The following is a 57,671-nucleotide window of genomic DNA, read 5'->3' as shown; positions in this document are numbered from 1 at the left end:
TCGACCACAGAGCGGCTGAGCTGACGGGAAGCGGAAGCATCGCCGAGGATGCTGGAATCGAGGTGCAGTAGTTTCATGGGTGCTCTCCAGAGTGCTATGCGACGTGGTGACGCAATTGCGGGGAGGCTACCGATGGAACCAATAGCCGATAAGACGGCAAAAATGCGATAGTTCGTCCCACTGACAGGACGATGACATGCATGACCTCAATGATCTGTTCTACTTCGCCAAGGTAGTGGAAGCCGGTGGTTTCGCCGCTGCCGGGCGCGCACTGGGCATTCCCAAGTCGCGCCTGTCGCGGCGCATCGCCGAACTGGAGCAGCGCCTGGGGGCGCGTTTGCTGCATCGCTCGACACGCAAGCTGGCGCTGACCGATATCGGCGAACGCTACCTGCGCCATTGCCAGGCGATGTTGCTGGAGGCCGAACAGGCCGAGGAAACCGTGACCAACCTGACCAGCGAACCCCGTGGTCGGGTGCGCTTCTCCACCCCACCGGGTGTGGCCCTGCTGCCCGACGTGATCAATGATTTTCTGACGCGCTACCCCAGGGTACAGCTGGAGGTCGTACAGACCAGCCGCCGCATCGATCTGCTCAACGAGGCTGTGGACGTCGCCCTGCGCGTGCGCAACGCCGATGACGAAGAACCGGGCCTGATCACTCGTCGCCTGCTACCCGCTCGCGCGCTGGTGGTGGCGCGCCCGGATCTGATAACCGGGCTACGCCTGGAGCAGCCTGAAGATCTGCAGCAGTTGCCAGCGCTGGGCGCCATCGGAGCCGACCGGCGCATTCATCTGCGCTTTCATCACAACACGACGCAGGAGGCTCGCGAGATCGCCCTGGAAGCGCGCCTGGCCGTCGACGACTTTCCCATGCGCAAGTCGGCGGCACTAGCCGGGGTGGGCATCACGCTGCTGCCCACCACCTACTGCCACGAGGAATTGGCCGATGGCCGCCTGGTGTCATTGCTGCCGCACTGGACGGTGCCGGAGGGCTATGTCCAGTTGGCCTACAGCCACAGGCGCGGTATGTCGCCGGCTGTCCGCGCCTGGATCGAGTTGCTGAGCGAGGCATTCAGTCGCTGGAGCTTCCCGATCTGACTCAGATGCGGAACTGACGCACCAATGCCCCGAGGCGATCACCGAGGCCAGCCAGGCTGCGAGCAGTCTGTGCGCCACGCTCGGTTTCGTCGGCGACGCTGTCCACGGCAACGGCGATCTGATGCACGCTGCGATTGATCTCCTCGGCCACTGCGGTCTGCTCCTCGGCGGCGCTGGCGATCTGCGCGTTCATCGCGTTGATGGTGGCAATCAGCTGAGCAATGGCGTCGAGCGATTCGCCGGCCTTGTTGGCCTGCTCGCTGGTCAGCTCACCGGCATCACTGGAGCGGCGCATCGAGGTCACTGACTGCTGCGTACCCTGCTGCAGACGGTCGATCATGCCCTGGATTTCCTGGGTGCTCTGCTGGGTGCGGCTGGCCAGCGCACGCACCTCATCAGCTACCACGGCGAAACCACGCCCTGCCTCACCGGCGCGGGCGGCTTCGATAGCGGCGTTGAGCGCCAGCAGGTTGGTCTGCTCGGCGATGGAGCGGATCACGTCGAGCACGCTGACGATGGACAGTACGTCCTGCTGCAGGCTGTCGAGCGATACGCCGCTGCTGCGGATGTCCTCGACCAACGAGTGAATGCGCTGGATGCTGCCATCGACCACGCTTTTAGCTGCCTGCCCTTCGCGGTCGGTCTGCTGCGCGGCTTCTGCGGCGCCCTGCGCGCTCTTGGCGACTTGGTGAGCGGCGGCCGACATTTCGTTGATCGCCGTAGCCACCTGATCGGTTTCGTGACGCTGCTGCCCCATGGCCTGCTCGGAGCGCTGCGCCTGTTCCGATACCTGGCTTACCAGCTCGGTGAGCTGCCCGGTCATTTCGACGATCTGCCGCACCAGGCCATGCACCTTCTCGACAAAACGGTTGAAGGAACCCGCCAACTGGCCCAACTCGTCCTCACTGGTGACCGGCAGACGGCGGGTCAGATCGCCCTCACCTGCAGCGATATCGTCGAGGTTGGCCTTGATCTGTTGCAGCGGGCGCAGGAAGGCGTTGCCCAACCACACGCCAATCACGCCGAACACCAGCAGGAGGATCGCCGCCACCACCATGATGCTGGTGATGATGGTGCCGATGCGGCGATCAATCTCAGCCTGTACTTCGACGATCTGCGCCTCGATACCGTCGAGGTTGAGCGCGGTGCCCAGGGCCATGTCCCATTTGGGCAGGTAGTAGCTGTAGGCGAGCTTGGGCACCTGCACGGTCTCGTTGCCCGGCAGCGGCGAGGAATAATTGACGAAGTAGCTGTTGTTCTTCGCCACGTTGACCAGCTCGCGGTTGATGTAGACGCCGTTGGAGTCGCGCCGGTCGGCCAGGCTCTTGCCGACATCCACCGGGCTGTCGCCACGGAACAGGCGCACCACGTTGGAGTCATGACCGAAGAAGTAGCCGTCGGCGCCGTACTTGATCTTCGAGAGGATGGCGATGGCCTGTTCGCGACTGGCCATGTCGCCTTGGGCGGCACCATCGTAGAGGCCTTTCACCGAGCCCAGTGCGATCTGGATGTAATGCTCGAGCTCGCTGCGTTTCTCCTGCAGCAGACGCTCGCGCGTCTCGGCCACTTCGTCAGCAGCCAGATTCTGCAACACCCTCGCCGCCGTACCGCTGAGCACCAGCGCGAAAAGGATGACGGGAACCAGCGCAAGCAGGATTACCTTGGCTTTCAATGTCAGGCGCATTCTTGTTGTCCTTGTGTGCGAAACCAAAAACGGGGCTACCGATGTATCGGCAGCCCCGTGGAAGAGTTAAGCGACCCAAGGCGCCGAGAACTTAATCCGGCGTCTGTTCACGCCTTTACAGCAGCATAGCGGCGGCCCAACCGAACGCCAGCAGCGGCAGGTTGTAGTGCAGGAAGGTGGGCACGACGCTGTCCCAGATGTGGTTGTGCTGACCGTCGGCGTTCAACCCCGAGGTTGGCCCGAGCGTCGAGTCCGAGGCGGGTGAGCCGGCGTCGCCCAGAGCACCGGCAGTGCCGACGATGCAGACGATGGCCAGCGGGCTGAAACCCAGTTGCACACCCAGCGGCACGAAAATCGCCGCGATGATCGGAATGGTCGAGAAGGAAGAGCCGATGCCCATGGTCACCAGCAGCCCGACCAGCAGCATCAACAGCGCGCCAACGGCCTTGTTGTGGCCGATCAGAGCTGCCGAGCTATCGACCAGCGTCTTGACCTCACCGGTGGTCTTCATCACCTCGGCGAAACCGGCAGCGGCGATCATGATGAAACCGATCATGGCCATCATCTTCATGCCTTCGGTAAACAGGCCGTCCGCCTCCTTCCAGCGCACCACGCCGGACACGGAGAAGATCACGAAACCGACCAGCGCGCCGATGATCATCGAGTCCAGCCACAGCTGCACGACGAACGCTGCGGCGATGGCCAGCCCCGCTACCAGCAGGCTCAACGGGTTGTACTGCACGTCCACGCGTTCGGCCTGCGCGACCTTTTCCAGGTCATAGACGCGTTTGCCGCGATAGCTGAACAGCACCGCCACGAGCAGCCCGCAGAGCATGCCCAGCGCCGGAATGGCCATGGCCTGGGTGATGCTGATGCCGGTGACGTCGACACCGGACTTGGCGACATTGGCCAGCAGGATCTCATTGAGGAAGATGCCGCCAAAACCCACCGGCAGGAACATGTACGGCGTGATCAGACCGAAGGTCAGCACGCAGGCGATCAAGCGACGATCCAGCTGCAATTTGCTCAATACATAGAGCAGCGGTGGTACCAGCAGCGGGATGAAGGCGATATGGATCGGCAGCAGGTTCTGCGAGGAGATCGCAACAGCCAGCAGCAGCCCGATCAGCAACCACTTCAGCGCCCCGCCAGTGCCATCCTGCTGTTTGTCGACCAGCGCCAGTGCCCTGTCCGCCAGGGCGTGAGCCAGGCCCGACTTGGCGATGGCCACGGCGAAAGCGCCCAGCAGCGCGTAAGACAGGGCAACCGTCGCCCCGCCACCGAGCCCCTGGTTGAACGCCTTCAGCGTGCCCTCGACGCCCAGCCCACCCAAAAGCCCACCGGCCAGTGCACCAATGATCAGCGCCACGACCACGTGTACGCGACAGAGACTGAGGACCAGCATGATGCCGACCGCAGCGATTACAGCGTTCATAAAGCACTCCACCTTCACGGCGCAAAAAGCCGCGTACTCTGCCGCAAGCGAGCCATAGCTGTCAAAACGCATGATCGTTCATTATTTAAACCGAAACGTGCATAATTCCGACCGCACACCGTATCGATCAAGAATACGGGCCGCACACCGATAACACTGTTAGCCCATGCAGAAAGGAACGCACCATGCTGTTCAGCCGTCTTTCGATCCAGTGGAAGATCACCCTGCTCGCCGGCCTGTGCCTGCTCGCCATCGTCACCTTGCTGGTGGGCGCCTCGCAGTACCAGTCGAGCCGCAGCGCCAGCCTGGTGCGCGAAGCCAGCTCCGCGATGCTGGAAGAGAGTGCGACACTGCGCCTCAAGGCGCGTAGTGAATTACAGGCGATCCGTATCCAGCGCTACTTCATGGATGCCTACCAGTACGGCAAGGGATTTTCCCGGCAGATCCTGTTCCTGCGTGAGCAGGCAGAGAAGCGCTTTCTCGATGCCTTCGACCTGCGTGAGGACCTGACCCGCCAGGTGCGCAGCAGCCTGGAAGCCAATCCCGCCCTGCTCGGCCTGTACCTGGTGTTCGAACCCAACGCCCTGGATGGCAAGGACGAACTGTTCGCCGACCAGCCCGATCTGGGCAGCAATGACGCAGGACGCTTCGCGCTGTACTGGGCGCAACCCACAGTCGGTCAACTGGAAGCCGAGGCCATGACCGAGCAATTGCTGGGCGACACCACGCCTGGTGACAACGGCGTCGCCTACAACGCCTGGTATACCTGCCCCCGCGATACCCGCCAGGCCTGCGTGCTGGAACCTTATTACGACGACGTCGGCGGGCAGAAGACGCTGATGACCAGCATCGCGTTTCCCCTGGAACTCGATGGCAAGATCATCGGCGTCATGGGCGTGGATATCAGCCTGGCCAGCCTGCAGCAGATCAGCCAGGAGGCCAATCGCGAGCTGTACGACGGCCAGGGCCATATCAGCATCTTCAGCCCCGGCGCCTTGCTGGCAGGCCACAGCCGCGACGGCAGCCTGCTGAGCCAGCCGGTCGAACGTGCCTTTCCCGAAAACGCCAGCGAACTGCGCAGCTTGATCCAGTCAGGCAGCGACGCCGAGTTGCGGCACGCTGACATGCTCCGTGAACTCAGCCCGTTCAAACCGATTCCCGAGGCAAAACCCTGGTCGGTCCTGCTCGAAGTGCCTCAGCAAGTGCTGCTCGAGCGCGCCATCGAACTGGGCGCACAGCTCGATGCCACCCGCACCCGTGACAGCCTGGTCGCACTGCTGATGGGGCTTGTCGCGGTGATCGCCGGCCTGCTGCTGATGTGGCTGACGGCACGCGGCGTAACGCGGCCGATTCTCGGCGTGGCCTCCATGCTCAAGGATATCGCCAGCGGCGAAGGCGACCTGACTCGCCGCCTGCAATACGCCCGGCAGGACGAGCTGGGCGAACTCGCCGGCTGGTTCAACCGTTTCCTCGACAAGCTACAGCCCATCATTGCCGACGTGAAAAACAGCGTGATCGACGCCCGCAGCACGGCCGATCAGTCCGCAGCCATCGCCAGCCAGACCAGCGCCGGCATGCAGCAGCAGTATCGCGAGGTTGACCAGGTGGCGACCGCCTTCCAGGAAATGAGCGCCACCGCCCAGGATGTCGCGCACAACGCCGCGCAGGCCGCAGAAGCCGCGCGCAATGCAGATCAGGCCAGTCGCGAAGGCCTGCAGGTGATCGACCGCACTACCAACACCATCGATCTTTTGGCCAATGAAATGAATGTGGCCATGCAGGAAGTCGAAGGCCTGGCCAGCAGCAGCGAGCAGATCGGCTCGGTGCTGGAAGTGATTCGCTCGATTGCCGAGCAGACCAACCTGCTCGCCCTCAACGCCGCCATCGAGGCCGCGCGTGCGGGCGAAGCCGGTCGTGGCTTTGCCGTGGTCGCCGACGAAGTACGCAACCTGGCCAAACGCACCCAGGATTCGGTCGAGGAAATCCGCCAGGTGATCGAAGGCTTGCAGAACGGCACGCGCGAGGTGGTCAGCACCATGCACAGCAGCCATCGCCAGGCTCAGGGCAGCGTCGAGCAGGTGCAGCAAGCCGTGGCCGCGCTGCAGCGTATCAGCCAGGCGGTCAGCACCATTACCGACATGAACCTGCAGATCGCCAGCGCCGCTGAGGAGCAGAGTTCGGTGGCCGAGGAGATCAACCGCAATGTCGCCTCGATCCGCGACGTCACCGAGGCCATCACCGCACAGGCCGACGAGTCGGCGCAGGTGAGCCAGAACCTCAACCGCCTGGCCAATCATCAGCAGAGTCTGATGGATCAATTCCGCGTGTAACGTCAGGCAGGGTGCGCCGCGCGCACCAAAATACTGGCGGCGCATCAGTGGACATGACGCCAAATCATCCTCGATCTGGCGGCGCTTCCCTTGCAGCGCAGGCAGGCAATCGCCTAGCCTGCGTTCTTTTTTCGGGGAAGCAGCATGCTCAATATCGCCTTGGTCGCCGGCTCCAGCCGCAACAACAGCCAATCAGGAAAGGTCGCTCGCGTGCTGCGTCAGCGCCTGATCGAGATGGGTCAAACCACTCAGGACACCAGCAGCATCATCGATCTGGGCCTGGCGCCGCTGCCGCTGTGGCCCGCTGAAGACGCCGGCCCCTGGTCCATGTATCAGCAGCAACTGGCGGCCGCCGATGCCGTGGTGATCATTGCGCCGGAGTGGAACGGCATGGCCTGTCCGGCGATCAAGAACTTCTTCATCTACGCCAGCAAGGCCGAACTGGCGCACAAGCCAGGCCTGCTGGTTGGCGTTTCCTCCGGTATTGGCGGCGCCTACCCGATCAGCGAACTGCGCGCCTCCAGCTACAAGAACTGCCGCCTGTGCTACCTGCCGGAGCACCTGATCGTGCGTCAGGTCGAGAAAGTGTTGAACGGTCCGCAGGCGGTGGACGAAGCCGATGAGCGACTCCGCGCCCGCGTCGATTACGCGCTCGATGTACTGGTGCGTTACGCCCACGCCCTGCAGCCGGTCCGCGCCGCCATCAACTTCGATAACCCGGCCTTCGCCAACGGCATGTAATAGAGAGCCTTGCACGGCCCGTAGTGTGGGTTAGCGACGCTGAACGCAGCGTTTGCAGGCGCCGACAAACTTACCGCGCCGCGTAACCCACCAGCGATGGCGTGCCCGGCGCGAGGCCATAAGCGCGGCCTGGGTTCAACGCCGTGGCAGGCTCACCACCACTCGTAACCCGCCCAACGGGCTGTCCTGCAGCTCGATACGGCCGTGCCAGGCCTCGATGATATCGCGCACGATACCAAGGCCCAGGCCGTGTCCCGCCACCTGCTCGTCCAGACGGGTACCGCGCCCAAGCACGGCCTCACGGCGCTCGGCATCGATACCTGGGCCGTCATCATCGACACATAGGCGATAACCCTCGGCGCTCTCCTCCACCGTCAGTTGCACACGCTGATCGGCCCATTTGCAGGCGTTATCCAGCAGGTTGCCGAGCAGCTCCAGCAGATCCTCACGGTCACGCGGCAGGACCAGGCCAGGCGGCGCCTGCCAATCCAGGCTCAGGCCACGGTCATGAATCATCGACAAGGTGGCGAACAGCCCCGGCAGCTCCTGCGCGCAATCGAAGCGTGCTCCCGGCAACACCTCGCCAGCCAGGCGCGCACGCCCCAGCTCGCGGCTCAGGCGCTGCCCGATCTGCTCCAACTGTTCGCGCATGGTCGCGCGCAATGCCGGATGGGCTGCCAACTCCTCGCGGCCGGCCAGGCTGATCAACACGGCCAGCGGCGTTTTCAGCGCATGGCCAAGATTGCCCAATGCATTGCGCGAGCGCTTGAGGGTGTCCTCGGTATGCGCCAACAGGTGGTTGATCTGTGCGACCAGAGGCTCCAACTCTTCGGGCACCTCGGCATCCAGATCCGTACGCCGCCCCTGCTGCAGTTGCACGATCTGCTGGCGTACCTGCTCCAGCGGGCGCAGGGCTCGGTGCACGGTGTAACGCTGGGCAACAAGGATCAGCAGCAGCGCAGCGCCTCCCAGGCCCAAACCCACCCACTGCATGCGGCGAAAACTCTGCAGTATTGGCTGGTAATCCTGCGCCACGCTGATCGACAGATTCTCCCCATAGCGGCGGTAGTCGGCGCGGTAGATCAGCAGTAACTGGCCTTGCGGGCCGTCACCCAGTTCGGCCTGCATGCCAATGCCATTGGGCTTGAGTAACTCACGATCCCACAGCGAGCGCGAACGCCAGCTGCGGTCGGAAAAATCGATGCGAAAATAATGCCCCGAGAATTGCCGCTGGAACGAGGGATCGAGACGTCGTTCATCCAGTTGCAAACCAGCTGGACCCCGCACCAGTGCTGCCAACAGTCCTTGCGCTTCGTCACGCAAATCCTCTTCCAGGTAAGCGCGCAGGCCACGGTCGAAGACCCAGAGGCTGGCCTGCGCCAGAACCAATCCGACCAGCAACAGCGTAGCGGCCAGGCCAATACCGAGCCGACGCTGAATGGACCTCAACCCTGCTCTCCGGTAAAGCGGTAACCCTGCCCACGGCGGGTCTCGATCACGTTGCGTCCGAGCTTGCCGCGCAGGCGGTTGACGTGCACTTCGATGACGTTGGAGTCGCGCTCGGTCTCGCCGTCATAGAGGTGGTCGGCGAGATGACTCTTGGACAGGATCTGCCCCGGATGCAGCATGAAATAACGCAGCAAGCGAAACTCTGCGGCAGTCAGGTCAATGGCTTCGCCGCCCGCCGTCACGCACTGGCGGCTCTCGTCCAGTTGCAGGCCGGCGGCCTCCAGTTGCGGCTGGTTGGCCAGGCCATGGGCGCGGCGTAACAGCGCCTGGATGCGCAGGGCCAACTCCTCGGGGTGGAAGGGTTTGGTCAGGTAGTCGTCGGCGCCGGCCTTCAGCCCTTCGATGCGCTCGGCCCAGGAACCTCGCGCAGTCAGCACCAGCACCGGCGTCGCCAGTCCGCCAGCACGCCACTCCTGTAGCACCTCCAACCCTGGCTTGCCTGGCAGGCCAAGGTCGAGAATGATCAGGTCATAAGGCTCGCTGGCGCCCTGATAGGCTGCATCGCGACCATCGGCCAGCCAGTCCACGGCATAGCCCTGGCGACTCAGGCTGGCGGTCAGTTCATCGGCCAGGGGTACATGGTCTTCCACCAGCAACAGGCGCATCAGTCGTCTTCCTCATCCTTCAGAATATTGCCGTTGCGGGCATCCAGTTCGAGCTCGCGCACCACACCCGAGGTGGTCAGAATCTCGACCTCATAGACCAGCACGCCATCCTCTTCCTCCAGCTCCGCTTCAAGCAGCGTGGAACCGGGGTAAGCATTGCCGATGTGCTGCATCAGCTGCTCGAAGGGCATGATGACCCCCTCACGCCGCAGGCGCAGAGCCTCATCCTGATCGAGATCGCGCGCAACGCCCGGCACGCTGGCAAAACCGCATGCCAGAACCAGCAATAGCGCGGTGGTACGTCGAAACTTCATCAATCGTCCTGGTGGTTCTTGAGAATTTCCCCGGTGCTGGCATCCAGCTCCAGGTCCCACTGCACGCCCTGGGTATCGCGCAGCTCGATCTGATAGATATAGCGACCGTATTCGTCTTCCAGCTCGGTTTCTTCGATGCGTGCACCTGGGTGTTGGGCCAGTGCCGCCTCATTGAGCTGTTCGAAGGATTTGATGGTCCCGGCATCACGCAGACGCAGGGCCTCGTCCGGGCCGAGATCGCGCGCCTGGGCAATGGTAGCGGCGCTGACGAGGGTGGCAAGTGTTGCGAGGTGGATCAATCGTTTCATGGCTTTCTCCAGCAGTGAATCAGTGACTGCCACTCTAGGCCCAGGCACTTAATTCAAGCTGAATTCACTCGCGTCATTCACCGCATGAAGTGGCTTGGCCTGCTCACCCAGCCCTCTATAATCGCCTGCTGCGAAAGGAGGCATGATGAGCGCGATCCATATCAAATCCCCTGCCCTGACGATCAAGGCCGGCCCCAGGGCCTTGGCGAGAATTCGCCAGAATGGCCTGAGCCCGGCGGACGTCGGCATCCTGCCTGGCGCGGCAGGTGGACCAAAAGGCATCGGCATTCAGGGGCTGGATCTCGCACTGTTTGGAGACTGGCTGCCCCGTGCGCCACGCGAACGCGCCCTGATCGGGGCTTCCATCGGCTCCTGGCGCTTCGCCAGCGCCTGCCTGCCAGATCCGGCCGCCGGGATTCGACGACTCGGCGAGCTATACACCTCTCAACGCTTCGCCAAGGGCGTGAGCATGGCCGAGGTGTCGGGCAGTTGCCGGCAGATGCTCAACGAGCTGCTCGCGGATCAGGATGCTGCCATCATCGCCAACCCCCACTATCGCCTGCATATTGTCGTAGTGAAGAGTCACGGCCTGCTGCAACACGATCATCGCGGCAAACTCAGCCTCGGCCTGTCATCGGTGATCGGCAACAACTTCCTGGCCCGCCAGCGCCTTGGCCGCCATTTCGACCGCGTGATTCTGCATGATGCGCGACAGGTGCCGCCCCTGGCGCCACTGAGCGACTTCCGCTCGCACTTCCATGCGCTGACCCCGGAAAACCTGCGCCACGCCCTGCTGGCTTCGGGCTCGATCCCCATGGTGATGGAGGCGATTCGTGAGATTCCCGGCCTGGAGCCGGGTGCCTATCGCGATGGCGGCCTGCTCGACTATCACCTCGACCTGCCCTACAACGGCGAAGACATCGTGCTCTATCCGCACTTCACCGATCGTGTGATACCCGGCTGGTTCGACAAGAGCATGCCCTGGCGACGCGGCGACCGCACGCGCCTGCAGGATGTACTGCTGCTGGCGCCATCACGCGAATACCTGACGCGCCTACCACACGGCAAACTGCCGGATCGCACCGACTTCAAACGCTACCTGGGCAATGACGAAGGACGCGAGCGTTACTGGCGCCAAGCGATGGCCGAGAGCGCGCGGCTCGGTGACGAATTTCTCGAACTGGTCGAAAGCGGCCGCCTGGCAGAACGCCTGCAACCGCTTTGACACAAGGGATATGAGCGGCTGCCCAGCTTATAGAGCGGACGTGATTAGGCGGCAATTGGACCAGACCTGTTAAACTGCGCAGCTCAACGCCAACCAGGCGGAATCATTTACGCGAGCGCTGTTCAGTGGAATTGTTCAAAGAGTTCATCTTCGAGGCGGCCCATCGCCTGCCCCACGTACCGGAAGGCCACAAATGTGGCCGCCTGCATGGTCACTCCTTTCGAGTTGCCATCTATATCGAAGGTGAAGTCGATCCCTATACCGGCTGGATTCGTGACTTCTCCGAGATCAAAGCGATCTTCAAACCGATCTACGAGCAGCTCGACCACAACTACCTGAACGACATTCCCGGCCTGGAAAACCCAACCAGCGAAGTGCTGGCCAAGTGGATCTGGCAACAGGTCAAACCACTGCTACCAGAGCTGTCGCGCGTACGCATCCACGAAACCTGCACTAGCGGCTGCGAATATCGCGGCGATTGATCATTACCCAGAAGCACCAAAGGCCACCTCCAAGGTGGCCTTTTTATTGATGCCCCAAAGCGCCGCCAGCCCCGTAGGGTACGCCATGCGCACCGAGGTGACCGCATCATTGGCGGTGCGCGCGGCGCACCCTACCCGAAGCGTTGTTTCCTACGCCGAGAAGAAAACCAACCCTTAGGGTGCGCCGTGCGCACCGGCATGTCGGCGTCTTGAGCGATGCGCGCAGCGCAGCCTACCCGAAGCGTTGTTTCCTACGCAGAGAAGAAACCAACCCGTAGGGTGCGCCGTGCGCACCGGCATGTCGGCGTCTTGAGCGGTGCGCGCAGCGCAGCCTACCCGAAGCGTTGTTTCCTACACAGAGAAGAAAACCAACCCGTAGGCGCCGGGCGCACCGGCATGTCGGCGTCATTGGTGGTGCGCATGGCGCCCCTACACGAAGCGTTGTTTTCCAGCGCACAAAGAAGAAACCCCAGACCGCGTTGTCGATCTGGGGTTTCGTATAGGAGCTTGACGAGGGCTTGGCCGGCACCCCGGGACTCTCACCAGCACGCGCCATTTTTGCGCACATAGAAGAACGCCCAGTCTGCGTTAGCAAACTGGGCGTTCGTATAGGAGCTTGACGATGACCTACTCTCACATGGTGAAGCACCACACTACCATCGGCGATGCGTCGTTTCACTACTGAGTTCGGGATGGGATCAGGTGGTTCCAACGCTCTATGGTCGTCAAGNGTTGGTTAAGCCTTTCGTCTCAACCGAGGCGCGCATTCTACAGCAGCCTCTCTATCTGTCAAGCTGTTTTTCGAATTTGTTTCCGGAGAAACTTCTTTCTACTCAACCACTTGCGCCTTCAATCAGAACTTCTTCTCTCCAGCGGGAGGCGCATTCTACAGCGTTCAAAACCGCTGTCAACCACCTCTTTCAAACCGCTTTCGATCCATTCGACCGAAGCATCAACAGGATCAAACCTCCACCCTGTCGACCGGCGCGCATTCTACACGCCTCACCTCGCTTTGCAACCCCTCTTTTAAACTTAACTTATTGATTAACAAGAAGTTTTTGAAGAGCTTCATCGCTGAAGTGGCGCGCATTCTACCGCCAGCAGAATGCACGTCAAGCAGAAATTGCAGTTTTATGACTTATAACGCTTCAAGTGCTTCACGCAGCCCGCTGCGTCGCTCCACGCGTCGCTGCACTGCCTGCTCGAAGATGCCTGGGCGACTTTCAATGAGGCTGAACCAGTGACGCGCTCGCGTGATACCGGTGTAGATCAGCTCTTTGGTCAGCACCGGGTTGAGGCTGTCAGGCAGGATCAACGCGCAATGAGCGAACTCCGAACCCTGCGACTTGTGCACGGTCATCGCGAACACGGTCTCCACCGCGCTCAGGCGACTGGGCAGGATATGGCGCAAGGTGCCACTGCCGTCATTACGCGGGAATACCACTCGCAATACCTGGCGTTCAGGTGCACCCGGAAATTCAGGCGGTTCCGGCAGGCGCAGTGCAATACCGATGTCGCCATTCATCAGCCCAAGACTGTAGTCATTGCGCGTTACCAGCACAGGCCGGCCTTCATACCAGCCCTGCGCCTGCTCAAGGAGGCCACGGCGCACCAACGCTTCGGCGATGCGCTCGTTAAGCGTTTCCACGCCCCAAGTACCTTTACGAACCGCACAGAGCAGCTGGAACCGGTCGAACGCAGCCAGGACGTTACCGGCCCAGCAGCCCCAGGCATGGGAATCGGCATCTGAGGCGGGACGCTCGGCATGCATCAGTTGCAGATAATGTGCATAGCCCTGCGGACGAGGCTCGCCGTCGCCCTGTCCGTCTATTAATAGTCGCTCCAGCGCGCGATCCTGCTCGCCCGACAGGCGCAGCACATGCAGGTCGTCTGCGCCAGCTGCAAGGATTGCACGGGCCGCCTGCGCATCGCTCTGGTTGACCGCACGCGCCAGGCGTCCGATGCCCGAGCCACTGCCGAAGCGCCGTGAGTGGCGCAGCATGACGATATGCTGTTCCAGCGCCTGGTCACCGGATACCAGCGCCAGGTCTTCCAGTTGCTCGCCTGTCTGGCTTTCCAGCCAGGTACGCGTGGCTTCGCTGTAGCCACCACTTTCTGCCTCGCGACACAGGTCACCCAGTACAGCACCGGCCTCCACCGACGCGAGCTGATCCTTGTCGCCCAGCAGAATCAGACGCGCATGCGTCGGCAAGGCATCCAGCAGGCTGGCCATCATCTCCAGGTCGATCATCGACGCCTCGTCGACCACCAGCACGTCCAATGGCAGAGGGTTGGCGGCATCGTGACGGAAATGGCGACTGCCAGGACGACTGCCCAGCAGGCGATGCAGCGTCGTCACCTGAGTCGGAATCTGCTCACGCACGCGCTCGTCCAGTGCCAGCGACTGCACTTGCGCGCCAATGGACTCGGTCAGCCGCGCGGCGGCCTTGCCGGTAGGCGCCGCAAGACTCAGGCGCAACGGCTCGCCAGTGGCCATGGCGGATTCCTGCAACAGCGCCAGCAGACGTACTACCGTGGTGGTCTTGCCGGTTCCGGGCCCCCCGGTGATCAGGGTGAAGCGCCCTTGCGCCGCCATGGCACAGGCCAGCTTCTGCCAGTCAGTGAGGCGCTGGCCGTCCACCACCAGCGGCTCGGGAAACAGTGAGGCCAGGCGCACGGCCAGATCGCTAGGCGCCGCAGCACTCGCCTGCAGGCGTCGAGCGATATCGCCAGCCACCTGGCGTTCATAGTTCCAGTAGCGGCGCATATATAGGCAGGCGCCGCTGAGCACCAGCGGCGCCCCTTCTGACTCCAGCAATGAGCTGCCGGCAAGAGCCGCCAGCCAGGACTCCAGGCTGAGCCCGGCCAGCACCTGCGACGGCAGGATCATCGCTTCTTGCGGGTCCTCACCTTCCGGTGGCAGAGACAGGATGAAATCGGGATTAGCCAGCGTGGCTGCCAGGTCGAGACAGACATGCCCCTGCCCCAGTTGATGGCTGGCCAGTGCGGCGCCGAGCAGCAGCAAGGGCGAAGCGTCCGCATCCAGTTCGGCGAACAGCTGCGCCAGAGCCCGATCCAGCTCGCGCAGCCAGCCACGTTCGCTCCATGTCGATAGCAGGGCAAAGAGTTCAGCGCGATCACACAACGCCGGCGCCAACATCGCACTCATGCCGCGCCCTCCTCTGCTTCGCCCATGAACAGCGCATCCAGCCGCTCGATCAGCTCGCGAGGCGGCCGGGCCAGGTAAACGCCCTGCTGCGGTGCGCGGATAAAGAGGTAGAGCGCGCCACCCAGATGCTGGTCGTAGTCGTAATCCGGCAGGCGCAGCCCCAACTGCCGGTGCAGCGCCAGCACGTAGAGCACGTATTGCAGGTCGTAGCGATGGCTGGCGATGGCGACCTCCATCGCTTCACGGGTGTAGGCACCATCGTCGCTGCCGAGCCAATTGGACTTGTAATCCGCCACGTAGTAACGCCCCTGATGTTCGAATACCAGATCGATGAAACCCTTGAACATGCCGTTGAGGGTGTCGGCACGCAGCGGCTGCCTGGCGATACCCGGCAACTCGCACTGCTGCACCCACTGATCCAGCAACCTGACGTCCACCCCGCGCGCTTCGAACCAGAACTCCAGCTCGGGCTGATACTGCGTCAGTTGCGCCAGCACGACGGTATCCACGCCATCCAGCGGCAGCGGCTGGGTCAGCAGCGCCAGTAGCCAGTCCTGCAACGGATCGATCCAGCTTTCCAGTCCACGACGCTGGCAACGCCTGGCCAGCGCCTCGCGCAGCCTTGACGGTTCCTGCACAAGCGCCGCAAAGCCTTCCTGTGCTGCCATTTCCAGCAGGCCATGGAGGAAGGTGCCGGGGTTCGGTCCGCGCGGAAAACGATGCAGCCCCTGAGCGGATGCCGGCAGCGGCGCCAGAGCCAGCAACGGATCTTCATCGTCGACGGCGTTCTGCATCGCCGGACTGTCGGGTGCGGCGTCTTCGTGGCGGCTGGCCTGGCGGGGCGCGTCCTCGTCCAGACGCAGCGCACTGTAGGAGGCGATCCACCAATGTTCGGCGGCGCGTCGTACAGGCGTACGCCAGTGCGGCTCGAACTGCTTGTCTTCGATCATGCGATAGCGCTGCTCGCTGGCGGCCGGCACCGGCGCCACGGTGCTTTCCAGCCCAGCGGCAAAGGGTGCGAGCCAACTGGCGAGTTCGCCACTGGCAGCCAGCGATACACCGCCACCGAGCAGGTAGCCCAACGCCGACTCATGCAGGCGCGACTTCTTGCCGTTGCCGATCTTCAGATCCGCTACACCCAGCCAGCAGGCATGTCGGGCTCGGGTCAACGCCACATAGAGCAGACGCAGGTCTTCGCCCAGGCGCTCACGCTCGGCGCGCGCCAGGCTGACTTCATCGGCCTTGAGCACCAGCCGGCGACGTTCACCGTCGTGGATCTGCAGCGGCTTCTTGTCGTCCACTGGGCGGAACGCGCAGATGAATGGCAGAAACACCAAGGGATACTCCAGGCCCTTGGACTTGTGAATGGTCACCACGCGTACCAGTGCCTCGTCGCTCTCCAGGCGCAACACCTGCTCGTCGGCAGCCTGCCCCTCACCGGCCAGCAGCTCGCCCAGGTGGCGAATCAGCGCCAGCTCGCCATCGAGTTCGGCGGCAGCCTGCTGCAGCAGTTCGGCCAGGTGCAGCAGGTTGGTCAATACCCGCTCGCCATCGTCACGTCCCATCAGCCGCTGCGGCAGCTCGAAGTCCTGCAACAACTGGCGCAGCATCGGCAGCACACCCTGGCGCTGCCAGCGCTGGCGGTAGTCGCGGAACTGCATGACGCGGCGTTCCCAGGTGCGCTCGTCGAGGTTGAGCTGCTCCAGCTCGCTCAAAGTCAGCCCCAGTGTCGCGCTGGCCAGCGCCGCACGCAGCGGGCGATCCTGATCCGGCTCGGCACAGGCGCGCAGCCACAACAGCAGGTCGCGTGCCTCCTGGGCCGCGAACACCGAATCCTTGTCGGAGAGATAGACACTGCGTACGCCGCGCGCTGCCAGCTCGCCGCGAATGGCCTGCGCCTCGTTGAAGTCGCGCACCAGCACTGCGATATCGCTGGGGCGCAAGGCACTCAGCGCACCCTCTTTGCTGAAGCCGGCCTGCCCGCGCTGGCCCAGATCCAGCAGACGCACGATCTCGCTGGCCGCGCCGGCCGCCAGGGCGTCTACATAGGCGCCCTTGGCAACCGGTTCGTCGCTCGCCAGCTGCCACACCGTCAGGGCTGGCTGCGTCTGGCCGTCGACGCTCCAGACTTCGCGCCGGCCCTGCGCGCCCACCTCGATGAAAGGCAGATCGTCGCGCAGCAGAAAGGCCCCTTCGCTGCCGTCACGTTGTTCGGCACGCAGGAAAACCCCGTTGACGGCATCGACCATGGCTTGGCTGGAGCGGAAATTCTTCTCCAGGTTGTAGTGCCGACCGAACGTCGCCCGACGTGCGCGCAGATAGGTATGAATGTCGGCGCCACGGAAGGAGTAGATGGCCTGCTTGGGGTCGCCGATCATGAACAGGCCGCAGTCGTCGCGGTTGGCTTCGACCTCGTAGAGCGTATCGAAGATGCGGTACTGCAGCGGGTCGGTGTCCTGGAATTCATCGATCATCGCCACCGGAAACTGGCGGCGGATCACCTCGGCCAGGCGCGGGCCGTTGCTGCCTTGAAGGGCAGCGTCCAGGCGCACGAGCATGTCGTCGAAACCCATCTCCGCGCGCTGGCGTTTCTCCCAGTCGAAGCGCTGGCGAACCCAGGCTGACGCGTGTCGCAACGCCGCATCAGCGGGGTCTGGCAAGGCGTCGAGCTGCGCCTTGAGCAGTGCCATGGCGTCCAGCGCTGGATGACCCGGCACTTCGCCCTTCCAGGCTTCCGCAAGGCCGTCGGGGGTCAGGCGAGTGAACCCCGTGCCCAGGTCGAGACGCGACTCTTCGCCGCCGGCCCACTCACGCAACTTGGCCAACCAGGGGTTGTAGAAGCGCGCCTGGATTTTCTTGCCATCCACCTGCTTGGCCGCCACTGCTGCATCCAGCAACAGCTGCAACTCATCGGCCCAGGCCAGCCAGGGCGACTTGAGCGCGGCAAGCGCCTGCTCGCGCTGCTGCAATGCGCTGTCGAGCAGTTCGCCCAGCGCCTGCGCCGGAGCCGCGCCCTCTTCACTCAGCAGCGGTCGCAGCTTTGCTCCCAGCACGGCGGGCGTGCCCCAGGCACTTGCCACCCATTGCAGCGCCGCGCCCTGCAGCGGATAGCAGTGCTGGCGCCAGTAATCGCGCACTACTTCGGCCAGTAGTTCGCTGTGGTCGGTCTCCAGGGTCTGGCTGAACAGGCTGCCACTGTCGAAGGCATGCTCACGCAGCATGCGCTGGCACCAGCCGTGAATGGTGGACACGGCGGCCTCGTCCATCCACTGCGCCGCCAGCTCCAGGCGGCGGGCGCACTCATCCCACTGCGTCTGCGTGAAATCACCGCGCAACTCGCGTAGCAGGTCGTCGCCCAAGGCGTCGCCACGGAATACCGTCGCGGCCTCGACCAGGCGCGCACGAATCCGGTCACGCAACTCGCGCGTGGCCGCATCGGTGAAGGTCACCACCAGAATCTGCGGCGGCAACAGGGCCTCGCGAAACGCGGCCTCACCGCCATGACCGAGGATCAGCCGCAGGTAGAGCGCGGAAATGGTGAAGGTCTTGCCCGTGCCGGCGCTGGCCTCGATCAGGCGGCTGCCGTGCAGGGGAAACCTCAGGGCCAGAGGGCGCTGTTGACTCATGCTGCGTCCTCCTCGAGTGCCTGGGGATTGCTGTCGAGCAGCGACTGGTAGAGCCGCTCGCTCCATGCCGGAAACTGGCCGTCGGCGGTGAGCGCAACGTAGTCCGGGAACTGCCTCGCCAGGCTGGCGCTGCTCTGGACTTCACCGGAGAGGTTGTAGCTCCCCTCATAGACGCTGCAAGCCTTGTCCTCGTTGTTGTCCTGCAACCAGGTCAGCGAGGTTTTCAGGGCGACCGGCAACGGCGCCTGCATGCCTGCACTCCAGGCGTCCAGCCAGGTGGTCAGCACACGGGCAGCGTGCTCCCCAGGCAGAGGCTCGAAGGCCAGGCTGCGATCCTCGCCGACCAGCAGGGTGGTCAGCGGCACACCGCAAGCCGCAGCGATGACGTGCAGTGCGTAGGGCCGCAGCAGGCGATGCCACTTCCAACTCTTGTCCTTGTGCAGCGCGCCCGGCAGTAGCTCCAGGCGCGCCAGGCTGCCGTCGGCCTGCTGGCGCAGCCCGGCAAGCCAACCGTCGAGCTCAACACCGGCTGCGGTGAAAGTCAGGCGTTGCGGTGACTCCAGCAGGGTCGGCCAGCACAGGCAAAGCCCCTGGTAACGCTGCACCTGCGCCGGCAGGGGTTCCAGCAAGGCATTGCGATACTGTTCGCCGAAGCCGGCCAGCGGTAGAACGCCGCTGCGCTGCAGACGGTCGGCTGCCGACCTCAGCGCATCGTCGCTGTCCCCGTCACCTGCGACTGCCGCCTTGAGCAAGGTTTCCTGCAACTGATAGCGCTGCAGACCATCGAGGGCGAACGGCTCGCTGTCGAGTTGCGCCTGCTGCTGCTCATCGAGAAACACCTTGAGGCGGCGGGTGAAGAAACACTTCACCGGATCACGCAGGAACGACTGCAACAGTTCGGGCGTGAGCTGTTGCCCCTCCTCCCAGACCGACAAGGGTGCAGCACTCTCGCGGGTAGAAACCTGGCCATGCAGGGCTGCCCACTCATGGGCATAACTGAACAGCCGCGCCTGACCATCGAAATAGCGGCGGCTGAAGGGTTGCAAGGGGTGCTCGGTGGTCAGGCCTTGCAACAGGTCGTCACCACCGACCAGCGTCCAGGCAGTGGCCAGATGATCACGCAGTTGGCCAACCAGCACGGACGGCGGTCGCTCGCTGTTGTCGCGGATGCTGCGCCCTACCCAGCTGATATAGAGACGATCACGCGCCGCCAGCAGCGCTTCCAGCAACAGGTAGCGGTCATCCTCGCGGCGCGAACGGTCGCCGGGGCGGTAATCGCCAGCCATCAGATCGAAATCCAGTGGCGCCTGGCTGCGCGGATAGTCGCCGTCGTTCATGCCCAGCAGGCAGACCTGACGGAACGGGATCGCGCGCATCGGCATCAGGGTGCAGAAATTCACCGCACCGGCGAGAAAGCGCTGACTCAGCCGCCCCTGATCGAGCCCGCCGAGCCAGGCTTCGCGCACCACCGGCAACGTCAGCGCTTCCTCCAGCGTCGCGGCCTCGCACAGCTCCAGCCAGGCATCCAGCGCATCGAGCAACTGAGTCTTCAGCACCTCTTCGCGGTCGTTCTGCGCCAGGAAGCAATCATCGAGCACGCCGCGCAAGCGTTCGCCCCACTGCCCCGGCGTAGCCGGCTCACGCAGTTGCTGCAGATGCTGGTCGAGGGTTTCCAGCAAGCGCGTCACCGGGCCGATCAGCGCGGCATCGAGCCCACCAATTTCGTCATAGGGTTCGATACCGGCGAAGGCATCCGCCGTGCCCACCGCGTAGCCCAGCAGCATGCGTCGCAGACCGAAGCGCCAGGTGTTCTGCTCCAGGTCATCGCCCAGGCCGAGCGATTGCCGCTGGGTCGCGTCCAGCCCCCAGCGCACGCCGGCGCCCTCCAGCCAGCGGCGCAGGGTGGGCAACTGATCCTCGGCGATGGCGAAGCGCTGACGCAGCGCGGCGACATCCAGCAAGTCGAGAATCTCGCTCACGCTGAATCGGCTGTCCGGCAGACGCAACAAGTGCTCCAGCGCGATGACCATCGGCTCTTTGCCGCGCAGCCCCTGGTCGGCCAGGGTGAAGGGAATGAAACGCGGATCGTCGCTGGCGAACTGGCCGAACACGGCCTGGATATGCGGAGCGTAGGCATTGACGTCCGGCACCATGACGATCACATCGCGCGGCCGCAGCGTGGCGTCTTCGCTGAAGCTGGCCAGCAGTTGATCGTGCAGCACCTCCACTTCGCGCTGAGCACTGTGAGCAACGTGAAAACGCAGCGAATGATCATGCTCAGGGTCGACCTGCGGCCAGACACTGCGCGTTTCCGCCAGCGGGCGCAGGTCGAGAATGTCGTTCTGCAGTTGGCCGAGCAGGTTGATCTCGCGAGCCGGGCTGAACAGGTCGATGCGTTCGAACTGCTCACGGTAGCGCTGCGGCTCGTCGTACTGATCCAGCAGGTTGATGTAGTCGCGCCCCTGCTTGCCCCAGGCGGCCAGCAGCGGTTGCCCGTGCTGATGCATGTCCTCCTGTTCGAACAGGCCGATCTGGGCATCCGGCCTACCCTTGCGCTGCTGCCGGCGGTACTCGTGGCGCAGCAGATCCTTGTCCTCGACGATATCGCCCCAGTGGTGCTGACAGGGGTTGTGCACGTAGAGCATGACCTGGCTGAAGCGCGCCATGGCCGCCAGCGCCTCCAGCACCTGGGCCGGTAACGAGGAGATGCCGAAAACGCTGATACGCCGAGGCAGCCCGGGTGGCGGCGTGTCCAGCTCGCCCATGCGGGCAACGAAGCGCGGATGCACACCGGCGCGGCTCTCGGCCAGGTGCTGCTCGCCGACATCCGCCAGCAAGGCGCGCCACAGCGCAGGTTGCCAGCAGGAATCGCCCTCCAGAATCCGCTCGCCACCGCGCGAGGTACGCAGGCGGTCCTGTCCCGCGGCCCAATCCGCCAGCCAGTCGGCGCGATAGACCTGGTATTGGTCGAACAGATCGGCCAGGCGCTCGGCCAACTGGTGACGCTTGCGCAGATCCTGGTCATCCGCAAGGAAGCGGCGCAACGGCGCGAACGCCTCATCGGCCAGCAGCCCCGGCAACAGCCGCATCAGACGCCAGGTCAGCGGCGCCTTGTCCAGCGGTGACTGCTGCGGAATCGCGTCCTTGCCCAGCACATTGCGGTAGGCCTGCCAGAGAAAGCGCGCCGGCAGATCAACGTCCAGCGCCGCAGCAATGCCACAGCCATCACGCTCGGCCAACGCCAACTTGAGCCACTGAGCGATGCCATTGCTCTGCACCAGCAGCACTTCGTTCTCCAACGGCCGCAACGGATAGCGCCGCATCCACTGCACCGCCAGAGCACGCAGCTCTTCGAGGTGGTTGCCGTGAATGACGATAAGGCCGGGGGACAACTCCGGGCTGGCGGGCATCGACTGACTCCTGTCGAAAAACGAAGCGCAAGTTTGCCAGCATTTGGCGACAAGGTGCGTCATCCATCGCAGGCTTCCCGCATCAGATCAATCCGTCATTGGCGCGCAATACATGGTCTTTGACCCAGGCTGCATCCTGCCCAACCAGAAACGACACCACGGCCGCTATATCCTCTGGCTGACCCAGGCGCTCCAGCGGGGGTATCCTGGCGAAGCGTTCGATCTGCTTGTCGCTCTCGCTGCTCAATAACAGCTCGAAGGTGTCTGCGGCCTACCGCGTGCCACCGCCCATGCCCATATCAATATCAACACCAGCCGAAACGGAGGCAGCGGTGAATCAACTCCTGCCGTCCCTCATTTCCTTACGCATTGAAGCCCGCATCCACCGTGATGACAGACCCAGTCATGAAGCTGGCGGCCGGACTCGCCAGGAAGGTGACGGCGGCGGCGATATCAGCCGGCGTACCATAGCGCCCCAGTGCGGTGAACTGTCGATTGATGTCCGCCCAGGGGCCATCCGCTGGATTCTGGTCGGTGTCGATCGGCCCGGGTTGTACCAGGTTGACCGTGATTCCCTGTGGGCCGAGATCGCGGGCAAGCCCTCGCGTCAATGCCAGCATCGCGGACTTGGTCATCGAGTACACGGTCAGTCCGGGAAAAGGCACGCGCTCGGCAACGCAGGAGCCAATGGTGATGATGCGCGCGCCCGGCTTGAGATGAGGCAAGGCCGCCTGGGACGCGAGCACGGCGGCTCGTGTGTTTACGTGTAGCAGCGCATCGATGTCTTCGAGGCTCATCTGCGCGAATGTACCGTCTCTTGAAATGCCCACGTTGTTGACAAGAATATCCAGCCCACCAAGGCCGCCGACCGCCTCCTCGATCGACCGCCGCACCGCAGCAGGGTCCGCACTGTCGGCTCGAATGGCGACGGCACGCCGACCTTTGGCCTCGATCATGCGAACCACTTCGGCAGCACGTTCCGGCGAGTTCAAAAAGGTGATCGCGACATCGGCGCCTTTGTCAGCAAGCGCCAGTGCAATCCCAGCACCGATCCCGCGCGAGGCGCCCGTCACCAAGGCGCGCTTGCCTTGCAGTTCCACTGTTCGTGCAGCGCCAATCTGCTCTCCGGCAACATCGGCTTGTCTCGCCGCTGTGGCTAGGCTGGGGAGCGTGACCGCGGCAACGCCTGCTGCTGCCGTCATCAGCATCCGGCGTCTACCGATATTGGTCAGGGGAATCTCGCTCATGAAGGTCTCCTCGCTTGTGGTCGTTTCGTCGGTTGATCGTCTGCTGGCGGATAGGGGCGCAAGATAGGGTCGTTATCGAATCCCAGCCGCACGCTTCAAGCACAGGGCATTCGGGACCAGCTGCCTCTGCCCTGTCACGGCGGCACGCTCGACCGCTGCAATAAGCCGGCTGCTGTGCAATGCGTGAGCAAAACCCGGGGTGTGGTACGTGCCCATCCTGAAGTCGCGTGCAAGACTTGCGTAAACCTCGCCCACATTGATTGCGGCGCCGGCCCAAAACCCGTCGGCCGTTGGACTGTTCCCCGTTGCGACAGGGAGGTCGGGCAATGCAAACGGCACACTTGCCGAAAGAGTCAGGTCCCCGACCTGGACGCCTGCCAGGTGATGGCCGCGCAGCGTGAGCGTGCCTTTCGATCCACGGACCTCCATCACGAACAGCGGGTCGCTTTCAACTCCTGCAAGGACCTGCACGGACACAGAAGCGCCCAGGCTCGTTTCGGCGATCAGGTCCAGGTGATCGACAACTTCACGGTGAGATGTTTCGCCGGTATCGACCACCGAAACGGTCGGCCAAATGAGCTTTGTCCGCGCATCGACCTCAGCGATGGGGCCCAGCACGGCCTCGACGACGTCAAGCACATGCGCGACCGTGATTGTCAGAAAGCTCGCCCCGGATGCAGCCTTGTTGAAATAGTCGTAGTTGCTGAGCGTGGTCGGGCCGTACCCGAATGTGGTGGCTTTCACGTTCGCCGAGAGCAATGTTCCAAGCTTGCCTGCGGCAATGATCTCGATGGCGCGTCTTACCGAAGGGTTCAACCGCCCTTGCAGTCCGATCGCGGTATGCAGCGATCCCGTGGCAGCAGCCATTTCTTCGGTCTCCGCCAACGTCGCGCCCAGTGGAGCTTCGCAATACACGGCTTTGCCGGCTTTCAGAGCGGCCAGAACCAGGTCCCTGTGCGCCGGCACTTTCACCGCAACGGTGACAAGATCGATGCTGTCGTCGCGGCAGAGATCGTACGGATTCGAGTACCAGCGTTCTGCACCGAAGGCTTTGGCGGCCGCCTTGGCACTTTCTTCCTTACGGGTAGCGACAGCCGCGAGTTTCAGTCCGGGTTGCGCCAGAATGGCGGGAATGTGGGATGCGCCGGCCCAACTGGCCCGAGTATCGGCGCCGATGATGCCGATGCGCAGAGGCGTGTTTGTCATGGCATGTTCCTTCCAGAGAGAAGAGGGATGGAGACGTGAGCGGTACAGGTCGGCGCACGTTGATGGACGCAGCTGCTTGCTCGATGGAAATGACATTACGCCGACGATTGATCGTGAAAAAGAGCCAAAAACCCACATCAGTGTTAACTATTTATTTACAATGAGAGCATGACTCCCTCACTACTCCCCTCGCTTGCGTGGTTTGCCCACATAGCCCGGCACCGCAGCTTTTCGCGTGCAGCAGAGGCCATGGGGGTTTCACGGGCGGCGCTATCGCAAAACCTCAAGGCGTTGGAGCAAGAGCTGGGGGTGAGGTTGATCAACCGCACCACACGACACATGTCCCTGACCGAAGCGGGACAGCAATTGTTCGACACCTTGCGGCCCAGTCTTGGTGAGATCGAATCGGCTATTCGTAATCTTGGCGACGCGACAGGGGTCCCTTCCGGTCTGATCCGGATCAACACATCACGCCTGGCGGCCAAGGCCCTGCTCGAACCGCATCTGACAGAGTTTCACGTACGCTTTCCGAAGGTCGCACTCGAACTGGTCATGGCCGATGGTCTGTCGAATATCATCGCCGACGGGTGCGACGCGGGCATACGACTGGGGCAGGCGCTGGCTGAGCATGTGGTCGCCGTCCCGATCAGCCCACCTCTGTCCATGGCAGTCGTGGCGTCCCCGGCCTATCTCGAACGGCATGGCACCCCGAAGACCCCCTCGGATCTCGCCGCGCACAACTGCATCAACTACCGCTTCGCGGGCAGCGGTGCACTGCATGACTGGGACTTCACCGAGCCCGGCCAGAACGGACGCCACTTCACCCAGGCGGTAACCGGAAGCCTGACCGTCAACGACGATGGCTGCATGACTCGGGCTGCCCTTCAGGGGCTTGGGCTGATGCAGATCGTCGACATTGCCATCCAGCGACCGCTGGCAGAGGGTCGCCTGGTGCGCGTCCTGCACGATTGGACCCATCACCATGCGGCCTTCTGCCTGTACGTATCCTCACGGGAGCAAATGCCCGCCAAGATGCGTGCATTGATCGATTTCCTGGTGGAGAAACGAGAGCAGCTTCTACACCGTTAGAGCGCTGATTTCGCTGAGAGCGATGCCGGCCCGGAATGACGTACCCACGCGTGTAAGCATGCTCACTGGTGATGATCCACGCTGGATAGCGAATAGTGCCGAGTAAAAACTATCGCCTTTCGTCACAGCGCCACGGCTTGTGCTACACGCAATGACCAGAGATCACTGCAAGCAGAAACCTCAGCCGCAGCAACATCCCTCCAGCCTGCGATTGCGGTACGGCTGCAAGAACGGGGTCACTATCAACATCAGCATCCCTACAGCCACCAACAGCCACAAGGCTGACTGGAAGTGGCCCGCACTGTCGCGCAGGTATCCCATGAGGAGCGGACCGGCAGCGCCGATCAGATAACTCTGCAACATCACAAAGGCCGTCCAGGCGCCAGCCTCCTCAGGCGTCGAAGCATTGTCCAGCGGTAAGGTCATGCCCAAGGTGAAGGCACCTCCGGTACCAAAGGCTGCAATCGCGGCTGTCACCAACGGCATGGCATCAGGCGCAACGGCCATCGCCAGGCTGCCCAGCAAGGCGATGCTGGAACTCGCTGCAAGCAGCAGGCGTCGATCATCGCTGCGGCTGAGCAAGCCAAACACCGGGTTGGCGAGCATGAACCCCAGGGTATAGCTGGCCAGGATCAGGCCAGCCGAACTGGCGCTCTCGCCACGCTCGATATACATCGGTGCCAACCAGGCAATCAGGCAATCAGGGCGTAGAACACCAGGTTGTTGCAGGCGAAGAACAGTGCGATCAGCCAGGCCGTAGGATTGCGCAGCGGCATCCTGGGCACCGGCTTCGATGAGACGGCGACGGGTTCGGCAAGACTGCGACGTTCGATCACTCCCCAGGCGATGATCGCCAGGAGTGCCGGCAGTACCCAGAAACCGCCTGCCCAACGCCAATCACCAATCAATTGATCGATCGGGCCGGTCGCCACCGCAGCGACCGTGCTGCCCAGGCCGATTGCCGTTGCATAAATACCCATGAACAACGCGATACGAGTCGGCGAGCGCGCCTTCACGTAACTGGAAAACAGCGTTCCGGCGACCGCGATACCTGCCCCGACTGCCGCAGTACTGGCAAACAACTGCCCAATGGAGCCCGCCAGTGCACGCAAGATGATCGCGGCGCCCAGCACAATCAGCGCCAGCAGGATGATCCGGTCACGTCCAAATCGATGCGCCAGCCAGGGTGCGGGCAATGCCAGCAATCCCATCAGCAAGGTCGGAATCGCGGTCAGCAGCGAGGCCTGGGTATGAGTCAATCCCAGCTCATCGATGATGGCGGTCAGCAAGGGCCCCATGGAAACGATGCCCGGGCGCAGCGTGAGCGCGACGAGCAGGATACACACGACCACGGCTGCGACTGACGGAGCACGAACGTCGCTGCCAGCCAAGGCCGGATACGCCAGACCAGGCGTAACATCGCGTTTGATCGGTACGGATTTGACAGACATGACGAAGACTTCCTACGCAGTGAGCAGTTACGCAGGCGTGTCCCCGTCCATTCGCGTCGAGGCCACGCAGCCAGATGTAAACGTCAGCCCGAGTAGGTCGGGTAGTCCGTCAGGCCCTTCTCCGTGCCACCATAAACAGTGGCAGGATCCAGTGGGTTGAGCGGCCAGCCATTGGCGATGCGTGCAGGCAGATCGGGGTTGGCGATGAAAGGACGACCGAATGCGATCAGGTCGGCCAGCCCCGCCTCGATCAGCCGCTCACCACGCTCGGCGGTATAACGACCGGCGTAGAGAATCTTCCCGCTGAAGTTCGCGCGTACGTCGCGGCGGAAGCTCTCGGGCAGATCCGGCGCGTTGTCCCAGTCCGCCTCGGCGATCGACACATAGGCCACACCTGCTGCCTCCAGCACCTTGATCGCCTCGATATAGGTGGTGTGCGGGTCCTCTTCGACCAGGCCGATGTACACCCGGTCCTGATCGGTGCCGGTGAACAACGGGGTGAGGCGCACACCAAGGCGATCCGCGCCTACGGCAGCGGCCACGGCCTCCACGATCTCGCGCAGAAAGCGCAGGCGGTTCTCCAGGGAGCCACCGTAAGCATCATCGCGCTGGTTGGAATGTGCGGAGATGAACTGATTGACCAGATAACCGTTGGCTGCGTGAATCTCCACGCCATCGAAACCGGCATCGATGGCATTGCGCGCAGCCTGGGCGTACTGCCCGACCAGATCGCGGATCTCAGCCAACTCCAGTGCGCGTGGAAGCGACGGCTGAACCAGCTCGCCGACACCAGGGCCGGTCTGAATGAACGCTTTGACCTTCTGCGCCTGAATGGCGGATGGCGCCACGGGCGCCTGCCCGTCAGGCTGAAGCGCGTTATGGGAAACGCGACCGACGTGCCAGAGCTGGGCGAAGATCACGCCACCTTCGGCGTGCACCGCTTCGGTCACCTTGCGCCAGCCATCGATCTGAGCCTGGCTGTAGATACCGGGCGTCCAGGCATAGCCTTGGCCACGCGGTTCGATCTGGGTGCCCTCACTGACCATGAAGCCGGCACTGGCACGCTGGCGGTAATAAGTGGCCATCAGATCAGTCGCGATATCGCCTGGCTGGGCGCTGCGCTGACGAGTCAACGGCGGCAGCACGATGCGATTCTTGAGCGTGATGCGTCCCATGTCGATGGGGGCAAACAGAGCAGCATGTTTCATGATTTCTATCCTGTTGTTCAGGCGACTGCACTTATCGACAGGCGCACGGGCGCGAATGGACGCACCTGGCGCCCAAAGGCTTGATGATTTTTTGGGGAGCGACTTCTCGGAGTAGAGAGGCCGCTCAGGCGTTACGTCTCGATCCGATGCAATCGCAGGCGCTCAGAGCGGGCGCACAGTGCGCCCGCTCATTGCTTGCACGGGTTCGTCTGAACCTTGCAGATTGCGCGAATCAAGCCAGCAGTTTGAGCAAAGCGTTGGCTGCGGACTCGGAACTGGCGGGGTTCTGACCAGTGACCAGGCGCCCGTCGACGACGGTGAACGACTGCCAGTCGCCGGCTTTCTCATAACGTGCGCCAAGTGCCTGGAACTCGTCCTCGATGAGGAAAGGCACCACGTCAGTCAGTTCTACAGCGGCCTCTTCGCTGTTGGTGAAACCCGTCACCCGGCGACCCTTGACCAGCGGCTCGCCATTCGCAGCCTTGACGTGGCGCAGCACGCCCGGAGCATGGCAGACGAAACCGATTGGCTTACCGGCGCGCTCGAAGCTTTCGATCAGGGCGATGGATATATCCGACTCCGCCAGATCCCACAGAGGGCCATGGCCGCCTGGGTAGAACACCGTGTCGAAATCCTCAGCCTTCACCTCACTGAGCTTCACCGTGCTGGCCAGGGCTTGCTGCGCGGCCGGATCGGCAGCAAAACGGTGGGTCGCCTCGGTCTGGAAGTCCGGCAGATCACTCTTGGGATCCAGAGGCGGCTGGCCACCGGCTGGCGAGGCCAGCACGATATCGGCACCGGCGTCCTTGAAGACGTAGTAAGGGGCGGCGAACTCTTCCAGCCAGAAGCCGGTTTTCTTGCCGGTGTTACCCAGCTTGTCATGGGATGTCAGAACCATCAGAACTTTCATGATCATTGCCTCATAGTGGGTATTGCATTGGTTTCGACCGACCCTTGCCGGTCATGGGTTCACTGGTTATCGAGAAGATGTTGCGTCTGCTGTAGTGCCTCTTCGAACGCGTGTTGGGTACGGGTGATCTTGGTCATCACACTGGCCCCCAACCACATCGCATAGAGCCTCAGTGCCAGCTGAGCGGGCGTAGCAACGATGGTTACCGTGCCCTCCTCCACGCCTCTGCTGATCGCTGCCTCCAGCCGCTCGACGATCTGCGCAGTACCGCGCTGAAGTGCCAAGCGCATCGGTTCGGAAAGATCGGCGACTTCGGCGCCTAACTTGACGGCCAGGCATTTACCGCACTCGACCTGACTGGTCTGGTTGGAGATCCACAGTTGCCAGTAACGCATCAGCGCGTTATGGGCGCTGGTTGCCCGGTCCTGAAAAATGCGATCCATGTCAGCCAAATAGGTCTCGAAGTAATGCTCCAGCAGCGCCGTGCCGAACGCGTCCTTCGAAGCGAAGTAGTGATAGAAGGAACCCTTCGGCACACCCGCAGCATTCAGCACCTCATTGAGCCCAACCGCAGAGAAACCTTTACGGGCGATGATCGATTGAGCGGCGTCGAAAATGCGCTGCCGGGTCTGGTTGCTGTCAGTGGTTGTCATGGCTGCCTGCCTCAGTAGACCAGTCGTCTAGTTCGTTGGGGCCATGTTAGGAATCGCCACCGACAGCAGCAATGTCATATCCGCAAGGATTTCGGACATGCACCGCGAGCCGATTGCGCAAACCACCTAGCCCTCCGACAATCGACGCATGCCCGCAGAAAGGAAATGATCGATGCATACCGTGGCGTTGGTGGTTTACCCGCAATTCCAGGCGCTGAGCCTGTCGGTCGGTTCCGTCTTCGAGTGCGCCAACCTCCTGCATGGCGCGCCGGTCTATGGATTCACCCTGGTATCCGAGACCGGTGGAGCCGTGATGTCGTCTCAGGGTTTCTCGGTCAATACCGAGGCGCTCGGCCTGGCTGGCTATGACACCGTCATCGTCAGCGGCTACCTGGAGTTGGGTGAACCCAGTCCCGAACTGCTGACCTGTCTATCCAGCGCCAGCTCGCAATCGCGGCGTATTGCATCACTGTGCACAGGTGTCTTCGTGCTCGCCGAAGCCGGCCTATTGGAGGGCAAACGGGTCACGACTCATTGGTTGCACGTGCCCGAGTTCAAGAAACGTCACCCCAACGTCAGAATCGATGATGACCGGCTGTTCGTGGTCGATGGGCATATCTGGACAGGTGCAGGCATGAGTGCCGGAGTGGATCTTGCGCTGGCCATGGTAGAGAACGACCTGGGGCCTGACTTGGCCCGCCGCGTGGCCCGCAAACTGGTAATCGCCCAGCGCAGAGGTGCCGAGCAATCACAGCTCTCGGCGCTGCTGGAGATAGACCCGAAATCCGACCGCGTGCAACTGGCGATGGCCTATGCGCGCGAAAACCTGCGCAGCGATCTCTCGGTCGAGGCACTGGCAGATGTCGCGCGACTTAGCCCGCGCCAGTTCAGCCGGGTGTTCCGCGAGGAAACCGGGAAAACGCCGGCGAAAGCAATCGAAAGCCTGCGATTGGAGGCCGCGCGCGTAATGATGGAGACGAGCCGTCATCCCGTAGAAGTGATCGCCCGCGAAACCGGTTTCGGCGACCGCGAACGCATGCGCCAGGCGTTTCTGCGTGCCTATGGCAAACCGCCGCAACTGATGAGAGATGAGCTGTACGAAACGGCCAATAGCCATGGCTGAACGCTCTGAGCAGAGCCCACTACCGACAGGTACGTCTGATGATATTCAGGTGACCACTACAGAGCGGCGTACCAGCCAGGTGATCACCACATCCATCGTTTGCGCGGATCAACCTCGCCCCTGCCGCCCTGCACCCACTTCGTAAGAAGAAAAATCTGCGTAGCGAGGAAGATCCGGGCTGGCTGCTCGCGGCCCCCTTGCAGGGAACGCTCCAGCACCTGATATGGGCACTTGCAGAGCCATCACTTGGCTGCTGACGACACCTTCGAAGAGAGTTCTACCGGCTCGACCAGGGCGTTGTGACTGCTGCGGCCAAGCAGGTTGCTGGTCATTTCCAGCTGCTTGTCGAGATCGAGGTTGATAGCGTGCATGCGCTTGATCATCTGCCGTGCTGAACGCTGCAGATCAGCATCCTGACTGCGCAGTTGCTCGAATGCCATGAACGTTACGGCCGAAGCCATGCTCCTGACGCTACGCGTAGTCGCGCCGAGCAGCTGAGCCAACAACTCATTGTTCGTTGAATCCAGGATGTCGCGGTACATATCTTTCATGGCCATAGCCTTTGTGCAGGGAGTGGGCGAAATGAACTGACACGCTGCCAATCCAGTACGTTCAGCCGCTGCGCGAGGGCGGGACAGGCGTCACCTAACTGCTCTACCTGTCGATAGAAGGTGGCGTCGACCTGCCGATGCGGCCAGATTGTTATCAGGCCTGCAGAATGCGGAAATCTTGATCTGGATCACATCAGAAGAATCCTAAAGATGGATCGGTATTGACGACACATGTACGAAAGCGCGGCAAAGGCCAAGACAACGAACGGACTGCAAAAGAATCGCCACTGCAGAACCGAGCACCAATGTGAAGCTTTGATCCTGATATGCGGCTCTGTCGCCCTCACCGGGCTATTGATCGACATGGGCAGATCGAATGCGAATCGTCTGCACCATTAGTCAGCAAGCCATGAACAAGGCAATGCTCAACAAGCGACCACTCATCGGCACAGCCTCGCCGCGCACCAGCCAGTCATAAAACACGTAGCAAAAGCCCTATCGATACCTGCCATCATTATCAAACATCGATAATCAGGGTGGCACTTATACGGGCCGAATAGCGGTTGACGCTTATTGAACTGCACAACTCAGAACCCTATAAAAATTGAGTGCGACGCATATAAAAACCAAATCGGTGACTACTAGAAGGCAGCACACAATCAAAAAACACCGATATTTATTCTACTTACGCCCCCTCCCTCTAGTCCGCCAGCTCCGCTGATCATGTCGTCTGCCATTTAAAACCACCTCGCCAGTGCTTCAACGCCTGCTGTGGGCAGCCAATGGCCTCGAAGCGCTCACGGTCTTGAATGCTGCAGCCAGAGAAGAAGTAAAAACTCGGATTCTAGCGGCTGCGCACAAGCGGTGACGTGATGTAAAGCAACGCTTTTTCATCGCAGATGTTGCAATCGGTTGCGCCAGCCCCCCAACAGCCACTCATAGAGTTTTTTATTCGTCAAGATGATGGCAGATTCACTACAAAATCGCGCAAATTCGCCACTAGAATAAAAATAAAACAACAATATCAATAAGATAAAAATTTTTATGCATGCCTTTCTTTTTTCTCCAGACTCACCTAGACCTTAAGAAAATTCTGAAAGTGTGCTGCTTCCTAAGCGTCAATGCTCAGATGGCATCAAGCCCGAGCGACACAGCAGCCCTGGATGGACCTGCAACACAATGCAAAACCTAGTGTGAACTCAGGAGAATAGTATGAACGCCAAAAGACAATTGACCCTCCTCCCCCTGTTACTGGTAGCCGCCATCGGTTACTCCACCAGCGAAGCCGCTGCACTTTCAGGGCAAATCACTGTCACCGGACAAATCGTTGAGGCGCCGTGCACGTTGCAAGGCAACACCCAATCCATCAATACATCCTGCTGGGTTAACTACAAGACACAGAACAACCATATCAATGCCCAGGCTCTGCGCAGCTCAAATCAGGCGGTTTATATCGACTCCAGGGGGCTGTCCATCGCCTATAAAGAGCAACGGGCAAACACCCACCTGTATCAGGTTGACTACCAATAGTAGTTCAACAGCTGTCGCAGACTGCCTTGACGAAAGATAAAAATCAACAACAAACAACTCATGCAAGCATAGACATGATCTTTTATATCCATTGAGCCACCCTGTGTTTTCGCGCAGGGCGGCTCGTTCATTTGCATTACTGCGGTGGATGACATATTTGATGAAGCCACTCGCACAGTTGACCACGCGGAATTATTTTCCAAACAGTTTCAAAAACAGCACTCACTGATAATCCAGCGCCACAAATACCGTTGCCCTGAAGCTTTCCAGAATAATACTCTTGCTGTTCTGGGCGGTGGGTTCGACTTCAAGGTAGGCTTGCAGTGCAATCGCTCCATCCTCCGGCACAACGGTAATACCGTGCCCCCTCATCGCGTTGACCGCTAACCTCTGACCGTCGGTTGCTTGTAGGCCAATCACCACGCCACGGGCCATGCCGGTACCGTCGAAAACCAGCAAGCCTGGCAACTCGCGGCTCTCGTTACCTGCCATGCGCAGCCTGGCGCCAGCCAGCACTCGGCTATCGCATGCATTCAAGCGCAATGTGAAACTCCGGGCGGGGGTCAGGCCATAGCGGTACAGGTAACGGTCGATCACAGACTTGAAATCCAACTGGATTTCGCTGCTATCAGCATGCAGGGTACAGGGTGTACTGGCTGGCACTGCCGAGGGGTCAGGAATGTCTGCTGCTCGGGTAAGACCGCCTTGTGCGGTCATTGCCATAACGGTCAACAGGCAGATGAAACCGTTTTTTTTCATAGTGATCATCTCTTTATCAGCGCTGTTCCGAGTAATGGATCAGTGCTGCTCTCGACGTGGTTCACTGTTTATCGGCTAAGGGGGTAATCGCGCGAAACCGCCATCACCTAACCTGTGCCGTCACGAACAAAGCGAAAAAAAGCCGCACGATGGCGGCCTAAAAACAGGGGTTCTGCAGACACTCGGGCAGACTATCTAGCGCCCCCTTAGAAATGCGCTTAGTAAAGCTGTATCTCTTCAAATGAAAACATCGTACGGAAAACTGAACATATCCAGCCTCAATAAAACCTCACCTTTCAGCAAAATTGAGATTGGCCTGTCAGGTATCAATTTCACATTAATGTTGCTGTTGATCATGTCTGATCCGGTCATGGCGATTGGCTAAACAGCCAAGAACGCTTATGACCCTCAGTAGAAGTCGGCGAATACCATGAAATATATCTGGGCTGGCCCCGTCGAAGCAGTGGGCTGCACAGTCAACTCACTGGTCATCTTGAACGAGGTGTTTCCTGCCTGCACGCTCAGATTTCGAGTGGACATACCATTGAACAGCATTTTTGCAGATAGTCCGCTCGGAGCATTGGAGAGCTGAGAGCTTAGTCTTGCGTTAGCCGAGAGGTTACAGTTGATGGCACCGTCGACTTCGATGCTTGATGTTTCGCCGACACCAATAGTGCCGTGGTCAATCTCCGACGGAAGATTAAGCGTGCACACCAGATTAGGGGGCGGTATCGTACCACATTGCGCGCCGGGGAGTATATCGCCGGTGCGAGTGTTACTACTCGAGCCCTGAAAAATCTGGAAGCCATAACAGGTTTGAAGGAAGTCATGCCTGACTGGACTACTCCAGGTCAGTTGAACGAATTGGTCAGAAAGTGGATAGCTCTGACTCCACAGGAACCATGCATCTCTTGCACTGCCGTATTGCGGAATTTTAACTTTCCTAGATATGCCCCAGGGATTATTAATACCGCCGTAACCGGATCCTCTGGCATCCCAGGGTCCAACCAGTACGAAACAACCGCTGGCATCAAAGCAGATAGGCGAGTCGTTGAGCTCTGAGGTCCAGCCATACTGAAACTCTCCATATCCAGTACTCCGGTTAACCGATATGACCGCCGCCCAAGCCGAAGCCTGCAGCTCATTGGTAACGGATAGCAACAGCCCTGCAATGAACGTCAGAACCAGATAACTGATTCTATTTCTATGTGGTTTTCTCATCTTTCACTCAACCTCTACCCGCCTACCGATACGGGCAATAGCGCTCTATTCTCTGAGCGACAGCGAGTTCGCTGCCGGTCACGTTAAAAGCCTGGCCACAGGTACCAACAGTACACTGATGACACGTGTTACAGCCTTAGCGCTGTTTATTCATAATCCAGTGCAAAATAGGCCGTGGCTTTGAAGTCGCCCAAGACGATGGACTGGCTAGTAACTGCAGTTGGCTCTGCCTTGAGGTAAGCCTGCAACGGGATGGTCATATCGCCAGACGGCAATGCAAGCAGCAGGCCACTGGTGTCATTGATTTTCAGCGGCTGCCCGCCTGCGGTTTGCAAGGCTACTGCCACGCCCTTTGCTGTACTGCTCGGATCGAAAGCGAGCAGGCCGGGCAGTTCGATGCTTTCGGTGCCGCTGAAGGTCAACCTGACGCCGGTCAGTACACTGTTGTCGCAATCGTCCAGGCGCAATGTGAAGGGACGAGCGGGCGTTTCGCCATAGCGGTACAGGTAGCGGTCGATTACGGTGTTGAAGTCCAGTTCTATATCGTCGTCACCTGCGTGTAAGTCGCAGGCGGCTTCGACGAGTGCGCCGGTGAATTCAAGATTGTCCGCAGCCTGAGCAAGGCCGCCAAATAGAAACGGCGATAGCAGCGCCAGGGCCAGACCGGCACGCTTAAAACGGTTGGGGGTGTGCCATTGAGTCATGGTGCGCGCTCCTATTGGTAGTCGGCCATCAGGGTGGCGGTGGCATTGAATACGCCTGTCGCCGGCGTATTTGCAGGGTCAGCTACCGGCACGGCTTCGAGTACTGGCGGACTGGCGGGATCGACGACGATTGGCGTATTGAGAGTGAACGGCACCCCGCCACGGTTGACGCGAATACCCAAGCCGACGACGTTGGTCTGGATGGCTGCGTCATCGAACGATGTTTCGGTGCCTTTGAGTGTCAGGTGCACCGTACCGACATCCGCGCAGGTGATCTGATAATTGATGGGTTTGCTGTAATTCACGCCATTAAGGTTGCGGATGATCACGGCGTTACCGAAGTCCAACTGGAGTAGTTGCCCCCCGCTGATAGTGCAGGGAACGGACTCGATCAGTCCGCCCGAGAAGTTAACCTGAACGGCCTGGGAGCTAGTAGCAACAGCCAGTGCCAGCCACAGCAGAGGGGAAATATGTTTGCTTTTCATCTCTGCGTCCTCACTGATAGTCGACCAGCAGCGTGGCTGCTGCGGTGAAGGTGCCACCGCTCAGGGTGCTGCCTGCTGCCTTTATAGGGACAGCGGAGAATGCGGGTATGGTCGGATAATTCATGAGATTCCATGAATTTAATGGAAAAAAAGCGTTATTTAGGCGCAGTTCAATCGCCAAATCAGAATTGGTTGTTCTCAGTACGTTTGGTTTGAAGCTTGCGTCATCGCCTTTAAACTGCAATTTGATCGCACGACCGAGAGCGACCGCCTGGCTACAGTCCAGAGTAAAAGTGATGGGGCGTACATAATTAGAGCCGTCGATACGTCCTGCCAGCATCTCATTGCCAAAGTCCACACTGATATCGGTATTGCCATTGATCACACAGGGCGGCGGAGCCACCAGCGAGCCGCTAAAGTAGACATCGATCGCTTGTGCCGAGGTGGCGCAACCGAACGTAGCGAGCAGCAGTGCGGCACATAGTGCTGTACGCTTGCCGGAGCGGTGATAAATAAACTTGCTCATAGTACCTCCACCGTCAATACCACCGAGGTACCGAAGTTACCCGTTGGCAAATTGGCACCGGTTTTTTTCACAGGTACAGCCATAAAGTTTAGTGCACCTACAGCACCCACTTCGAACACTTCATTAAGATTCAACTGGGTGCTGTCCGGCTTGAGCAAACGCACGCCCAGATCGGAAAAATTGGTTGCCAGCACAGTGGGGTCGAACATGGCAGCGCCACCAGCACTCGTAAATTTAAAACGCAAGGATGATGGATTACCGGAGCAGTTCAGGCTAACGGGGATCGGTTTCTTGTAATTGACGCCATCGATCATATCAGTGCGCATTTCGCCAAAGAGTACTTCTATATACCCAGAAGCATTACCCATGATGGTGCATCGCGGCCCATCAACCACCGTAGCCTTGACTGTGACTAACTGGCCGACAGCGAGCGCCGGCTGCACCGAGCACGCCATGCACACGGCAACACAGGCCGCATAGCGGGATGCGGCCTTGCCCCACCTATGCAGGGGGCTTTGCTTGGAAAATTTGATCATCACTCAACCTGACCTAGATAAGGGTCAAGCCAACCAAGAACAAAATTCGCCCTGGCCTGCTTGTACATTAATATTTCCAACAGGCAGGACGCCTGCCTGCTGGCTATTTATTACTGATCGCGTTTTGTTTTATCCGCATTGCAAGTATTGGCACTGCACCGAAATGTGATCACGGGTTGACCACCGTAATCGTTGACATACACGAGCACGGGTGTGGCCCCCAGGGCAGCGGCACTGCCGCCGAGTTTGGCACTGCCCAGGGGCGGCACCATGAGGGGTTCGAATCCTGCGATTACGTCGCCGCCTTTCTTGGTGCTAGCGCCGACAAGGGTGACGTAGTACGGCGTCGGGTTGATCACGGTGTAGCTATCGCCTGTTTTTTCCAGGGTGATTTTTTCCTGGTAGGGGATGGCCTCCTGCCTGGCCGCCTCTTCCGCCAGTGCGGCTGGGCGGTAGAACATTTTGATGCGCGTTTGCAGAGCAATCTGCAGTACGTTGGGCTTGTCGCTCTGCGGCGGAATTTCACGCAAATTGAAGTAGAAAAGCGACTCACGGTCCTGCGGCAGCAGGCTGGCACCGGGCAGCGCCTGGATTTTCACCTGGGTCTGACTGTCAGGCTCTACGCGCTGCACCGGCGGCAAGACAGCAAAGGGGCCCTTGTTGTCGAGCTTGACGCCGTCCTCGTTCTCGAGCCAGCCCTGCGCCAGGTAAGGCAACTCGGGGTTCTGGTTACGCACGGTAAGACTGACCGACTTTTCACTGCTGGGGTAAACCACACGGGTACGGTCCAGAGCAATGGCAGCCTGGGCCTGCGGCGCCACTACGGCCACCGTCATGACGGCCAGCAGGCCGGTAATTACTGTTTGTTTCATGCTCATTTTTTGCTCCTGTCAAAGGCGGCACCGACTAGTATCGGGCACGCCTTTCAGTGTTTATCGACATGGTGACGACCGGTTAATTCTTGACACAAGCCAAGGGTAGTGTCGCGGCCATGTCTGCTGGTATTGCATCCGGAATCGCCATGCGGCATTGCTCGCGGCCAGCCCAGTGGGCGGTCAGGATATCCCCCGACTTGAGGCCAGTGAGGTAGGCTTCGCCACCATCGGTCACCATACCCACTTCCTGCTGCCGGGCATTGAGCACAGCGGTGCCGAAAGGCGGGGTGGAACCATCGTCAAGGCGGATCGCAGCAATAGCCTTAGCCCCGGAGATCACGTCAAAATGGCGGTAGCCAATGGCGCCCTCTGTCAGCGTGCCCTGCACCACGGAAGCGCTGGAATCCGCATTTTCCGGTAGCTTGTTGATGTCGATCTGCACACTGTTGCGGTGATAGCTGCCGATGTCGGTGACCACGGCTTTGCCGAAGTAGTTGGATTTCACCGAGCTGCCATAACCGCCGACCGGCACATCGGACACGCCATCGGTATCGACGAACATACGCGTCCCGCCTACGGTGCTTATCCGGTGCAGCGCGCCGCCTTCAGCCGTGAGAGTGGCACCGCCGGACAACGATACGCCGACCTGGCGATACTGACTGCCGACGGCGCTGGCGGTGGTATCAACCTGTGCATAGGTACCACGGTGCGAGTAGTAGCCACCGAACTCGGTCTTACCGTCCGTCTCGCCGCCACGGACCTGATAGTAGTCAGCATCGCTTACACGGTTGCTATAGGTGGCCGAATTGCTGTGTCTATCAGAGCTGAACGATCCGTTGTAGCCGACGGTACCGCCACTACCCCAGGGCATGGTCAGCGACAAGTACATGCCTTGGTCCTTACCCTCACTGCTGCGGTCTTCATTGCGGTAAGCCGTCAGTGACAGACTGATGTTACGGTACTCGCCGAAGTCGAAATAGCGCGCAAGCGTTAGGTTATAGCGATCAGTCGCACGCCGATTCCAGTAAGTCTGGTGGTTGACGTTGAAGTAGATACTGGTTTTGTAGTCCGGGAACTGCTGGTTGAAAGTGGCGGTATACAGTTCCTTACCACGCGACGGTGCAATGCCACCGGGGGTTTCCATCACGCTGATGTAATCGGACATGGACAGGAACGTGTCGTCCGAGAAGCGGTAGCCGGCGAATGTGACCTGGCTGTTGGTCTCGTCGAAACGCTTGGAGTAGCTCAAACGATAGGAGCGCCCGGTCAGCTTGCCTTCTTCCGGCAGATCGGCACTGGACTGGGTAACGTCTGCCGAGAGCGCACCAAATTCCATCAGGTCACGACCGATACCGACCGACAAGGCGTTGTAGTCGTCGCCCAGCAGTGCGCCGCCGTACAGGGACCAACCATTGCTCACGCCCCAAGAGAACTCGCCACCCGCAAAAAACGGACCGTTTGTATTGTGATCCCAGTCGGTCGGTCGACCAGCCACGAGCTTGTAGCGCAACTGGCCAGGACGGGTCAGGTACGGAATGGACGCAGTATCAACCTGGAATTCCTGCGTGCTGCCATCTGCTTCTTCGATACGCACGTCAAGCTTACCCGCCACCGCGCTATTCAGATCCTGGATACGGAACGAACCAGCCGGCACCAGCACTTCCTTGATGACACGGCCTTGCTGGCTGATCACGACCCTGGCGTTGGTGCGCGCCACACCGGTGACTTCCGGTGCATAGCCGCGCAGATTGGGCGGCAGCATGTTGTCTTCGGTGACCAGACTGGCGCCGAGGAAGCGAAAGCTGTCGAATATGTCGGAATAGAGGTAGTCCTCGCCTACTGTCAGCTTGGCGCGCAGCGGCTTGATGGCGCGGTACGCACTGTATTGGGTCCAGTCGAAGCTATCCTCACTACCACGCCCGGAACCGGACTGATGACGCGCCTGCCAGTTGGCACGCAAACGCCATGCGCCGATGTTGGCGCCCACCACCCCAGTACCACTGATGTTGTGGTCACGAGTGCCTTCGCGGTCTTGCCACTGGTTCTGTGCATTGATGTTGTAGTCGAGCACTAGACCGGCAATACCCTCTTCCCAGCGTGTGGGCGGGTCCCAGTCCGGACTGCTGTACTCGATATAGGCTTGCGGGACGCTCATGTTGAGCACGCCCACACCAATATCACCTTTGACGTCCATGCCATCGAGACTGCTCAGCGCCAGGCACTGCTCACCGTTCCACCAGGTCAGTGTTTTCCGGGCGTCGGCGGTCAGCCCGATCAGCTCGACCAGGTCAGGTGTCAGGCAGGCTTCGCTGCCACTGGGGTCATCAGCCGGCGGCATGAAGGTCACGCTGCGCGCAGGCATGGTCACGCCATTGAGCTTGATGGCCAGCTCGTAAGTACCGGGCAGGATATAACCCTTCTGGTTGAATACGCTCAGGTCGATATTTTCACGATCCTTGCTGTCCAGAATATCCGTATTGAAACGAATCTCCTGAGCCTGAACAGTGCCGGCAACCCCAACTAACGCGCCCAAACCAAGGCTTACGGCAGCAGCAAGAAGGGAGCGGGAAAAATTCCGCGCCATGAAAAACCCCTTTAGTAGTAATCCAACTTGAAGCGGATTGCAGAGCGGTAGTCGCCCGCCCGAAGTGGCTGTTCACCTGCAACTACAGCCACGGTGTAATCCAACTGGTTTTTACCCGACGCCAGATCCTGCCCCGGCAAAGGGAGACCCGGCATAGCCACCGCGCCATGTGCATCGCGAATCACCAGAGCAACGCCTCGTGAACTTCCGCTGACGCCAAAATAGTTGCGCTCCCGCTGACCATCGAAGGTCACAGCAAAGCGCCGCCAAGCCGAACTGGAACTGTCCAAGCCGACATAGCAACCCACCAAACGAATAGAAAAGTCTCGCTCCGGGCCACGCCCACTAGCAGCGAGTTGACTGATGGGGAAAATATCCATGACCAGTGCCTGATCACGGTCGCCCACCTCAATGTCGCAAGGCGACTCCAGGATGGAGCCCGCCATACTTACAGCGCCGCGCCCGATGATCTCGGAACTCTGCGCGCTACTTGAGGCGACCAAGACACCAAGAGCCAACAACATTTGCACCAGGCAGGGCGATACGTTATGAGTCGATCTCATATGACCTGCTCCACGCACTTAGAAAAAACCTGCGACAAGGAAGGAATGCCGCAGGTTGTTCGTCGCCGTCAGGAAGACAGCGAGCGACTTACTGGTAGGACAGAACGAAGTTGGCCGGAACCTGGAAGCTACCCGGAACGATAGGTTCACCAGCGCCCTTCAGGGAAGCCTGGAAGGTCAGGGTATTGTCACCAACGCTGATGGTGCGCGGAGGAGTAGCAGTGTTGAGAGTGATGTTCTGACCATCAACCTGCGACAGACGAATGTAGGCGCCGCTGGCAGTACCAATCAGACCCAGGCTGCCAACACCAGCAGCGTAGCCCGACTCAGCACCATTGAAGGAGACAGAGACTTTCTCCTGACCAGCAACACCCAGGGAGCAACCCTGCAGCTCGATGTTGAAGGAAACCGGGGTGGATTCGCCATCGTTAGCGCCACCGTTAGCCAGCGCAGCGTTGGAAACAGCACCCAGGGAAACGGTCTGATCCAGCGACTCAGGCGCGATGGAGCAAGGAGCGTCGATGATCGAACCAACGAAGGTTACCTTGCCCGAACCCTGGTCAGCAGCGTTAGCAGCGGTAGCAACACCAATAGCCATCAGGGTAGCGAGTGCAATGCGATTCAGTTTCATGCGTATGTATTCCTATGGATTAATCACTAGATCCAGACTCCAGAAACCGCAATGCGTCAGGAGTTGGTGTGCGAATTATTATGGGAAAAGTACGATACGTATTTAAGAAGATTCTGAATGGCGCACAGTCCTGCTCTTTTAAGAAAAATCTTAGACCTGTGCAGGGCGACCTTTGTATTAAGAAAATTCTCAAGGAAACTTTGTATATATTTTCCTGCCCCGTTGACGTACGCCGCCCGGACCAACTTTAGGAATATTCTGAAAAAGCCACTTATCGCCACTCACGCGAAGGCGGGAGCCCAGAAAGTTCGCGGGGCCTGGATTCCCGCCTACGCGGGAATGACGGCTTCTTCAGAGTTTCCTTAGCGTTTTATCGCACACAAAGATCGGCAACTACTGAAGTCAGTGGTAATCCAGGATCACGCCCAAGGACCTGCCGCTTCTTTTGCAGCCCCTCCCCCTGGCTTGTGCGGTAAATGGGAAATGAACGCGATAGACGCCCGTGAGGCACCTCATGGATAAATAAGAAAATTCCTATGGAATAAGAATTTTCTTATTCCCGCCTGAGTGGTCGCGACGTGAAAGTGGTGGAGCTGCACTGGCTGGTGCTTCACGACAATCACAGCCCTGTGTCACCCATTGCAGACGCGCCCGAAATACTGCCGATAGCTCGGCAGCCGTTGGCGATGCGTTTTTAAACCACAACGGGAACGCGCTGCTGATATTTGTCGCCGCCGCTGATGAACAGTCGACGCGGTACGAATATCCGAATGTCGCAGCCATTCCACAACCGAAAGGAAATCGTTATGCGTAAATCATTCATTGCTTTGGCTCTTCTCGCCGCGGCGGGCTCTGCCCAGGCAGCCAGCAACGCGGAGATCACCATTACCGGTAATGTGGTGAAGGTCACCTGTGATGTCAGCCTGTCCAAAACCGCGCTCGACCTGGGCAACTGGGCTCCAGGCGACTTCACGGCTGCCTCCACGCCTGTCGCGGGCAGTATCAAGCAGTTCACGGTCGGCCTGAGCAATTGTGCTGGTACCCCAATGACTGGCGAGCAGGCCAGCCTGCTGGTAAGTGGCCAGACCCTTGCGGGGTTCGGTGACATTTTCCAGGGTAGCGGCGGTAGCAACTCCAACGTAGGCGTGATGATCGCACCGGTCGCTTCCCCAGCCGCCTTTATATCGACCGGTGACAGCATTCTGAATACCACGGCAGGCACACCGCCAGACCTGAGCGACTTCAATGGTCAGGAGGTCGCCCTGCAGGCGGGCCTGGCTTCCTCTTCGGCAACCGCGCAAACCGGTACGGTGAACGCTCCGATCCTGTTCTCTTTCGCTTACAACTGAGCCGAAAGCTGATCGGGCAGGTTCATGCGCGGGTTCTAACCACCCCGCATGAATCCTGCAGCCTGTGACTCTAGAGGATGACCACGCTGTCGAGCTGAGGCCTGCTCACCTCTCTACGCGAGGTGCCTGTACTGCAAGCCAAATGGTCTGCCGGGCGTCGCGCCCTGGCAGCAAAACGGATGTGCATCCGGCACGCAGCGTTCGCTTGCCGCACGCCAAGACATCATGTCGCTTCATCCATGGCGCCGCAGGCATGGAAAGCGCCCGGGTACATGCAGGACACGCGAGCCAGCCCCGAATCGGCTGGCACCCTTCCGGTATCCGACACACCTGTAATGGCCGGAAATGTCTGCCGTTGGATGCTTTTTGCTTTTACTTGCAAGGGATGTAAAACACGCATGAAGGTTTTTGCCATATTCCCGTTGATCATGACGACGCTGCTATCGCTGTCTGCCCCGACGTCAGCGCGAGCCGATGGTTTTGGCATCAATGCAACCCGTCTGATTTATAAACAGGGCGAGCAAAGCATTTCGGCCACCTTGCGCAACACACAGGTCGATAAACCCTGGCTGGTTCGGGCACTTGTCAGCCTGGAGCAGGACAAGCCGGTAAAGGCGCCATTCATGGTCACGCCGCCACTGTTTCGACTGGAGGCGAAGAGCACCAACCAGGTGCGTATCGCATTTCTCAATCAGCCGCTACCGACCGACCGCGAATCGGTCTTTTACTTTTACACCACCGCCATCCCGGCCAGCGAAAAACCCGGCGAGCTCGTAGCAGCATCTGGGATCAAGGGCATGGTGCAGTTCGGCGTGGGCAACATCATCAAATTGTTTTATCGGCCCACAGGATTACCTGGCTCATCGACAGAGGCGCAGAAGAATCTGCATTTCGAGCGCCGCGAACATGAGCTGAAAGTCAGCAACCCCTCTGCATTCTTCGTCAGTCTCAACAATGTGACGGTCAATGGCGAAAGTCTGCCGCTCTCCACGCCCGAACAACGCATGTTGGCACCTTACTCCAGCCATGTATGGGCCGTGCAGAAGCCTTACGGTGAAGTGCGCTGGACAACGATCAATGACTACGGTGGTTTTGATGCGCATCGCACTGAACTGCATTGAGATCATCGGCGCGCTGGTACTGCTGGTTAGCACATGCGCGTTTGCAGGGCCCACCCAATTGAGGTTTTCCGCGACCCTGGTCGAAGCCAGCTGCGCAATCAGCCTGAGTACGGACACTCTTGCGTTGGGCGCTGTCACGGTCAGTGACCTGATGCCCAATCGCCTGCTCCTGGCCAAGCCCTTTTCACTGACCGTCGATAGCTGCACCGGCAACCCCCAGCAGTTCGGTCTGGCGCCAAAAATCAGAGTCACGGGCGAAGGTGTCAGCAAGGGTCAGTGGCTGTTTCGCAATAGTGCAAGCGATGCCGCTACCGCCGGCGTGGGTGTCGTGCTGTACCACACCGATAGCGTACCGGCTTACGCCAACCCGGCGCTTCAGAACGGCAGCGCTCTGAATCTGGGCCCGATCGGCACGCTTCCACTGGGACGAACACTGACGTTCTATGCCGGACTGAGCTGCGGCAACGCCTGCACGCCCATTCAGCCCGGGCAAGTGTCTGCCACTGTCCTGTTTGACTTCATTTATCAATGACGCCAGGACGATCAGGAGCATTCAGCATGCACTTCGAACGCCCCCTGGCAGGCTGGCTGTTGTTGACGCTCTCACCCTGCCTCTTGGCCTCCCCTGCTGGCGGCATAAGCCTGGGGCAAACCCGACTCATCTTCCCCGCCACTGAGCACGCTCAAAGCCTGTCGATCAAGAACACAGGCTCAGCGCGCTATCTGGTGCAAAGCCGCGTGCAGAAAGGTATCGACGACCCTAGCGCAGCGCCGTTCATGGTCACCCCACCACTGCTGCTGTTGCCTGGCAAGAGCCAGCAACTGCTGCGGGTGCTGTATCAGGGAGCAGAACTTCCCGAGGACAGAGAAGCGGTTTTCTACCTGGCGATCACCGCGGTTCCTGCGCAAACCGCAGAAACATTCAATGACCGGAAGAATACGAAGCTGTCGCTGGGTATCCGCTTCATGACCAAGCTGTTCTACCGCCCCGCCGGCCTGACGCCCTCGCACGCAGATGCGATCTGCCGGCTGCAGTTCCAACACACGAAGCAGACGCTGCACGCTCATAACCCAACGCCCTACTACATCACCCTGGGAACCCTGAACTTCGCCGGCAAGGCACTCGATCTTGCCGCCCGGGAGCCCATGCTCGCGCCTTATGCCAGCGCCGATTTTCCCACTTCAACGTCAACCGGCCAGGTGCAATGGCAGGCCATTACCGATCACGGCGGCCTGTCGTCACCGTGCATCGCCAACGTTCAATGGAAACAGCCATGAAAGGCGTCCTGACATTCGCACTCGGTCTCCTGCTGACCACTGCAATGGCGACTTCGCCAGTGCAGGCCGCATCTGTCGACAGCAGTACTGCCCCGCCAGTGCAGCAGCCCCATACGGGCCTGTCTTTTTCACAACTGCGCATCGTTTATCCGGCCCATGCCAGCAAAGGCGTTTCGCTCAAGATCCACAATACGAGTGACGGCGCCTACCTGGTGCAATCCTGGGTCAGGCCGGTTTCCCCCGAAACAGGCAGTGTGGATCTGACATGGGCAGGGAAGCCCAAAATGCCCTTTATCGTAACCCCTCCCCTCTCTCGCCTGGAGGCCCACAGCGAGCACGTATTGCGCATCCGTTACACCGGGCAAGCACTGCCGCAGGATCGGGAATCGATATTCTTCGTGTCATTGCGCGCCCTGCCGGCACAGCCCCCAACGCCGGACGCGGATCGCGTGGTGATGACGGTCGTCACCAATCTGAAGCTCTTCTATCGCCCCGCGGGTCTGGCTGAAGAAGCCATTACCAATGCGTCGCGGCAACTCAGATTTCGCCGGGAAGGCAACCAGCTCATAGCGATCAATCCAACCCCGTACTGGCTGACATTCGCCTCCCTGAGCCTGGGTCACTTCACCTATGGAACTGCTGATTTGCGGCTCATGGTTCCGCCCATGGCAGAGCAGCACTACGCCATCCCATCAGCAGCGGAACGCGACGCCAGCGTGAAGTGGCGGTTGATTGACGAAGGCAACTGGGAAACGCCGGAAAGCCAACAAGCCCTTTAAGGATCACTGGATCTGTTGTCGCTTCGTTCGCGGTCACGCTGGAAATGACTCAGCGCTGTCGTTGCTGCGCACATGACCTGCGCCCCACCGCCTGACCGAAAGCCTTCTCTCGCGGCAATGCGACTCACGATGAAACGGCAACAGCTCCTATGCAGTTACGGACATATCGACATGAAGAATAGCCATAGTGGAACGATCATGGCGCGGGCGCTCTCAGCATTGGTGGTATGCGCCATCATTCCGGCATGGGGCAAGGAATACTTTGACCCGCGCCTGCTTTCAATCGACGGGCAAAGCGTCACGACCGACCTGAGCGCATTCGAAAACTCCGGCCACATCCCGGCGGGCAACTATCTCGTCACCCTCTATGTGAACCAGATTGCCAAAGGTGACTACGCGCTGGACTTCAAACCCGATGCGCTGGGCAAGGCCGTCCCGATGCTTACACCCGCCCTGCTCGATGAGCTGGGCGTCAACACATCCGCCCTGCCGACCCTCAGAACACTGCCCAGGGATGAACCGCTGAGTGACCTTGCCTCCGTGATCCCGGATGCCTTCTTCAGCCTGGACTTTCAGCAGCTTCGGCTGGACTTGAGCATCCCGCAAATTGCTCTGAAACCTAGCGTGGCAGGTTACAGCGACCCATCGCTCTGGGATCAGGGTGTACCGGCCCTGGTGCTGAACTATTCGCTCAGTGGTGGGCGAAACTGGCAGAGCCTGGGCAATGGAAGCCCTGACAGTACGCATGACAATCTGTTTCTGAGCCTGCGCAGCGGCGCCAACTGGGAAAACTGGCGTCTGCGCAGCCAATACATCTACACCTACAACAAAGGACACAGCAGCGGCCAACCCGGCTTGCAAATGCATACCAGCGATTTTTCCAATACCTACCTGCAAACCGACATACAGCCATGGCAGGCGGAGTTGTCCATTGGCGAAACCAGTACGGGTAACGATGTATTCGACAGCATTCCGTTCAAGGGCGTGAAGCTCAACTCGAACGATCAGATGCTGCCGATCAATCAGCGGGGCTTCGCGCCCATGATCAGCGGAATCGCCAATACCAACGCACGTGTAACCATCACGCAGAACGGCAACGTGATCTATCAAACCTATGTCGCCCCCGGAGCCTTCCGCATCAATGATCTGCATCAAACCGGGCTCGGGGGCGACTTGCTTCTCACGATTACCGAAGCCGACGGCAGCGTGCGTACTCAGACCATCGCCAGTTCCTCTTTACCGGTCATGTTGCGCCCCTACATCTCGCGATTCGAAATCACCGCTGGTCGTTACGACGGCGGCCTGACCCTGCAGTCTCGTGAAGCGCCCTTCGTGCTGGGTACGTTGATCTACGGTCTGCCGCATAACTTCACACTTTATGGCGGGACGCTGCTGGCCGAGGATTATCTGTCGGCGGCGGCTGGCATCGGTTTGTCAATGGGCTCTCTGGGCGCTCTATCGGCCGATGTCACGGCTGCGCGTGCCAGGCTCGATAACCACGAAGGGCTCAGGACAGGCAACTCCTATCGAGTGCGTTACGCCAAGAACGTCATCACGACCGGCACTTCGATTGATCTGGCGGCCTACCGCTATTCAACCCGCGACTACTACAGTTTTGCCGACTTCAACAACGAGGGTTATGAGCTGACACCAGGCCAACTGCCCTGGACCCTGGCAAGACAGCGTTCAAGTTTTCAGGCACGCATCAACCAACAGTTGAATACCTGGGGTTCCTTGTACGTGTCGCACTCGCGTTATGACTACTGGGGCAACGACGAAGTCAACACCAATATCGCCGCGGGTTACAGCACCAGCCTCCACGGCATCAACTACGACCTTGCATACAGCGTCAGCCGGGTTCAGAAGCGTGATAATTCGTGGCCGGAAACCCGTCAGATAACGCTGACCCTTCAGGCGCCACTGGATCTGTTCAGCGGTAAAGCCAGCCTCAGAAACAGCCGCGCCACTTATCAGGTCAGCCATCGCAACGATGGCGAGGTGCAGCAGCAAGTAGGTCTGAGCGGTAGCGATGAGAAGGGGCGCCTGTCATGGAACGTCAGTCACAACCGCTCCAACCAGAACGAAACAACCAGCAGCAGTAACCTGAACCTGGGTTATCAGGGCAGTAACGGTGCTGCCAACCTGGGCTACAGCTACAGCGATACCTACCGTTCTCTCAATCTCAACGGCAATGGCGCTGTCGTCGTGCATCCGCAAGGCATGACCATGAGTCAATCGACCGGAGATTCGATCGCAGTGGTCAGCGCCCCTGGTGCCGCTGGCACCAGCGTCATGAATGGCGGGGTGATAACAGACAGCCGTGGCTATGCCGTGGTGCCCTATCTGTCGAATTACCAGAGCAATGCAATCAGTCTCAATCCTTCGACGTTGCCGGACGATGTCGACATGACCCAATCGACCGTGAATGTGTACCCGACCAAAGGCGCCGTGGTTCTGGCCAACTTTGCCACGCGCATCGGCCTGCAAGCATTGCTCACCCTGACGCATCAAGGTCAGCCCCTGCCCTTCGGCACCAGCGTAGTGGTGGTACCCTCAAATACTGGCGAGGCCGAAATGGGTATCGTCGGTGACGCCGGGCAGGTCTACATGAATGGTTTGCCTGAGAGCGGTACCCTGCGCGCCCGATGGGGTGCAGCAGACGACCAGCAATGCGAAGCGCATTTCGATTTCAGCGAGCAGCGCCCGGAAGATCAGAACGGTCCGATTCGCAGCCAGTCGGCAACCTGTTATCGCATCGATGACGAGGACCTGCTTTCGCAACTGCCTCCCATACAAGAAGTGAGCTTGTCATGAAGATTCAGTCGATCCGTAAGGCAACCGCCTTGCGAGCACCCGCTCCTGCATGGCTACTGACGTTACTGCTGGCACCCACCACCCTGCTGGCTGAAACCATCACCATCGGCAAGGGCAGCGGAATCATCTGGGAAGGACTGCCATTCAGCGCGACGCTGCAGCATACCGGCAATAATGGGGGGGCATCTGAAAGTGCTCCTCTAGCGGGTATCGTGGACTCATCAGCCAGCAGCATCATTGCCAGCTCGGCACTGATGAATATCGGTGGCTTCCGGGCATTCCCGATTCTGCGTAATGGCCAGCCCACAGGTGTAGGGTTGGTGCCGCGCACGCAGGTCAATGGCACATTCCCTCTTGTCGGAACCTCGTCACCAACGCCTTTCAGCGGCTCCATAGGGTTACCCACAACAAGTGGCAGCTACATCAACGGTTATGGTTTTCAGTTGGGACTAGGAGAACCTTCCGCAAGAGCATGGGCACTGACGCCCTGTGTGATAAGCGGTATCTGCTCCAACTTTTACAGGTCTGGTGAGCCCATCAGCGTGACGCTGACGGGCAGTTGGGTAATGGTTGCTGACGGTACACAACAGGCAGCAAGCAGTATTGCCCTGCCTCCGATGTGGGCTGTCAGTCATGCCTCGTCTTCCTCTAGCCGGATAAACCAGCAGATATTATCCGGCGGTCTCGATCTGAGAATTTCTACCATCGAGTGCACGGTCAGTGCTCCTGCAATCATTAATTTCGGCCAGGTGGGCAAGAATCTCATCGCGCACAGCGAACTCAGTCGCAAGAGCATGCAGGCCGGCGTGAATTGCAATCAGGAAGCCGATGGCGCGATCTCGGTCGATGTCAATCTCCAGTTCAGAGCCACCTCCGGGCTGTACGAAGGCAATCCGGCCTGGCTGGGCGTCAACCAAGGAACTTCGGGCTCAACCCCGGCTGCGGCCTATATCACCGGGGAAGTAAGTGGCGCGAGCGGCCCGGGCACCTGTGGCGCCGGTACTGGGCTGAAATTCGATCTGTCACGCACACGCATCGGCCATCTGAGCAATACCGAACTGTTGAAAACCTTCGCGCCTCAATTCATCTGGCGATTGTGTTCAGGCGGAAGCCAACTGACGACGGGAGAGGTCAACGCCTCGGCAGAAATGATGGTGACCTTCAATTGAAGGCTACTCCCAGAGCAGAGGCGGCGCGGATGTGCACGGGCGACATCCGCACGCGTAGCCAGCAGCCTGCTCTGCGCGAAGGGTAGTCCCTCTTGCTCATACACTACGTGCACAGCCACTGAGTCAAGCGGCTGTGCCGTGTGCGCTGTATGGCAATAAACAAAGCAATGCCAGCAGTCACCAGCAATCGCTCGCAAACCACGAACGAAGTCTCCGCGCGTTATCTGGACCAGGCTTATGTTTCACGCATGAGAGGCGCTAATCAAAGACCGTGAAATGCGTGTAGGTACAGGTACCTCAGTTAAAGAGATTGGCCTTGAGACAAAAGAGCAACAGCGCCTGGTCAGTATCGACTTCCAGCTTGCGCATCGCGGAGATCTTTTGCGCGCTGACCGTCTTGACACTGCGGTTTAGCATCTGGGCAATATCCCCGACACTCATACCGGATACGAAGTGGCGCAGCACTTCGTATTCCTTGACCGACAACGACGCCACCCGACCCAACGTATCATCCCTGCTGGCTAGCACCGTGTTGCCCGATTGCATGTGGGCACCCCGGTACACCTTCCCGCGCATGATGGATCTGAGCGCCACCAGAATTTCCTTGCGGTCGCCGTTTTTCAGCACCACACCGGACACGCCCAAGTCGTAGAGGCTGGACAGGATCAGCGGGTTGGACAGCATCGTGAAAATAATGATACGTGTATTGGAATAACTGCGAAGCAGGTACTCCACCAACTTGATGCCGTCGCCGTATACTTGGTCGCCTGGCATATTGAAGTCGGCAATCGCGATGTCGGGCGCCTGGTGTTGGTAAAGCTCGACCAGTTCGGTGGAGTTCTTTGCCTCCCCGACCACGACGACACTGTCTTCGGCCTCTACGACCTCGCGCACACCCATCAGTACGATGGGGTGATCATCTGCCAATACTACTCTGACTTTATCCATACGCTTTTTGAATACCACCCTTCAAACTCAATCCACACCTCGTCAAGGGTGCAGCCGTTCTACTTCGCAGTGATGCCAGAAAGACTAGCAGAGTCGTTCCAACGCCGACTCGACGCGGTTCATCAGTGCACCTACCGCCGCGTGAAGCTCCGAACCGGATTGCTCAACCAACGCGTCCTCTACTTCACCACACGCGTCACTGAGCGCATGGGCCTGGACAACCGCCAACGCGCCACGCAGCCGATGGACCTGCTGGCGCGCAGTTGACATATCGTTGCACTGCAGGGCTTGCCAGACTTCCTGAATATCCTCGCGCATGGTACGCACAAACAAGTCGCGCATTTTCTCCGAGACTTGAATGACATCACCCTCCTCTTTGTGTGGCTCCAACTGTTCCAGCAGCAATGGCTGGATGACGATGCCGGCGCAGGCCTTCAGCAAGTTGTCGTAGAGCGTGCGGAGGTTGATGGGTTTGACCAGCCAGGCATTCATGCCGACCGCGATGCACCGCTCACCTTCTTCCTTGAGTGCGTTTGCCGTAACACCGATGATGGGAATGTTCGAATCGACCCGACGCAGTCCCTGCGCCAGCTCATAGCCATTCATCAGCGGCATGTTGACGTCCGTGATCAGTACATCGAAAAGGCCCGGACGCCAGCTTTGCATGGCATCGCGACCATTACCGGCGAGCGTGACCTGACACCCCAATTCCTCGAGTTGTTCGCGTAGCAGCACCTGATTGATTGGGTTGTCCTCTGCAACCAGTACACGCAACCCCAGTTTACCCAGGCGCTCCTGGTCGAGAGCCGGAGCTTTGCCACCCGACTCCCCTTGCTGCGCCAGTTGCAGTGCCTGGGCTATTCCAGCCAGTCTATAGAGACTGACAGTCCAGCCTTGCGCACTGATCTGAGGCTGCACACCCGACTCTGGCAGGGCACTCACGCGTGAACAGCGCCATTGAGGATCGAACTCATCGCCGCTCAACAGATCGAGTAGTACGCCATCGGCTGGCACATGCCCAGACGAGGTATCGAGTAGCAGTGCAGTGCCCCCCCAACGCTCGATCCAGTTCTGCAGGTTCTGCGCCAGCTCCTTGACCGGCGAACGTATATAGATATCGGTTGCAGCCAGCGTGAAGCGCTCACGCAACGGCTGACTCCGCGTTACCACCGGGAGCGGCAGGGAAAAGGTAAAGCTGCTGCCCAATCCGATTTCGCTGACCACTCGCAGGCTTCCACCCATCAACTCGCTTAATCGCCAGCAGATCGAAAGACCCAGACCAGTCCCACTGACAGTGTGCTCCTGGCCATGCGCCTGGTAGAAAGGCTCGAACAGCCGCAGTTGCTGTTCCTGTGAAACCCCGATGCCGGTGTCGGTAACTTGCCACTGCAAAGTACCGCTGCCGGGTGCCTCGTCGGGCACGAACTTCAGGCGCAGGACCACACGCCCTACATCAGTGAATTTCAGGGCATTGCTCACCAGGTTGTTGAGAATCTGCCGAATGCGCACCGCATCGCCGCGCACCGTACCGGGTACGTCGCTGTCGATGCAGGCGTAGAGCTTCAATTGCTTGGAATGCGCCAGCGCGGCATACCCGGAAACGACTTCCTCAGCCAACTCCAACGGATTGAGCTCGACATCTTCGATGGCCATCTGACCCGCTTCGATCTTCGAAACGTCGAGGATGTCGCTGATCAGTTGCAGCAGCACCGCAGAAGAGCGCTGCACGGTGTCCAGATAATCGCGCTGCTGCGGCGACAACTCCGTAAGGCCCAGGAGTTCGAGCGTACCCAGCACGCCGTACAGAGGGGTACGAATCTCGTGGCTCATGGTCGCCAGAAATACCGACTTGGCCTCGCTGGCGGCATCCGCCGAGAGCTTGGCTTCAGCCAGGATCTGCTGCGCCTGCTTGTGCGCTGTGATGTCATTGAAAGCGCAGAGCACGGCGCTTTCGCCTCGGTAAGGCGCCTGGGTGAAGCTCGCGTGCAGGATGCGCCCGGAAAGATCCAGCACTGATTCCCCACCGAGACACTTGTCCCCTTCATCCAAGGACCAGTCACGACTGAGTTGGCTGATGGCTTCAGCGCTGCCCAGCCAGGCATCGGCCAAGTGGTTTTGCATGACCACCTCGCGCGTTTCGGGACGCAACACGCATAGCGCCACGGGAGCAGTCTGAATAACGGCGCGACTGAACTCGTCACTTTCCACTATTTTCTGGTGCGCCAGACGGGCCGGCGCCACTACTCGCATGGCATACCAGCGAATCGCGACCCAACCACCGGCCAAACTCCCGAGAATCAGCCCGACAACGCCTAGCAGCTGCCATTTGACGTAGCGAAAGAAGCTCTGATAGCTCAGGAGATATAAACCACTCCAACCATCGTAGCCATCGCCGCCAACCTTGAACACGATACCGTTACCGAACAGGTTGAGACCGTCATGATAGCCGCCAACCTCGTCAATGGCATTGGTCAGCACCGTGCCATCGGGTGCGATCAGTTCAAGCTGATCGTACAGAGGGCGGTCGAGAATTCGTTCGAAATCGTTTATCAGTTGGATGTCGAGCAGCGTAACCGCGACCGGCTTGATGTTCGGCTTCCCCTGCCTCAGGAGCCCAGCTGGCAGATCTGTGCTGATGTAGCCCATCAATTCATGCCCAGACTGATCGGCATTGTGATCGAACGAAACCCATTGCACAGGCCGGTCTAGCTGCTGCTCAGGTGAAGTGGTGAGCAAGGCTCTGATGCGCGCCATGAAAGGCCAGTAGGTCTGAGGGGTGAGGCTCGTACCATCGGCCAACGTACCCAGCGAGGGCACCGCGATGCTCGTCGTCCCCTCCACATCGAGCAGAAAAATCTGCGGGGATGGATAGGCCGACATGCTCCAGAAGCTGCTGTAGAAATTGGCGAGTTTGACCCCGAAGGAGAAAGTTTCCTGAGTAGCCGCAGACATGGGTATGGCTGGCCGGACCAGGGTGAACGGCATGGCGAAGGAGAATTCACGCCCTTCGTAAACCTCCCTCTCAGGACCACGGTCGATCAGTTTCGATTGCACCGTAATCACTTCACGACTGGGCGCCTGTGCGCTGTCGTTACTCTGCTGAGCGATGCGCAGGAGAAAGGCCTCATGCTCACGAATGTCGCCCACCAGCCTTCCGAAGTGAAAGTAGAACTTGTCGCGCTCCTGTTCCACGACACGACTCAACGCCCAGTAAGAGACCCCCACCAGCAGTAAAGTCAGCGCCACCACGCCCAAAAGCATGGCATTCAGACGCAACGAGCTATTGGCCAGTTTACGAATCAAGCCGTTGTCATGAGACTGCATAGGGGTACCGGACTGGGATGAGCAAATGACAGCGTCGGGCTATCAGTACCCTTACTCTAGAAGCAGTTGAGGATTAAAGCGATAGACGGCGACACGACTCCCGCCATGGTTGGCAAGGGGCTTGCTGATTACAGACAGAGCTGTGACCAGACGCTCAAAGCATGCGGGAAAACGCGGCCGGAGCCACTGCCTCCGAGATCAGATAGCCCTGCGCGAGATCGCAGTTCAGGCGGCGTAGAAAATCCAGCTCATCGGCATGTTCGACGCCTTCAGCGACAACCTCAAGCCCGAGTTGGTGCCCCAGCTTGATCATGCTTTCCAGTGCGGCCGCCAGGCGTTCATCATCCATACAGCCACCCACCAGGGTGCGATCAATCTTCAATTCGGTGAAGGGTGTGGAAACAAGATTGTAAAGCGAGCTATACCCCTGGCCGAAGTCGTCCTGCGCCAGACCGAAGCCCATCATTCGTAACCGGCATGTTGCCGCGTAGTAGTCTGCGGCTTGCGCAGTGGTGCTCTCCAGCAACTCGAACACGGTATTGGCGGGAGTTCCGCCGTGCCTGGCAACGAATCCAACCATTTCGTCAGGCAGATTGCGGTTTTCCAGCAGGTGAGTTGGCAGGTTGACTGCGACTTTCACACGAGACCCCTGTTGTGCCCACTCACGCTGCGCCTCTATGGCTTGACGGAGAATCTCCCAGAACAATGCTTCGTCCATGTTGGCTGCGCTTATCGCGTCCATGAAGCTGGACGGACGCAGGACCCCGTGTTGCGGGTGGAGCCAGCGAACCAGAGCTTCGGCCGCGACGATACGACCATCAGCGAGCGAGTACTTGGGTTGGAACCAAGCCTTGAATTCGCCTGCCGCAAGTGCCTTCTCCAACGAAGACACGCTGGTCAGCGGCGACGAGCGCTTGGTCGAACCCGGAGCGTCGCTACGCTGGCGATGCAGTATCAGCTTGTCCAGAAGACGCCTGACGCCATGAGCCTTCACCGGCTTGGTGATTTGCTCCAGCACCGTTATCCCGTGCGCACGAGCGGCCAGGCATGCACTGTCCATGAGTTGGGGGGAGACGGAACTCATGATCACCAGTGGTGGCGGCTCTACGTGATTGGCCAGTTGCTGGATGAACTGTACGCCATCGAGGCCGGGCATCATCAGATCGCTGACCACCAGATCGAAGGATCCCAGCTCCAGCTGTCGTAATGCATCGTTGCCATCTTCGGCCACGTGCAGCTCGACGGTGCCTTCTTCGCGAAACAGTTCAAGCAGGTACTCACGCTGAAACGGCTGATCTTCGACGACTAGGATTTGGTGTAGGCGCATGTAGTGGACTCATTTGGTAAACGGCTAAGGCTGTAGCGCAGCGTCTGCAGTTCCAGAGGTTTGAGTAGAAACATGTCCATACCCGCCTCCAGGCAGCGCTCGCTTTCATTGTTCATGGCGTTGGCCGACGCCCCGATGATCGGAGTGTTACAGCCCATCTGACGCAAAGTGGAGGCCAACTCGTATCCACTCATGTTGGGCATGTTGACGTCAGTGAGCACAACATCGAAAACGCCTTCCTGCCAGCGATGGAGGGCCCGCTTTCCATCGCTGACCATATCAACGTCGCAACCCAGGCTGACGAGTTGATCGCGCAGGATCAACTGATTGATCGGGTTGTCCTCGACGACCAGCACGCGCAACCCCAGCGCCTCCTCCCGGGACTCATCAATGACACTGCTGGAGGAGATACCCTGCAGGCCTTGAGCCCTGCCGATGGCCTCGTGGATACAGAGCAGGTTGAAGCGCCCCACGTGCCATTCATTATTTTCCTGGCGAGGATGGTCACCGCCAAGATCAGATACCACAACCCGTAAACCCTTCCAGCTCGGGAAGGGTTTGCGCTCGGCGGAACTGAAGCGCAACTCCATCAGAATCGCCCTCGCGTCCTCATCGAACGTTTGATCGGGAGAAATGATCTGCGCCCTCGCGCCCCAGCGATTTATCCAGCCACATATCGACTCGGACAGTTCGCGAACCGGAGTGTGAACCAAGACCTGAGTGGCACGCAGCTTGCGCTCGACAGGCTGCTGCGTGACCGGCTGCATCGGCAGTTCGAGGAGGAAGCTGCTACCCAGACCGGTGTCGCTCACCACCCGCAGCTCTCCCTGCATCAGATCGCACAGACGCTTGCAGATCGACAGCCCGAGCCCCGTCCCTCCGGCCATCCGAGCCTGTCCCGCAACCTGATAGAACGGGTCAAAAAGATGCTCCTGCACCTCGCGAGAAATACCGATACCCGTATCCACGACCTGCCAGTACAGGCGTCTCGGCTCGGCCTTCAGGCCTTCTTCCGCCCAGACGCGCATGACGATGCGACCATTATCAGTGAACTTGACCGCGTTGCTGAGCAGGTTGTTGAGAATCTGCCGGATACGAACTGCATCGCCGATCATGCGCTCGGGTAATTTGGCATCGCAGCAGGCGTAAAGCTGTACGCCCTTCGCCCGCGCTGCTGCTGCGTACGCCTGCACCGAGTTGAGTGCCAGCTCCGTAGGGGAAAATTCGGTCAGCTCGAGGCCCAGTTGTCCGGCCTCGATCTTGGACACGTCGAGTACATCGCTGATCAACTGCAGCAACGTCGACGACGAGCGTCCGATGGCCCGCAGATAACCCGCTTGCTGGTGATCCAGTGCGGTTCGGCCGAGCAGCTCGAGCGTACCGAGAACCCCGTACAAGGGGGTACGAATTTCATGGCTCATGGTCGCCAGAAACAGCGTCTTGGCCTCATTGGCCGCATCGGAAAGACGCTTGGCCTCTGCCAGTGCCTCCTCGGTGTGCTTGCGGGCGCTGATATCACTGAAGGCGCAGCACAGCACCTCCTCATCCTTGTAGCGCGCCGCCGTGTAGCAGAGATAGAGGTGCATACCGCTGGCCGTCTTGATCTCGGTAAAACCGCCATCATCGCCATTCTCGAACGTACGCTCGAGCCACTCCAGACTCCACAGCTTGCGCGCTTCGCCTCCCCCCAGCCAAGTGTTCGCCAGACGGTTCTCCATCACCACGCTGGCATCGCGCCGACGCAGGACGCAGACCGCCATCGGCAGCGTCTGG

General features: G+C 60.0%; 47 protein-coding genes, 1 rRNA gene and 3 pseudogenes (2 of these 51 running past the window's edge). 16 read left to right on the top strand and 35 right to left on the bottom strand.

What is annotated here, in order from left to right; all coding sequences use genetic code 11:
• Positions 1-77, bottom strand: partial view of an FMN-dependent NADH-azoreductase gene (locus GV002_RS08010; RefSeq protein WP_112211121.1) — the 5' end (the start) only. Its footprint begins 532 nt before the window's first position; the window shows 77 of its 609 coding nt (coding positions 1-77); its start codon is at positions 75-77; its stop codon lies beyond the left edge, outside the window.
• Between the two features lie 119 nt (positions 78-196).
• Here GV002_RS08010 and GV002_RS08005 point away from each other — a divergent pair, with 119 nt between their 5' ends.
• Complete coding sequence (locus tag GV002_RS08005) at positions 197-1,099, top strand: LysR substrate-binding domain-containing protein (protein WP_160017817.1); 903 nt, start codon at positions 197-199, stop codon at positions 1,097-1,099.
• Between the two features lies 1 nt (position 1,100).
• Here GV002_RS08005 and GV002_RS24565 read toward each other — a convergent pair.
• The 3 genes and pseudogenes from GV002_RS24565 to GV002_RS07995 form a co-directional block, all read right to left on the bottom strand.
• A pseudogene (locus tag GV002_RS24565) lies at positions 1,101-2,099 on the bottom strand (methyl-accepting chemotaxis protein); the annotation flags it as partial.
• Between the two features lie 159 nt (positions 2,100-2,258).
• Positions 2,259-2,783 (bottom strand): annotated as a pseudogene (locus GV002_RS24560) (cache domain-containing protein); the annotation flags it as partial.
• A 115-nt stretch (positions 2,784-2,898) separates the two neighbouring features.
• The gene (locus GV002_RS07995) at positions 2,899-4,218 is read right to left on the bottom strand and encodes a Na+/H+ antiporter family protein (RefSeq protein ID WP_160017815.1); all 1,320 of its coding nucleotides are present in this window, start codon (positions 4,216-4,218) and stop codon (positions 2,899-2,901) included.
• Between the two features lie 185 nt (positions 4,219-4,403).
• Here GV002_RS07995 and GV002_RS24555 point away from each other — a divergent pair.
• The 3 genes and pseudogenes from GV002_RS24555 to GV002_RS07985 all read left to right on the top strand — a co-directional run.
• Positions 4,404-5,642, top strand: a pseudogene (locus GV002_RS24555) (chemotaxis protein); the annotation flags it as partial.
• A 150-nt stretch (positions 5,643-5,792) separates the two neighbouring features.
• Entirely contained in the window at positions 5,793-6,548 is a 756-nt protein-coding gene (locus GV002_RS24550) for a methyl-accepting chemotaxis protein (protein WP_372241827.1), read from the top strand.
• 144 nt (positions 6,549-6,692) lie between these two features.
• Entirely contained in the window at positions 6,693-7,289 is a 597-nt protein-coding gene (locus GV002_RS07985; protein WP_160017813.1) for an NADPH-dependent FMN reductase, read from the top strand.
• A gap of 135 nt (positions 7,290-7,424) precedes the next feature.
• On the opposite strand, the gene GV002_RS07980 is transcribed toward GV002_RS07985, so the two are convergent.
• Genes GV002_RS07980 through GV002_RS07965 form a run of 4 tightly spaced genes read right to left on the bottom strand, consistent with a single transcriptional unit; the run spans position 7,425 to position 10,025 of the window.
• Entirely contained in the window at positions 7,425-8,738 is a 1,314-nt protein-coding gene (locus GV002_RS07980) for an ATP-binding protein (RefSeq protein WP_160017812.1), read from the bottom strand.
• The gene (locus GV002_RS07975; protein WP_106742298.1) at positions 8,735-9,403 is read right to left on the bottom strand and encodes a response regulator transcription factor; all 669 of its coding nucleotides are present in this window, start codon (positions 9,401-9,403) and stop codon (positions 8,735-8,737) included. The genes GV002_RS07980 and GV002_RS07975 overlap by 4 nt, the downstream gene beginning before the upstream one ends.
• Positions 9,403-9,717, bottom strand: a complete 315-nt coding sequence (locus tag GV002_RS07970; RefSeq protein ID WP_160017811.1) for a PepSY domain-containing protein — start codon at positions 9,715-9,717, stop codon at positions 9,403-9,405. Before GV002_RS07970 ends, GV002_RS07975 begins: the two co-directional genes overlap by 1 nt.
• The gene (locus GV002_RS07965) at positions 9,717-10,025 is read right to left on the bottom strand and encodes a PepSY domain-containing protein (protein WP_160017810.1); all 309 of its coding nucleotides are present in this window, start codon (positions 10,023-10,025) and stop codon (positions 9,717-9,719) included. The genes GV002_RS07970 and GV002_RS07965 overlap by 1 nt, the downstream gene beginning before the upstream one ends.
• A 145-nt stretch (positions 10,026-10,170) precedes the next feature.
• Between GV002_RS07965 and GV002_RS07960 the strand changes: the two genes are divergently transcribed.
• Positions 10,171-11,250, top strand: a complete 1,080-nt coding sequence (locus GV002_RS07960) for a patatin-like phospholipase family protein (RefSeq protein WP_160017809.1) — start codon at positions 10,171-10,173, stop codon at positions 11,248-11,250.
• A gap of 125 nt (positions 11,251-11,375) precedes the next feature.
• Positions 11,376-11,732 carry a 6-carboxytetrahydropterin synthase QueD gene (gene queD, locus GV002_RS07955; protein WP_003461315.1) on the top strand — a complete coding sequence of 119 codons (357 nt, stop codon included), beginning with the start codon at positions 11,376-11,378 and terminating at the stop codon, positions 11,730-11,732.
• Positions 11,733-12,346: 614 nt separating this feature from the next.
• Here the strand turns inward: queD and rrf are convergent.
• From rrf to GV002_RS07920, 7 genes are all read right to left on the bottom strand, one after another.
• Positions 12,347-12,462 (bottom strand): 5S ribosomal RNA (gene rrf / locus GV002_RS07950).
• A gap of 408 nt (positions 12,463-12,870) precedes the next feature.
• Positions 12,871-14,901 carry an exodeoxyribonuclease V subunit alpha gene (recD, locus tag GV002_RS07945; protein WP_160017808.1) on the bottom strand — a complete coding sequence of 677 codons (2,031 nt, stop codon included), beginning with the start codon at positions 14,899-14,901 and terminating at the stop codon, positions 12,871-12,873.
• Entirely contained in the window at positions 14,898-18,527 is a 3,630-nt protein-coding gene (recB, locus tag GV002_RS07940; RefSeq protein ID WP_160017807.1) for an exodeoxyribonuclease V subunit beta, read from the bottom strand. The genes recD and recB overlap by 4 nt, the downstream gene beginning before the upstream one ends.
• Entirely contained in the window at positions 18,524-21,937 is a 3,414-nt protein-coding gene (gene recC / locus GV002_RS07935; protein WP_160017806.1) for an exodeoxyribonuclease V subunit gamma, read from the bottom strand. The genes recB and recC overlap by 4 nt, the downstream gene beginning before the upstream one ends.
• An 82-nt stretch (positions 21,938-22,019) precedes the next feature.
• Positions 22,020-22,184 carry a hypothetical protein gene (locus tag GV002_RS07930; RefSeq protein WP_160017805.1) on the bottom strand — a complete coding sequence of 55 codons (165 nt, stop codon included), beginning with the start codon at positions 22,182-22,184 and terminating at the stop codon, positions 22,020-22,022.
• A gap of 115 nt (positions 22,185-22,299) precedes the next feature.
• A complete protein-coding gene (locus tag GV002_RS07925; protein ID WP_256667048.1) occupies positions 22,300-23,184 on the bottom strand; it encodes an SDR family NAD(P)-dependent oxidoreductase in 885 nt (294 codons plus the stop codon).
• A gap of 72 nt (positions 23,185-23,256) precedes the next feature.
• On the bottom strand, positions 23,257-24,390 hold the full coding sequence (locus GV002_RS07920; RefSeq protein ID WP_160017804.1) for a Gfo/Idh/MocA family protein: 1,134 nt from the start codon (positions 24,388-24,390) through the stop codon (positions 23,257-23,259).
• 168 nt (positions 24,391-24,558) lie between these two features.
• On the opposite strand from GV002_RS07920, the gene GV002_RS07915 reads away from it, so the two are divergent.
• Complete coding sequence (locus tag GV002_RS07915) at positions 24,559-25,479, top strand: LysR family transcriptional regulator (protein ID WP_160017803.1); 921 nt, start codon at positions 24,559-24,561, stop codon at positions 25,477-25,479.
• Between the two features lie 180 nt (positions 25,480-25,659).
• On the opposite strand, the gene GV002_RS24280 is transcribed toward GV002_RS07915, so the two are convergent.
• The 5 genes from GV002_RS24280 to GV002_RS07895 all read right to left on the bottom strand — a co-directional run bounded on the left by GV002_RS24280 (position 25,660) and on the right by GV002_RS07895 (position 29,701).
• Entirely contained in the window at positions 25,660-26,154 is a 495-nt protein-coding gene (locus GV002_RS24280; protein ID WP_256667047.1) for a CynX/NimT family MFS transporter, read from the bottom strand.
• 17 nt (positions 26,155-26,171) lie between these two features.
• Positions 26,172-26,930, bottom strand: a complete 759-nt coding sequence (locus tag GV002_RS24275) for a CynX/NimT family MFS transporter (RefSeq protein WP_256667046.1) — start codon at positions 26,928-26,930, stop codon at positions 26,172-26,174.
• Between the two features lie 83 nt (positions 26,931-27,013).
• Positions 27,014-28,138, bottom strand: a complete 1,125-nt coding sequence (locus tag GV002_RS07905; protein WP_160017802.1) for an alkene reductase — start codon at positions 28,136-28,138, stop codon at positions 27,014-27,016.
• 232 nt (positions 28,139-28,370) lie between these two features.
• Positions 28,371-29,048: a type 1 glutamine amidotransferase domain-containing protein gene (locus GV002_RS07900; RefSeq protein ID WP_160017801.1), complete on the bottom strand. Its 678-nt coding sequence runs from the start codon at positions 29,046-29,048 to the stop codon at positions 28,371-28,373.
• 59 nt (positions 29,049-29,107) lie between these two features.
• The gene (locus tag GV002_RS07895) at positions 29,108-29,701 is read right to left on the bottom strand and encodes a TetR/AcrR family transcriptional regulator (RefSeq protein WP_160017800.1); all 594 of its coding nucleotides are present in this window, start codon (positions 29,699-29,701) and stop codon (positions 29,108-29,110) included.
• Positions 29,702-29,873: 172 nt separating this feature from the next.
• On the opposite strand from GV002_RS07895, the gene GV002_RS07890 reads away from it, so the two are divergent.
• Positions 29,874-30,824 (top strand): GlxA family transcriptional regulator, encoded by a 951-nt coding sequence (locus GV002_RS07890; RefSeq protein WP_160017799.1) that lies wholly within the window; start codon positions 29,874-29,876, stop codon positions 30,822-30,824.
• Between the two features lie 242 nt (positions 30,825-31,066).
• On the opposite strand, the gene GV002_RS07885 is transcribed toward GV002_RS07890, so the two are convergent.
• The gene (locus GV002_RS07885; protein ID WP_256667045.1) at positions 31,067-31,375 is read right to left on the bottom strand and encodes a hypothetical protein; all 309 of its coding nucleotides are present in this window, start codon (positions 31,373-31,375) and stop codon (positions 31,067-31,069) included.
• A gap of 1,212 nt (positions 31,376-32,587) precedes the next feature.
• On the opposite strand from GV002_RS07885, the gene GV002_RS07880 reads away from it, so the two are divergent.
• A complete protein-coding gene (locus GV002_RS07880; RefSeq protein WP_160017798.1) occupies positions 32,588-32,905 on the top strand; it encodes a hypothetical protein in 318 nt (105 codons plus the stop codon).
• A 222-nt stretch (positions 32,906-33,127) separates the two neighbouring features.
• On the opposite strand, the gene GV002_RS07875 is transcribed toward GV002_RS07880, so the two are convergent.
• The 10 genes from GV002_RS07875 to GV002_RS07830 form a co-directional block, all read right to left on the bottom strand.
• Positions 33,128-33,664, bottom strand: a complete 537-nt coding sequence (locus tag GV002_RS07875) for a fimbrial protein (RefSeq protein WP_160017797.1) — start codon at positions 33,662-33,664, stop codon at positions 33,128-33,130.
• Between the two features lie 408 nt (positions 33,665-34,072).
• The gene (locus GV002_RS07870) at positions 34,073-34,885 is read right to left on the bottom strand and encodes a hypothetical protein (RefSeq protein ID WP_160017796.1); all 813 of its coding nucleotides are present in this window, start codon (positions 34,883-34,885) and stop codon (positions 34,073-34,075) included.
• A gap of 146 nt (positions 34,886-35,031) precedes the next feature.
• The gene (locus tag GV002_RS07865) at positions 35,032-35,589 is read right to left on the bottom strand and encodes a fimbrial protein (protein ID WP_160017795.1); all 558 of its coding nucleotides are present in this window, start codon (positions 35,587-35,589) and stop codon (positions 35,032-35,034) included.
• A gap of 11 nt (positions 35,590-35,600) precedes the next feature.
• On the bottom strand, positions 35,601-36,074 hold the full coding sequence (locus tag GV002_RS07860; protein ID WP_160017794.1) for a fimbrial protein: 474 nt from the start codon (positions 36,072-36,074) through the stop codon (positions 35,601-35,603).
• Between the two features lie 10 nt (positions 36,075-36,084).
• Positions 36,085-36,600, bottom strand: a complete 516-nt coding sequence (locus GV002_RS07855; RefSeq protein WP_160017793.1) for a fimbrial protein — start codon at positions 36,598-36,600, stop codon at positions 36,085-36,087.
• Positions 36,597-37,136: a fimbrial protein gene (locus tag GV002_RS07850; RefSeq protein WP_160017792.1), complete on the bottom strand. Its 540-nt coding sequence runs from the start codon at positions 37,134-37,136 to the stop codon at positions 36,597-36,599. Before GV002_RS07850 ends, GV002_RS07855 begins: the two co-directional genes overlap by 4 nt.
• 110 nt (positions 37,137-37,246) lie before the next feature.
• Positions 37,247-38,008: a fimbria/pilus periplasmic chaperone gene (locus GV002_RS07845; protein WP_160018901.1), complete on the bottom strand. Its 762-nt coding sequence runs from the start codon at positions 38,006-38,008 to the stop codon at positions 37,247-37,249.
• 82 nt (positions 38,009-38,090) lie between these two features.
• Complete coding sequence (locus GV002_RS07840; RefSeq protein ID WP_160017791.1) at positions 38,091-40,595, bottom strand: outer membrane usher protein; 2,505 nt, start codon at positions 40,593-40,595, stop codon at positions 38,091-38,093.
• 11 nt (positions 40,596-40,606) lie between these two features.
• Positions 40,607-41,158: a fimbrial protein gene (locus tag GV002_RS07835; protein ID WP_160017790.1), complete on the bottom strand. Its 552-nt coding sequence runs from the start codon at positions 41,156-41,158 to the stop codon at positions 40,607-40,609.
• Between the two features lie 88 nt (positions 41,159-41,246).
• Complete coding sequence (locus GV002_RS07830) at positions 41,247-41,789, bottom strand: fimbrial protein (protein ID WP_160017789.1); 543 nt, start codon at positions 41,787-41,789, stop codon at positions 41,247-41,249.
• Between the two features lie 806 nt (positions 41,790-42,595).
• On the opposite strand from GV002_RS07830, the gene GV002_RS07825 reads away from it, so the two are divergent.
• From GV002_RS07825 to GV002_RS07795, 7 genes are all read left to right on the top strand, one after another.
• Complete coding sequence (locus GV002_RS07825) at positions 42,596-43,138, top strand: fimbrial protein (RefSeq protein ID WP_160017788.1); 543 nt, start codon at positions 42,596-42,598, stop codon at positions 43,136-43,138.
• 398 nt (positions 43,139-43,536) lie between these two features.
• A complete protein-coding gene (locus GV002_RS07820; protein WP_218580339.1) occupies positions 43,537-44,259 on the top strand; it encodes a molecular chaperone in 723 nt (240 codons plus the stop codon).
• Positions 44,234-44,791: a fimbrial protein gene (locus tag GV002_RS07815; RefSeq protein WP_160017787.1), complete on the top strand. Its 558-nt coding sequence runs from the start codon at positions 44,234-44,236 to the stop codon at positions 44,789-44,791. The genes GV002_RS07820 and GV002_RS07815 overlap by 26 nt, the downstream gene beginning before the upstream one ends.
• Before the next feature lie 26 nt (positions 44,792-44,817).
• Positions 44,818-45,537 carry a molecular chaperone gene (locus tag GV002_RS07810; RefSeq protein ID WP_160017786.1) on the top strand — a complete coding sequence of 240 codons (720 nt, stop codon included), beginning with the start codon at positions 44,818-44,820 and terminating at the stop codon, positions 45,535-45,537.
• The gene (locus GV002_RS07805) at positions 45,534-46,316 is read left to right on the top strand and encodes a molecular chaperone (protein WP_160017785.1); all 783 of its coding nucleotides are present in this window, start codon (positions 45,534-45,536) and stop codon (positions 46,314-46,316) included. Before GV002_RS07810 ends, GV002_RS07805 begins: the two co-directional genes overlap by 4 nt.
• A 171-nt stretch (positions 46,317-46,487) precedes the next feature.
• Positions 46,488-49,130, top strand: coding sequence for a fimbria/pilus outer membrane usher protein (locus GV002_RS07800; protein WP_160017784.1), 2,643 nt, complete (start codon positions 46,488-46,490; stop codon positions 49,128-49,130).
• Entirely contained in the window at positions 49,127-50,299 is a 1,173-nt protein-coding gene (locus GV002_RS07795; RefSeq protein WP_160017783.1) for a hypothetical protein, read from the top strand. The genes GV002_RS07800 and GV002_RS07795 overlap by 4 nt, the downstream gene beginning before the upstream one ends.
• Positions 50,300-50,596: 297 nt before the next feature.
• Here the strand turns inward: GV002_RS07795 and GV002_RS07790 are convergent, their stop codons facing one another.
• From GV002_RS07790 to GV002_RS07775, 4 genes are all read right to left on the bottom strand, one after another.
• The gene (locus tag GV002_RS07790; RefSeq protein ID WP_160017782.1) at positions 50,597-51,247 is read right to left on the bottom strand and encodes a response regulator; all 651 of its coding nucleotides are present in this window, start codon (positions 51,245-51,247) and stop codon (positions 50,597-50,599) included.
• A gap of 84 nt (positions 51,248-51,331) precedes the next feature.
• Entirely contained in the window at positions 51,332-54,571 is a 3,240-nt protein-coding gene (locus tag GV002_RS07785; RefSeq protein ID WP_160017781.1) for a hybrid sensor histidine kinase/response regulator, read from the bottom strand.
• 154 nt (positions 54,572-54,725) lie between these two features.
• Positions 54,726-55,898 carry an EAL domain-containing protein gene (locus GV002_RS07780; RefSeq protein ID WP_160017780.1) on the bottom strand — a complete coding sequence of 391 codons (1,173 nt, stop codon included), beginning with the start codon at positions 55,896-55,898 and terminating at the stop codon, positions 54,726-54,728.
• Positions 55,877-57,671, bottom strand: partial view of an ATP-binding protein gene (locus GV002_RS07775; protein ID WP_160017779.1) — the 3' portion only. It continues 1,025 nt past the right edge of the window; the window shows 1,795 of its 2,820 coding nt (coding positions 1,026-2,820); the start codon falls outside the window, past its right edge; its stop codon occupies positions 55,877-55,879. Before GV002_RS07775 ends, GV002_RS07780 begins: the two co-directional genes overlap by 22 nt.

The sequence above is a fragment of the Pseudomonas sp. 8O genome, from assembly GCF_902506495.1.
Lineage (GTDB): Bacteria > Pseudomonadota > Gammaproteobacteria > Pseudomonadales > Pseudomonadaceae > Aquipseudomonas > Aquipseudomonas chaetocerotis.
The sequence above is the reverse complement of the archived record's forward strand: the minus strand, read 5'-3'. Positions and strand labels throughout refer to the sequence as shown.

Excerpts from the sequence above, each read along its gene's own strand:
- GV002_RS08005 (WP_160017817.1), top strand. The coding sequence starts at position 197 with ATGCATGACCTCAATGATCTGTTCTACTTCGCCAAGGTAGTGGAAGCC.
- GV002_RS07995 (WP_160017815.1), bottom strand. The coding sequence starts at position 4,218 with ATGAACGCTGTAATCGCTGCGGTCGGCATCATGCTGGTCCTCAGTCTC.
- GV002_RS24550 (WP_372241827.1), top strand. The coding sequence starts at position 5,793 with ATGCAGCAGCAGTATCGCGAGGTTGACCAGGTGGCGACCGCCTTCCAG.
- GV002_RS07985 (WP_160017813.1), top strand. The coding sequence starts at position 6,693 with ATGCTCAATATCGCCTTGGTCGCCGGCTCCAGCCGCAACAACAGCCAA.
- GV002_RS07975 (WP_106742298.1), bottom strand. The coding sequence starts at position 9,403 with ATGCGCCTGTTGCTGGTGGAAGACCATGTACCCCTGGCCGATGAACTG.
- GV002_RS07970 (WP_160017811.1), bottom strand. The coding sequence starts at position 9,717 with ATGAAGTTTCGACGTACCACCGCGCTATTGCTGGTTCTGGCATGCGGT.
- GV002_RS07965 (WP_160017810.1), bottom strand. The coding sequence starts at position 10,025 with ATGAAACGATTGATCCACCTCGCAACACTTGCCACCCTCGTCAGCGCC.
- GV002_RS07960 (WP_160017809.1), top strand. The coding sequence starts at position 10,171 with ATGAGCGCGATCCATATCAAATCCCCTGCCCTGACGATCAAGGCCGGC.
- recD (WP_160017808.1), bottom strand. The coding sequence starts at position 14,901 with ATGAGTGCGATGTTGGCGCCGGCGTTGTGTGATCGCGCTGAACTCTTT.
- recB (WP_160017807.1), bottom strand. The coding sequence starts at position 18,527 with ATGAGTCAACAGCGCCCTCTGGCCCTGAGGTTTCCCCTGCACGGCAGC.
- recC (WP_160017806.1), bottom strand. The coding sequence starts at position 21,937 with ATGCCCGCCAGCCCGGAGTTGTCCCCCGGCCTTATCGTCATTCACGGC.
- GV002_RS07925 (WP_256667048.1), bottom strand. The coding sequence starts at position 23,184 with ATGAGCGAGATTCCCCTGACCAATATCGGTAGACGCCGGATGCTGATG.
- GV002_RS07920 (WP_160017804.1), bottom strand. The coding sequence starts at position 24,390 with ATGACAAACACGCCTCTGCGCATCGGCATCATCGGCGCCGATACTCGG.
- GV002_RS07915 (WP_160017803.1), top strand. The coding sequence starts at position 24,559 with ATGACTCCCTCACTACTCCCCTCGCTTGCGTGGTTTGCCCACATAGCC.
- GV002_RS24280 (WP_256667047.1), bottom strand. The coding sequence starts at position 26,154 with ATGTATATCGAGCGTGGCGAGAGCGCCAGTTCGGCTGGCCTGATCCTG.
- GV002_RS24275 (WP_256667046.1), bottom strand. The coding sequence starts at position 26,930 with ATGTCTGTCAAATCCGTACCGATCAAACGCGATGTTACGCCTGGTCTG.
- GV002_RS07905 (WP_160017802.1), bottom strand. The coding sequence starts at position 28,138 with ATGAAACATGCTGCTCTGTTTGCCCCCATCGACATGGGACGCATCACG.
- GV002_RS07900 (WP_160017801.1), bottom strand. The coding sequence starts at position 29,048 with ATGAAAGTTCTGATGGTTCTGACATCCCATGACAAGCTGGGTAACACC.
- GV002_RS07895 (WP_160017800.1), bottom strand. The coding sequence starts at position 29,701 with ATGACAACCACTGACAGCAACCAGACCCGGCAGCGCATTTTCGACGCC.
- GV002_RS07890 (WP_160017799.1), top strand. The coding sequence starts at position 29,874 with ATGCATACCGTGGCGTTGGTGGTTTACCCGCAATTCCAGGCGCTGAGC.
- GV002_RS07885 (WP_256667045.1), bottom strand. The coding sequence starts at position 31,375 with ATGAAAGATATGTACCGCGACATCCTGGATTCAACGAACAATGAGTTG.
- GV002_RS07880 (WP_160017798.1), top strand. The coding sequence starts at position 32,588 with ATGAACGCCAAAAGACAATTGACCCTCCTCCCCCTGTTACTGGTAGCC.
- GV002_RS07875 (WP_160017797.1), bottom strand. The coding sequence starts at position 33,664 with ATGAAAAAAAACGGTTTCATCTGCCTGTTGACCGTTATGGCAATGACC.
- GV002_RS07870 (WP_160017796.1), bottom strand. The coding sequence starts at position 34,885 with ATGAGAAAACCACATAGAAATAGAATCAGTTATCTGGTTCTGACGTTC.
- GV002_RS07865 (WP_160017795.1), bottom strand. The coding sequence starts at position 35,589 with ATGACTCAATGGCACACCCCCAACCGTTTTAAGCGTGCCGGTCTGGCC.
- GV002_RS07860 (WP_160017794.1), bottom strand. The coding sequence starts at position 36,074 with ATGAAAAGCAAACATATTTCCCCTCTGCTGTGGCTGGCACTGGCTGTT.
- GV002_RS07855 (WP_160017793.1), bottom strand. The coding sequence starts at position 36,600 with ATGAGCAAGTTTATTTATCACCGCTCCGGCAAGCGTACAGCACTATGT.
- GV002_RS07850 (WP_160017792.1), bottom strand. The coding sequence starts at position 37,136 with ATGATCAAATTTTCCAAGCAAAGCCCCCTGCATAGGTGGGGCAAGGCC.
- GV002_RS07845 (WP_160018901.1), bottom strand. The coding sequence starts at position 38,008 with ATGAAACAAACAGTAATTACCGGCCTGCTGGCCGTCATGACGGTGGCC.
- GV002_RS07840 (WP_160017791.1), bottom strand. The coding sequence starts at position 40,595 with ATGGCGCGGAATTTTTCCCGCTCCCTTCTTGCTGCTGCCGTAAGCCTT.
- GV002_RS07835 (WP_160017790.1), bottom strand. The coding sequence starts at position 41,158 with ATGAGATCGACTCATAACGTATCGCCCTGCCTGGTGCAAATGTTGTTG.
- GV002_RS07830 (WP_160017789.1), bottom strand. The coding sequence starts at position 41,789 with ATGAAACTGAATCGCATTGCACTCGCTACCCTGATGGCTATTGGTGTT.
- GV002_RS07825 (WP_160017788.1), top strand. The coding sequence starts at position 42,596 with ATGCGTAAATCATTCATTGCTTTGGCTCTTCTCGCCGCGGCGGGCTCT.
- GV002_RS07820 (WP_218580339.1), top strand. The coding sequence starts at position 43,537 with ATGAAGGTTTTTGCCATATTCCCGTTGATCATGACGACGCTGCTATCG.
- GV002_RS07815 (WP_160017787.1), top strand. The coding sequence starts at position 44,234 with ATGCGCATCGCACTGAACTGCATTGAGATCATCGGCGCGCTGGTACTG.
- GV002_RS07810 (WP_160017786.1), top strand. The coding sequence starts at position 44,818 with ATGCACTTCGAACGCCCCCTGGCAGGCTGGCTGTTGTTGACGCTCTCA.
- GV002_RS07805 (WP_160017785.1), top strand. The coding sequence starts at position 45,534 with ATGAAAGGCGTCCTGACATTCGCACTCGGTCTCCTGCTGACCACTGCA.
- GV002_RS07800 (WP_160017784.1), top strand. The coding sequence starts at position 46,488 with ATGAAGAATAGCCATAGTGGAACGATCATGGCGCGGGCGCTCTCAGCA.
- GV002_RS07795 (WP_160017783.1), top strand. The coding sequence starts at position 49,127 with ATGAAGATTCAGTCGATCCGTAAGGCAACCGCCTTGCGAGCACCCGCT.
- GV002_RS07790 (WP_160017782.1), bottom strand. The coding sequence starts at position 51,247 with ATGGATAAAGTCAGAGTAGTATTGGCAGATGATCACCCCATCGTACTG.
- GV002_RS07785 (WP_160017781.1), bottom strand. The coding sequence starts at position 54,571 with ATGCAGTCTCATGACAACGGCTTGATTCGTAAACTGGCCAATAGCTCG.
- GV002_RS07780 (WP_160017780.1), bottom strand. The coding sequence starts at position 55,898 with ATGCGCCTACACCAAATCCTAGTCGTCGAAGATCAGCCGTTTCAGCGT.